The organism is Arthrobacter sp. 001422645, assembly GCF_059816125.1.
On sequence record NZ_JCBANT010000001.1, the window covers coordinates 171828 to 228700 of the forward strand.

Annotated in this window: 53 protein-coding genes (2 of these 53 cut by a window edge); 21 read left to right on the top strand and 32 right to left on the bottom strand. The window is 66.4% G+C overall.

Features of this window, described 5'->3' with window-relative positions:
• Positions 1 to 534, top strand: the 3' portion of a protein-coding gene (locus AC6EUH_RS00755) for a thiamine phosphate synthase (RefSeq protein ID WP_056425669.1). Its footprint begins 189 nt before the window's first position; only the last 534 of its 723 coding nucleotides appear in the window; its start codon lies off the left edge, out of view; its stop codon occupies positions 532 to 534.
• A gap of 73 nt (positions 535 to 607) precedes the next feature.
• Here the strand turns inward: AC6EUH_RS00755 and AC6EUH_RS00760 are convergent, their stop codons facing one another.
• Complete coding sequence (locus AC6EUH_RS00760) at positions 608 to 1279, bottom strand: ferritin-like fold-containing protein (RefSeq protein ID WP_499737539.1); 672 nt, start codon at positions 1277 to 1279, stop codon at positions 608 to 610.
• 41 nt (positions 1280 to 1320) lie between these two features.
• Between AC6EUH_RS00760 and AC6EUH_RS00765 the strand changes: the two genes are divergently transcribed.
• The 3 genes from AC6EUH_RS00765 (at position 1321) to AC6EUH_RS00775 (ending at position 5764) form a co-directional block, all read left to right on the top strand.
• The gene (locus tag AC6EUH_RS00765) at positions 1321 to 2820 is read left to right on the top strand and encodes an RNB domain-containing ribonuclease (RefSeq protein ID WP_056425663.1); all 1500 of its coding nucleotides are present in this window, start codon (positions 1321 to 1323) and stop codon (positions 2818 to 2820) included.
• Between the two features lie 314 nt (positions 2821 to 3134).
• The gene (locus AC6EUH_RS00770) at positions 3135 to 4886 is read left to right on the top strand and encodes a DEAD/DEAH box helicase (RefSeq protein ID WP_499737540.1); all 1752 of its coding nucleotides are present in this window, start codon (positions 3135 to 3137) and stop codon (positions 4884 to 4886) included.
• Positions 4887 to 4894: 8 nt separating this feature from the next.
• Positions 4895 to 5764, top strand: coding sequence for a DNA-methyltransferase (locus AC6EUH_RS00775; RefSeq protein WP_499737541.1), 870 nt, complete (start codon positions 4895 to 4897; stop codon positions 5762 to 5764).
• 82 nt (positions 5765 to 5846) lie between these two features.
• Here the strand turns inward: AC6EUH_RS00775 and AC6EUH_RS00780 are convergent, their stop codons facing one another.
• Complete coding sequence (locus AC6EUH_RS00780) at positions 5847 to 6692, bottom strand: PHP domain-containing protein (RefSeq protein ID WP_056425654.1); 846 nt, start codon at positions 6690 to 6692, stop codon at positions 5847 to 5849.
• Between the two features lie 92 nt (positions 6693 to 6784).
• Between AC6EUH_RS00780 and AC6EUH_RS00785 the strand changes: the two genes are divergently transcribed.
• On the top strand, positions 6785 to 8368 hold the full coding sequence (locus AC6EUH_RS00785) for an aminopeptidase P family protein (protein ID WP_056425651.1): 1584 nt from the start codon (positions 6785 to 6787) through the stop codon (positions 8366 to 8368).
• Between the two features lie 95 nt (positions 8369 to 8463).
• Here the strand turns inward: AC6EUH_RS00785 and AC6EUH_RS00790 are convergent, their stop codons facing one another.
• Entirely contained in the window at positions 8464 to 9390 is a 927-nt protein-coding gene (locus tag AC6EUH_RS00790) for a YflT domain-containing protein (RefSeq protein WP_499737542.1), read from the bottom strand.
• A 77-nt stretch (positions 9391 to 9467) separates the two neighbouring features.
• Between AC6EUH_RS00790 and AC6EUH_RS00795 the strand changes: the two genes are divergently transcribed.
• The 3 genes from AC6EUH_RS00795 to AC6EUH_RS00805 are packed head-to-tail and all read left to right on the top strand — an operon-like array spanning position 9468 to position 12697.
• On the top strand, positions 9468 to 10751 hold the full coding sequence (locus AC6EUH_RS00795; protein WP_056425646.1) for a magnesium transporter MgtE N-terminal domain-containing protein: 1284 nt from the start codon (positions 9468 to 9470) through the stop codon (positions 10749 to 10751).
• Complete coding sequence (locus AC6EUH_RS00800) at positions 10732 to 11520, top strand: DUF1003 domain-containing protein (RefSeq protein WP_056425643.1); 789 nt, start codon at positions 10732 to 10734, stop codon at positions 11518 to 11520. The genes AC6EUH_RS00795 and AC6EUH_RS00800 overlap by 20 nt, the downstream gene beginning before the upstream one ends.
• Positions 11521 to 11530: 10 nt before the next feature.
• Positions 11531 to 12697 carry an Mrp/NBP35 family ATP-binding protein gene (locus AC6EUH_RS00805; protein WP_499737543.1) on the top strand — a complete coding sequence of 389 codons (1167 nt, stop codon included), beginning with the start codon at positions 11531 to 11533 and terminating at the stop codon, positions 12695 to 12697.
• Here the strand turns inward: AC6EUH_RS00805 and AC6EUH_RS00810 are convergent.
• From AC6EUH_RS00810 to sigE, 3 genes are all read right to left on the bottom strand, one after another.
• Entirely contained in the window at positions 12694 to 13089 is a 396-nt protein-coding gene (locus AC6EUH_RS00810; RefSeq protein ID WP_499737544.1) for a twin-arginine translocase TatA/TatE family subunit, read from the bottom strand. The two genes, AC6EUH_RS00805 and AC6EUH_RS00810, sit on opposite strands and share 4 nt — an antisense overlap.
• An 80-nt stretch (positions 13090 to 13169) precedes the next feature.
• The gene (locus AC6EUH_RS00815) at positions 13170 to 14204 is read right to left on the bottom strand and encodes a hypothetical protein (RefSeq protein WP_499737545.1); all 1035 of its coding nucleotides are present in this window, start codon (positions 14202 to 14204) and stop codon (positions 13170 to 13172) included.
• An 8-nt stretch (positions 14205 to 14212) separates the two neighbouring features.
• Positions 14213 to 14848: an RNA polymerase sigma factor SigE gene (gene sigE / locus AC6EUH_RS00820; protein WP_056425632.1), complete on the bottom strand. Its 636-nt coding sequence runs from the start codon at positions 14846 to 14848 to the stop codon at positions 14213 to 14215.
• A gap of 298 nt (positions 14849 to 15146) precedes the next feature.
• Here sigE and AC6EUH_RS00825 point away from each other — a divergent pair, with 298 nt between their 5' ends.
• The gene (locus AC6EUH_RS00825; protein ID WP_056425630.1) at positions 15147 to 15779 is read left to right on the top strand and encodes an O-methyltransferase; all 633 of its coding nucleotides are present in this window, start codon (positions 15147 to 15149) and stop codon (positions 15777 to 15779) included.
• A 134-nt stretch (positions 15780 to 15913) separates the two neighbouring features.
• Here AC6EUH_RS00825 and AC6EUH_RS00830 read toward each other — a convergent pair whose 3' ends face one another.
• The 4 genes from AC6EUH_RS00830 to AC6EUH_RS00845 form a co-directional block, all read right to left on the bottom strand.
• On the bottom strand, positions 15914 to 16081 hold the full coding sequence (locus tag AC6EUH_RS00830) for a DUF3117 domain-containing protein (RefSeq protein WP_082492535.1): 168 nt from the start codon (positions 16079 to 16081) through the stop codon (positions 15914 to 15916).
• A gap of 244 nt (positions 16082 to 16325) precedes the next feature.
• Positions 16326 to 17645 (bottom strand): putative hexosyltransferase, encoded by a 1320-nt coding sequence (locus AC6EUH_RS00835; protein ID WP_056425627.1) that lies wholly within the window; start codon positions 17643 to 17645, stop codon positions 16326 to 16328.
• Positions 17646 to 17704: 59 nt separating this feature from the next.
• Positions 17705 to 18067: a DivIVA domain-containing protein gene (locus AC6EUH_RS00840; protein WP_056425624.1), complete on the bottom strand. Its 363-nt coding sequence runs from the start codon at positions 18065 to 18067 to the stop codon at positions 17705 to 17707.
• Positions 18068 to 18110: 43 nt separating this feature from the next.
• A complete protein-coding gene (locus tag AC6EUH_RS00845; protein WP_499737792.1) occupies positions 18111 to 18854 on the bottom strand; it encodes an LOG family protein in 744 nt (247 codons plus the stop codon).
• 415 nt (positions 18855 to 19269) lie between these two features.
• On the opposite strand from AC6EUH_RS00845, the gene AC6EUH_RS00850 reads away from it, so the two are divergent.
• The 4 genes from AC6EUH_RS00850 to AC6EUH_RS00865 all read left to right on the top strand — a co-directional run bounded on the left by AC6EUH_RS00850 (position 19270) and on the right by AC6EUH_RS00865 (position 22552).
• The gene (locus AC6EUH_RS00850; protein ID WP_056425621.1) at positions 19270 to 20025 is read left to right on the top strand and encodes an amino acid ABC transporter ATP-binding protein; all 756 of its coding nucleotides are present in this window, start codon (positions 19270 to 19272) and stop codon (positions 20023 to 20025) included.
• Positions 20026 to 20094: 69 nt separating this feature from the next.
• Positions 20095 to 20973, top strand: coding sequence for a glutamate ABC transporter substrate-binding protein (locus AC6EUH_RS00855; protein WP_056425617.1), 879 nt, complete (start codon positions 20095 to 20097; stop codon positions 20971 to 20973).
• 98 nt (positions 20974 to 21071) lie between these two features.
• Positions 21072 to 21722: an amino acid ABC transporter permease gene (locus AC6EUH_RS00860; protein ID WP_056425615.1), complete on the top strand. Its 651-nt coding sequence runs from the start codon at positions 21072 to 21074 to the stop codon at positions 21720 to 21722.
• The gene (locus tag AC6EUH_RS00865) at positions 21719 to 22552 is read left to right on the top strand and encodes an amino acid ABC transporter permease (RefSeq protein WP_056425613.1); all 834 of its coding nucleotides are present in this window, start codon (positions 21719 to 21721) and stop codon (positions 22550 to 22552) included. The genes AC6EUH_RS00860 and AC6EUH_RS00865 overlap by 4 nt, the downstream gene beginning before the upstream one ends.
• Before the next feature lie 93 nt (positions 22553 to 22645).
• Here the strand turns inward: AC6EUH_RS00865 and dapE are convergent, their stop codons facing one another.
• Positions 22646 to 23770: a succinyl-diaminopimelate desuccinylase gene (gene dapE, locus AC6EUH_RS00870; RefSeq protein ID WP_499737546.1), complete on the bottom strand. Its 1125-nt coding sequence runs from the start codon at positions 23768 to 23770 to the stop codon at positions 22646 to 22648.
• A gap of 141 nt (positions 23771 to 23911) precedes the next feature.
• Here dapE and dapD point away from each other — a divergent pair, with 141 nt between their 5' ends.
• Positions 23912 to 24922, top strand: a complete 1011-nt coding sequence (dapD, locus tag AC6EUH_RS00875) for a 2,3,4,5-tetrahydropyridine-2,6-dicarboxylate N-succinyltransferase (protein ID WP_056425608.1) — start codon at positions 23912 to 23914, stop codon at positions 24920 to 24922.
• A gap of 67 nt (positions 24923 to 24989) precedes the next feature.
• Positions 24990 to 25841, top strand: coding sequence for a hypothetical protein (locus AC6EUH_RS00880; RefSeq protein ID WP_499737547.1), 852 nt, complete (start codon positions 24990 to 24992; stop codon positions 25839 to 25841).
• A gap of 85 nt (positions 25842 to 25926) precedes the next feature.
• Here AC6EUH_RS00880 and AC6EUH_RS00885 read toward each other — a convergent pair whose 3' ends face one another.
• From AC6EUH_RS00885 to fdxA, 5 genes are all read right to left on the bottom strand, one after another.
• Positions 25927 to 26538, bottom strand: coding sequence for a hypothetical protein (locus AC6EUH_RS00885; protein WP_056425605.1), 612 nt, complete (start codon positions 26536 to 26538; stop codon positions 25927 to 25929).
• A 58-nt stretch (positions 26539 to 26596) separates the two neighbouring features.
• A complete protein-coding gene (locus AC6EUH_RS00890) occupies positions 26597 to 27235 on the bottom strand; it encodes a TetR/AcrR family transcriptional regulator (RefSeq protein WP_056425604.1) in 639 nt (212 codons plus the stop codon).
• A gap of 186 nt (positions 27236 to 27421) precedes the next feature.
• Complete coding sequence (locus AC6EUH_RS00895; protein WP_056425602.1) at positions 27422 to 28705, bottom strand: citrate synthase; 1284 nt, start codon at positions 28703 to 28705, stop codon at positions 27422 to 27424.
• A 227-nt stretch (positions 28706 to 28932) separates the two neighbouring features.
• On the bottom strand, positions 28933 to 30081 hold the full coding sequence (dapC, locus tag AC6EUH_RS00900; RefSeq protein ID WP_499737548.1) for a succinyldiaminopimelate transaminase: 1149 nt from the start codon (positions 30079 to 30081) through the stop codon (positions 28933 to 28935).
• A 12-nt stretch (positions 30082 to 30093) separates the two neighbouring features.
• Positions 30094 to 30420: a ferredoxin gene (gene fdxA, locus AC6EUH_RS00905; protein WP_056425597.1), complete on the bottom strand. Its 327-nt coding sequence runs from the start codon at positions 30418 to 30420 to the stop codon at positions 30094 to 30096.
• Between the two features lie 165 nt (positions 30421 to 30585).
• Between fdxA and AC6EUH_RS00910 the strand changes: the two genes are divergently transcribed.
• Positions 30586 to 30852: a putative acetyltransferase gene (locus AC6EUH_RS00910; RefSeq protein ID WP_235500084.1), complete on the top strand. Its 267-nt coding sequence runs from the start codon at positions 30586 to 30588 to the stop codon at positions 30850 to 30852.
• Between the two features lie 368 nt (positions 30853 to 31220).
• Here the strand turns inward: AC6EUH_RS00910 and AC6EUH_RS00915 are convergent, their stop codons facing one another.
• The 3 genes from AC6EUH_RS00915 to typA form a co-directional block, all read right to left on the bottom strand.
• Positions 31221 to 32030 (bottom strand): type IV toxin-antitoxin system AbiEi family antitoxin domain-containing protein, encoded by an 810-nt coding sequence (locus AC6EUH_RS00915; RefSeq protein ID WP_056425591.1) that lies wholly within the window; start codon positions 32028 to 32030, stop codon positions 31221 to 31223.
• Positions 32031 to 32368: 338 nt separating this feature from the next.
• Entirely contained in the window at positions 32369 to 32746 is a 378-nt protein-coding gene (locus AC6EUH_RS00920; protein ID WP_235500082.1) for a hypothetical protein, read from the bottom strand.
• A gap of 34 nt (positions 32747 to 32780) precedes the next feature.
• Positions 32781 to 34709, bottom strand: coding sequence for a translational GTPase TypA (gene typA / locus AC6EUH_RS00925; protein WP_056425584.1), 1929 nt, complete (start codon positions 34707 to 34709; stop codon positions 32781 to 32783).
• Positions 34710 to 35139: 430 nt separating this feature from the next.
• Here typA and AC6EUH_RS00930 point away from each other — a divergent pair, with 430 nt between their 5' ends.
• Positions 35140 to 35814: an SGNH/GDSL hydrolase family protein gene (locus AC6EUH_RS00930; RefSeq protein WP_235500081.1), complete on the top strand. Its 675-nt coding sequence runs from the start codon at positions 35140 to 35142 to the stop codon at positions 35812 to 35814.
• Positions 35815 to 35926: 112 nt separating this feature from the next.
• Here the strand turns inward: AC6EUH_RS00930 and AC6EUH_RS00935 are convergent, their stop codons facing one another.
• The 5 genes from AC6EUH_RS00935 to AC6EUH_RS00955 all read right to left on the bottom strand — a co-directional run bounded on the left by AC6EUH_RS00935 (position 35927) and on the right by AC6EUH_RS00955 (position 43435).
• Positions 35927 to 37645 carry a dipeptide ABC transporter ATP-binding protein gene (locus AC6EUH_RS00935; RefSeq protein WP_499737549.1) on the bottom strand — a complete coding sequence of 573 codons (1719 nt, stop codon included), beginning with the start codon at positions 37643 to 37645 and terminating at the stop codon, positions 35927 to 35929.
• A gap of 11 nt (positions 37646 to 37656) precedes the next feature.
• On the bottom strand, positions 37657 to 38607 hold the full coding sequence (locus tag AC6EUH_RS00940; protein WP_056425579.1) for an ABC transporter permease: 951 nt from the start codon (positions 38605 to 38607) through the stop codon (positions 37657 to 37659).
• Positions 38597 to 39526: an ABC transporter permease gene (locus tag AC6EUH_RS00945; protein ID WP_056425578.1), complete on the bottom strand. Its 930-nt coding sequence runs from the start codon at positions 39524 to 39526 to the stop codon at positions 38597 to 38599. Before AC6EUH_RS00945 ends, AC6EUH_RS00940 begins: the two co-directional genes overlap by 11 nt.
• A gap of 141 nt (positions 39527 to 39667) precedes the next feature.
• The gene (locus AC6EUH_RS00950; protein WP_056425575.1) at positions 39668 to 41353 is read right to left on the bottom strand and encodes a peptide ABC transporter substrate-binding protein; all 1686 of its coding nucleotides are present in this window, start codon (positions 41351 to 41353) and stop codon (positions 39668 to 39670) included.
• A gap of 252 nt (positions 41354 to 41605) precedes the next feature.
• The gene (locus tag AC6EUH_RS00955) at positions 41606 to 43435 is read right to left on the bottom strand and encodes an ABC transporter ATP-binding protein (protein WP_499737550.1); all 1830 of its coding nucleotides are present in this window, start codon (positions 43433 to 43435) and stop codon (positions 41606 to 41608) included.
• Between the two features lie 79 nt (positions 43436 to 43514).
• Here AC6EUH_RS00955 and AC6EUH_RS00960 point away from each other — a divergent pair, with 79 nt between their 5' ends.
• A complete protein-coding gene (locus tag AC6EUH_RS00960; RefSeq protein WP_056425569.1) occupies positions 43515 to 44144 on the top strand; it encodes a PH domain-containing protein in 630 nt (209 codons plus the stop codon).
• A 33-nt stretch (positions 44145 to 44177) separates the two neighbouring features.
• Here AC6EUH_RS00960 and AC6EUH_RS00965 read toward each other — a convergent pair whose 3' ends face one another.
• The 4 genes from AC6EUH_RS00965 to ychF form a co-directional block, all read right to left on the bottom strand.
• Positions 44178 to 45278 carry an ABC transporter permease gene (locus AC6EUH_RS00965; RefSeq protein ID WP_056425567.1) on the bottom strand — a complete coding sequence of 367 codons (1101 nt, stop codon included), beginning with the start codon at positions 45276 to 45278 and terminating at the stop codon, positions 44178 to 44180.
• Complete coding sequence (locus AC6EUH_RS00970) at positions 45275 to 46816, bottom strand: ABC transporter permease subunit (RefSeq protein ID WP_056425565.1); 1542 nt, start codon at positions 46814 to 46816, stop codon at positions 45275 to 45277. The genes AC6EUH_RS00965 and AC6EUH_RS00970 overlap by 4 nt, the downstream gene beginning before the upstream one ends.
• A gap of 176 nt (positions 46817 to 46992) precedes the next feature.
• The gene (locus tag AC6EUH_RS00975) at positions 46993 to 48774 is read right to left on the bottom strand and encodes an ABC transporter family substrate-binding protein (protein WP_499737551.1); all 1782 of its coding nucleotides are present in this window, start codon (positions 48772 to 48774) and stop codon (positions 46993 to 46995) included.
• A 324-nt stretch (positions 48775 to 49098) separates the two neighbouring features.
• Positions 49099 to 50184 carry a redox-regulated ATPase YchF gene (gene ychF, locus AC6EUH_RS00980; RefSeq protein WP_499737552.1) on the bottom strand — a complete coding sequence of 362 codons (1086 nt, stop codon included), beginning with the start codon at positions 50182 to 50184 and terminating at the stop codon, positions 49099 to 49101.
• 106 nt (positions 50185 to 50290) lie between these two features.
• Here ychF and AC6EUH_RS00985 point away from each other — a divergent pair, with 106 nt between their 5' ends.
• Positions 50291 to 51592 (top strand): DNA recombination protein RmuC, encoded by a 1302-nt coding sequence (locus AC6EUH_RS00985; RefSeq protein WP_056425555.1) that lies wholly within the window; start codon positions 50291 to 50293, stop codon positions 51590 to 51592.
• Positions 51593 to 51615: 23 nt separating this feature from the next.
• Here AC6EUH_RS00985 and AC6EUH_RS00990 read toward each other — a convergent pair whose 3' ends face one another.
• Entirely contained in the window at positions 51616 to 52707 is a 1092-nt protein-coding gene (locus AC6EUH_RS00990; protein ID WP_056425552.1) for a 4-hydroxy-3-methylbut-2-enyl diphosphate reductase, read from the bottom strand.
• Between the two features lie 44 nt (positions 52708 to 52751).
• Positions 52752 to 53594, bottom strand: a complete 843-nt coding sequence (locus AC6EUH_RS00995) for a hypothetical protein (RefSeq protein ID WP_499737553.1) — start codon at positions 53592 to 53594, stop codon at positions 52752 to 52754.
• Positions 53595 to 53828: 234 nt separating this feature from the next.
• On the opposite strand from AC6EUH_RS00995, the gene xseA reads away from it, so the two are divergent.
• Both xseA and AC6EUH_RS01005 read left to right on the top strand, forming a co-directional pair.
• Positions 53829 to 55115 carry an exodeoxyribonuclease VII large subunit gene (xseA, locus tag AC6EUH_RS01000; protein WP_499737554.1) on the top strand — a complete coding sequence of 429 codons (1287 nt, stop codon included), beginning with the start codon at positions 53829 to 53831 and terminating at the stop codon, positions 55113 to 55115.
• Between the two features lie 52 nt (positions 55116 to 55167).
• A complete protein-coding gene (locus tag AC6EUH_RS01005) occupies positions 55168 to 55398 on the top strand; it encodes an exodeoxyribonuclease VII small subunit (protein WP_056425544.1) in 231 nt (76 codons plus the stop codon).
• 38 nt (positions 55399 to 55436) lie between these two features.
• Here AC6EUH_RS01005 and AC6EUH_RS01010 read toward each other — a convergent pair whose 3' ends face one another.
• A complete protein-coding gene (locus AC6EUH_RS01010) occupies positions 55437 to 56291 on the bottom strand; it encodes a polyphosphate kinase 2 family protein (RefSeq protein WP_499737555.1) in 855 nt (284 codons plus the stop codon).
• A 76-nt stretch (positions 56292 to 56367) separates the two neighbouring features.
• On the bottom strand, positions 56368 to 56873 hold the final stretch of the coding sequence (locus AC6EUH_RS01015) for a pyridoxal phosphate-dependent aminotransferase (RefSeq protein ID WP_499737556.1). Its footprint extends 715 nt past the window's final position; the window shows 506 of its 1221 coding nt (coding positions 716–1221); its start codon lies off the right edge, out of view; it ends in the stop codon at positions 56368 to 56370.

Genomic DNA, 56873 nt, shown 5'->3' on the forward strand with positions numbered 1-56873 from the left:
CACCGTCATGGCCGGCTCTGGGCCGTCAACGACCGGGCGGACCTCGCCTCGCTCTCCGAAGCTCCGGTGTTCCATATTGGGCAGAAGGACATACCCCTCGGGGCCGCCAGGACGTTCCTGGGCCAGGACGCCATTATCGGGCTGTCCACCCATACCCCTGAGCAGGTGGACGCGGCCATTGCCGCCGCAGCCGTCCGCGGCGGCCTGGACTACTTCTGCGTCGGGCCGGTGTGGGCCACCCCCACGAAGCCGGGGCGCGCCGCAGTCGGACTCGAGCTGGTGCGCTACGCGGCGGACGCGATCCGCCGCGCTCAGGCCCCTGCGGGAAAGAGTGAGGAGGGGAAGAGCGCCGAAGGCACAGCGGCAGGCACGGTGCCGTGGTTCGCGATCGGCGGCATTGACCTCGGAAATGTGGAGCAGGTGGTGGAGGCGGGCGCACGCAGGATCGTGGTGGTCCGCGCCATCACCGAGGCCGACGATCCCGCCGGCGCCGCCCGCGCCCTGCTCGACGCGCTCGACGCCGCGGAGGACTGAGGGCAACGGGAACCGGTCCGGGTCAGGGCCGGTCCGGGCAGGGCCGGTCCGGGCAGGGCCGGTCCGGGAAGGCTCAGCCGGTGAGGCCAAGCTGCGTCATCCGGCGCGCGTGGTTGGCCGCGAGCTCCGCCATCAGCCCGCGGACCAGTTCCTTGGACGCGTCCTCATCCGCGCCGGCCAGTCCGCCGAGGAACGCGTGCTCAAAACTTACCCGCTGCGCCTGGGTCAGGGCTTCCCCCAGCAGCCGCCGGGCCCACAGTGCCAACCGGGACGCCAGCCGCGGGTCATCGGCGAGGGCGGACTTGAGCCGCTCCCGCAGCACCGCTGTGGCCTCCTCATCGGCCTGGATCTGCTCCACCAGGGCCCGCGTCCCGGCGTCGACGTAGCGCGAAACGGCGCGGTAGAAATCGGCGGAGACGGTGTCGATCACATACGCCTTCATGAGGGATTCGTACCAGTCCGCCGGGCGGGTGCGTTCGTGGAAGTGGTCCACGGACGGCTGGAACGGCAGCATGGCAGCCTCCACGTCCAGGCCCATCCCCTCGAGCCTGGCGCGCACCAGTTCGTAGTGCTGGAACTCGATCACGGCGATCCGGCCCAGGACCGCGCGGTCGTGCAGGGACGGTGAATACCTCGCATCGGAGGAAAGCCGCTCGAAGGCAGACAACTCGCCGTAGGCCATCACACCGAGCAGATCCTTGAGGAAGCTGTTGTAACGGGCGGGATCGGCCGGGGATGTACTCATGATCCAAGACTAATGGCGCAAATGAAGCTAATCTGATTTTCGTGTCCCATCATCGCCTGACCCCGAGCGTCCACCGGCAGGAGAACCAGCTTGCCGAGGCGCTCAGCGCGCTGCGCACAACGCTTGAACTGCCGGGCCCCTTCCCCGAGGACGCGCTCCGGGAGGCCAAGGAGGCGGTGGCCGGCCACGAGCTGCCGGAGCTGGATTTCACGCACATCGAGTTCGTGACCATCGATCCGGAGTCTTCCACCGACCTGGACCAGGCCCTGTTCATCGACCGTTCCGGTGAGGGCTACAAGGTCTACTACGCCATCGCCGACGTCCCCTCCTTCGTGGCACCGGGCGGGGCCCTCGACGCCGAGACGCGCCGCCGCGGCCAGACCTTCTATACCCCTGACGGCCGGATCCCGCTGCACCCGGAAGTCATCAGCGAGGAAGCCGGAAGCCTGCTGGCCGGCCAGACCTGTGCCGCGTTCGTGTGGGAATTCGAGCTGGACTCCGCCGCCGACGTATCCGATGTGCGGGTCCGGCGCGCTGCCGTCCGCAGCCGCGCCAAACTCAGTTACCCGGGGGTGCAGGCCGATCTCGACGCCGGCACCGCCGAGCCCGTGCTGCAGCTGCTCAAGGAAGTCGGGAACAAGCGGGTGGAGCTGGAACGGCTTCGCGGCGGCGCCAGCCTGAACATGCCGGAACAGGAAATCGAACAGCTGCCCGACGGCGGCTACCGGATTGTCGCTGCCCCGCCGCTGCCGGTGGAGGACTGGAACGCGCAGATTTCCTTGATGACGGGAATGGCCGCCGCCGGGATCATGCTGCAGGGCAAGGTGGGCATCCTGCGCACCATGCCGGCCCCGGATGCGGCCTCACTGGCGCATTTCCACCGCCAGACCCGCGCGCTGGGAAAGCCCTGGGACGGCGAAATGAGCTACGGAGAATACCTGCGCACCCTCGATCCCACGGACCCGCAGCAGCTGGCGATCGTGCACTCGGCCGGGATGCTGTTTCGCGGCGCCGGTTACACACCGTTCGACGGAACGGTTCCCGAGGCCGCCATCCAGGCCGCGATCGGCGCCGCCTACGCCCACTCCACGGCCCCGCTGCGCCGGCTGATCGACCGCTTCGTCCTGGTGATCTGCGAGGCACTCAGCAACGGCACCGAGGTCCCTTCGTGGGCCCGCGAGGCCCTGCCGTCCCTGCCCTCGATCATGGGGGCCTCGGACCAGCTGGCCGCGAAACTGGAGCGCCTCTCGCTCGACACGGTCGAGGCCGCCCTGCTGGTCAACCATGTCGGCCAGGAGTTCGACGCGGTGGTGATCTCCGGATCCAAACCCGCCCGCAACGGCAAGAACGGGAACGGCAAGAACGGGAACGGCGGCACCAAGCCGGGCAACGGCAACGGGCCCTCCGGGATCGTGCAGATCGCCGAGCCCGCGGTCACAGCCCGCTGCCCCGGCGAACTGGAACCCGGGACCCAGGTGCGGGTGCGGATTTTGTCCTCCGACATTGCCACCCGCGAGGTCCGGCTGGAGCTGGTCGGCTAGGCAAAGAGGCCGCGTTCCCGCGCGCCCATCTTTTGCGAGTCAGCGCGGTCCGTCGAGAATCAGGGCCGGGTACAGCTAGACTGGAAGGGTAGATATGGATGCCCGGTCGTTGATTTCCTTGATTTTCGAATTCAACAAGCCCGCCCCTACGCGATCTTGAGACAGACCCGCTGGTCCCCAGTGCCAGCATTTAGATAGCCCGCGATCGGCTTCCACTGGATTTGCTTGCGCGCCTGAGCGTGCTCCGGAACGGCCACCCGGCCGGCCCCGTTGAGCAAGCAGCGCAGCCCAAAATGAATAAGGAAACTCCCCTAGTGAGTGAATTGCACACGCACCAGCTTCTGACCGACGATTCCGGAACGGAAACGATCGAGCCGGAAGAGACCATCATCTCGGACGAAAAGCCGCACGAGATCGCCGAAAAGTCCTTCGCCGACTACAACGTCCGCGCCGATATCGTGGAGTCCCTTGCCGACGCCGGCATTACCCACCCCTTCCCGATCCAGGCCATGACCCTGCCGGTCGCGCTGAGCGGCCATGACATCATTGGCCAGGCCAAGACCGGCACCGGCAAGACCCTCGGCTTCGGCATCCCGGCGCTGCAGCGCGTCGTCGGCCCGGACGACGCGGGCTTCGACTTGCTCCCGGCCCCCGGCGCCCCGCAGGCCCTCGTGATCGTCCCGACCCGCGAGCTGGCCGTCCAGGTTGCCAGCGACCTGCAGAACGCCGCCCGCAAGCGCAACGCCCGTATCACCACGATCTACGGCGGCCGCGCCTATGAGCCGCAGGTCGAGGCCCTGCAGAAAGGCGTCGAAGTTGTTGTCGGCACGCCCGGCCGCCTCATCGACCTGTACAAGCAGAAGCACCTCGTCCTGAAGAACGTCAAAATGGTCATCCTGGACGAGGCCGACGAAATGCTGGACCTCGGCTTCCTGCCCGACGTCGAGACCCTCATCGCCGGCACGCCGGCCGTCCGCCAGACGCTGCTGTTCTCCGCCACCATGCCGGGCCCGGTCATCGCCATGGCCCGCCGCTACATGACGCAGCCGACCCACATCCGCGCCGCCGACCCGGACGACGAAGGCCTCACCAAGCGCGACATCCGCCAGCTGATCTACCGTGCCCACAGCATGGACAAGATCGAGGTGGTGGCCCGCATCCTGCAGGCGCGCGGCCGCGGCCGCACCATCATCTTCACCAAGACCAAGCGGACCGCCGCCAAGGTTGCCGAGGAACTCGTGGATCGCGGGTTCGCCGCAGCCGCCATTCACGGCGACCTCGGCCAGGGCGCCCGCGAGCAGGCGCTCCGCGCCTTCCGCAATAACAAGGTGGACGTCCTCGTCGCCACCGACGTCGCCGCCCGCGGCATCGACGTCGACGACGTCACGCACGTCATCAACTACCAGTGCGTCGAAGACGAAAAGATCTACCTGCACCGTGTGGGCCGCACCGGCCGCGCCGGCAACAAGGGCACGGCCGTGACCTTCGTCGACTGGGACGACATGCCCCGCTGGGGCCTGATCAACAAGGCCCTGGGCCTGAGCGTCCCGGAGCCGGTGGAAACGTACTCCTCCTCGCCGCACCTTTACGAGGAACTCGACATCCCCGAGGGCACCAAGGGCCGTCTTCCCCGCGACAAGCGCGTGCTGGCCGGCGTCGACGCCGAAGTCCTGGAGGACCTGGGCGAGACCGGCAAGAAGAACACAGGCGGCCGTGACAGCGCCCGCAGCGGCGGGCGCGACAGTGCCCGTAGCGGCGGCAGCACGGGCGGCCGCGACGGAAGCCGCGGCGGCTCACGCGACAGCGGCCGCGACACCCGCCGCAGCGGTGGCGCCGGCGGCGGAAAAGACAGCGGCCGCTCCGGCGACCGCCGTCGTCGTCCCGCAGAGGCCGACGCCAGCACCGGGCCCGCTGCCGAGGCTCCGGCCACGGCTACCGCAAGCGCGCCGACCGAGGTTGACCGCGCCACCCGTGCACGCCGCCGCACCCGGACGCGCCGCCGCAACGGCGAAGTGGTCGCAGGCGAGCCGCAGGCCGGGGCTCCGGCCCGCAGCACCGAGGCCTAAACCCCTTTATGACTAACACCGTCTGGGCGCCGGACGGCAGCAGTCTGGTGGTACACGCGGACAACGCGGAGTACCTCCCGACGCTGCCGGACGGCGCCTTCACACTGATTTATGTGGACCCGCCCTTCAACACGGGCCGGGTCCAGAAGCGCCAGGAAACCAAAATGGTGCTCAACGCCGGCGGCGAGGGCGACCGGGTCGGGTTCAAGGGCCGCTCCTACGACACGATCAAGGGCGCCCTGCACAAGTACGATGACGCGTTCAGCGACTACTGGACCTTCCTGGAGCCACGGCTCGTCGAGGCGTGGCGGCTGCTCGCGGACGACGGCACCCTGTACCTGCACCTGGACTACCGCGAGGTGCACTACGCCAAGGTCATGCTCGACGCTATTTTCGGCCGCGAGTGCTTCCTCAACGAGATCATCTGGGCCTACGACTACGGTGCGCGCGCCAAATTCCGCTGGCCCACCAAACACGACAACATCCTCGTCTACGTCAAGAACCCCGCGAAGTACCATTTCGACAGCGCCGAGGTGGACCGTGAACCGTACATGGCGCCCGGCCTCGTCACCCCGGCCAAACGCGAACTCGGCAAGCTGCCCACCGACGTCTGGTGGCACACGATCGTCTCCCCCACCGGCAAGGAAAAGACCGGCTACCCCACGCAGAAGCCCGAGGGACTGATCCGCCGCGTCGTGGCCGCCTCCAGCCGGCCCGGCGACTGGTGCCTGGACTTCTTCGCCGGCTCGGGAACGCTCGGCGCCGTCGCCGCGAAACTGGACCGGAAGTTCGTCTGCGTGGACCAGAACCAGCCCGCGATCGACGTCATGGCCAAGCGCCTCGCCCCGCACGCCACCTTCACCGTTTTCCCACATTAGCCCGTTGCCCTATCACTTATCGGGGCTATTCCGGCCCGATGGGGACCAAAACTGATAGCTCAACGGGCGGGGCGGGGGCGTGTCAGCGGACCACGGGGGTTCCGGTTCCCTGTTCCTCGATCCGGGCAAACACCTCGGGCGAGGTGAGGTTCTCGCCCAGCAGGTTCGGTTTCCCCGCCCCGTGGTAGTCGGAGGACCCCGTAACCAGCAGGCCGTGCCGGGCCGCGAGTTTGCGCAGGAACGCCCGGCCCTCCTCAGGGTTGTCCCGGTGGTCGATTTCCAGCCCCGCCAGCCCGGCGTCGATCATTTCCTGGTACGTCCGCTCCCCCACGATCCGTCCGCGGGCGGACGCCACGGGATGGGCGAACACCGGCACGCCGCCGGCCGCGCGGACCAGTTCGACGGCGAACGCCGGGTCCGGCGCGTAATGCTGCACGTAATAGCGTGAGTGCGAGGTCAGGATGGAATCGAATGCCTCGGTGCGGTCCGCCACCACGCCCGCGGCGACCAGCGCGTCGGCGATGTGCGGCCGGCCCAGGGTGGCGCCCGGCGCCACATGGTGGATCACATCGTCCCAGCTCAGCGGGTAGTCCTCCGCGAGCAGGCTGACCATCCGCTCGGCCCGGGTGAAGCGGGCGTCCTTGGCCTTGGTGATTTCCTCCAGCAGCCCGGGGTGCGCGGGGTCGTGCAGGTAGCAGAGGAGGTGCACGCTGATCCCCTCCGTCGTCCGGCAGGAAATCTCCATCCCGGGCACCAGCGCCACACCGTATTCGCGGGCACCCACCGCGGCCTCGGCCCAGCCGTCGGTGGAGTCATGGTCGGTCAGGGCCACGACGTCGAGGCCCGCCTCCGCAGCCGAAGCCATCACGGCGCCGGGTGCTTGGGTGCCGTCGGAAACGTTCGAGTGGGCATGCAGGTCGATCCTCACCTCATCAGCCTAGTAGATCGACGCGGCGGCGCCCCCGGTTCAACGCCCCGGCCTGTTGGCCTAAGCCGCTCCGCTGGTGAGACTATGGGACGGTGAACGATGCAGATAACACCCAAGTCTCCGCTTCCCAGCCCCTCGATGAGCGCGTCAACAACCGCTCCCAGCGGCCCAGTTCCGACGCCTTCAAGGCGTTTATGGCCAGCAACTGGGCCCCGACCAGCGAGCAGCTGCCGGAACGCGACGCCGTCGCCGGGCACGCCGCCACCCGCCGTCGCGCCATTTCAGAGCAGTTCAAAGGCGAACGCCTGGTCATTCCCGCCGGTCCGCTGAAGGTCCGCTCGAACGACTGCGATTACCGCTTCCGCCCGCACTCCGGCTTCGCGCACCTCACCGGCCTGGGCCTGGACCACGAGCCCGACGCCGTGCTCATCCTGGAGCCCGTGGAGGAAGGCAAGGGCGACGACGGCGGCCACCACCGCGCCACGCTGTACTTCCGTCCGCTGGCCGGCCGCGATACCGAACAGTTCTACGCCGACTCCCGCTCCGGCGAATTCTGGATCGGCGCCCGTCCCACCCTGGCCGAGTTCAAGGCCCGCCTCGGCCTGGACACCGCGCACATCAGCGAGCTGGAGCTCGGAATCACCAAGAACGTCGGCGCCCCCGAAATCGGCGGGATCTCCATCCGGCTGGTGCGGAAGGTGGACGAGAACATCGACGCCCTCGTGGATACTGCCCGCTACAACACCGCCAAGGACCCGGAGAACCTGGACCTGGGCATCCTGGACGCCCTCGACGAGAAGCTCTCCGAGGCACTGTCCGAACTGCGCCTGCTCAAGGATGAGTGGGAAATCGAGCAGATGAAGACCGCCGTCGCCGCCACCGTGCAGGGGTTCACCGAAGTCGTCAAGGTCCTGCCGCGGGCGCTCACCCACCAGCGCGGCGAGCGCGTCGTCGAAGGCGCGTTCTTCGCCCGCGCCCGGGAGGAAGGCAACGAGCTCGGCTACGACACCATCGCGGCCTCCGGCAACAACGCCACGGTGCTGCACTGGACCCGGAACACCGGCAAGGTCAACGCTGGCGAACTGCTGCTCCTCGACGCCGGGGTCGAGGCGGATTCCCTCTACACCGCGGACATCACCCGCACCCTGCCGGCCACCGGCACGTTCTCCGACATCCAGCGCAAGGTCTACGAGGCCGTGCTTGACGCCGCCGACGCCGGTTTTGCCGCCGCGCAGCCGGGCACCCGGTTCCGCGACATCCACACGGCCGCGACCACCGTACTGGCGGAACGGCTGGCCGATTGGGGCCTGCTGCCGGTTTCCGTGGAGGAGGCCATCAGTGCCGAGGGCCAGCAGCACCGCCGCTGGATGCCGCACGGCACCAGCCACCACCTGGGCCTGGACGTGCATGACTGCGCCCAGGCCAAGCGCGAGCTGTACCTCGACGGCATCCTTACCCCCGGCATGGTCTTCACGATCGAACCCGGACTGTACTTCAAGGACGAGGACCTCGCCATTCCCGCGGAATACCGCGGCATCGGCGTGCGCATCGAGGACGACATCCTGATGACCGCCGACGGCCCCGTCAACCTCAGCGCGGCACTGCCCCGCAAGGCCGACGACGTCGAGTCCTGGATGGCGGGAATCTACCAGGAAGCAGACGGCCAGACGCCGTAGCGCCGCGCCCCACCCGCAGCCGCTGCCACAAAGTTGCTGACACAAAGAAGGCCTCCGCCCGGATCACACCGGGCGGAGGCCTTCTGCGTTACAAGCTAGTGCCGCGAGCCGTCCTGGCCGGGCTCCTGCTTGGGTGCATCGCTGACGCGGACGCCGTACTGCGGGCGGCCATCGGGCAGGTCCGGGTAGGCGAACCCGCTGGGCTTGGCTGGCTCTTCAGCGGCCTGCTCTGCGTCGGTTGATCCGTCCGGCTGGCGGGAAGGCTCCGCAGGCTGCTGGTTTACCGCCGGCTGGTTACCGGGCTGCTGGTTAGGAGGCTGCCATCCGCCGGCAGGCTGTCCGCCGGACTCGGGACCCCGCTGGCCGTAGGGGTCATTCCAGCCCGCGGGGCGCTGCGGGGCATGGCCTTCCGGGCCGGGCTGCCGGGGACCCTGCTCGGGACCGGGCTGGTACGGCTGATGCTGGTAGTCGCGCTGGGAATAGCCGGGAGTACCCGCGGACGCCGACGCGTCATGCTGCGTCATTGGCAGCTGGTGGAGCAGCCGGCGCGCCTCGTTGGCCGCTTCGAAGGAAACCACGACGTCGTAGTTGGTCGCCACCACCTGGCTCGTGGAGGTGAAGTCCCGCTTCCCCCGCTGCATGGCGTAGGTGACGATGCCGAACAGCATAAAGAACGCCGCACCCATCAGCACCGAGGTCACAATCGAGAAGTACCCGCCCGTCTCGGAGAAGAAGGACAGCATCACGCCAACGAACAGGCCGAACCACATGCCGCTCAGCGCCCCGGAGAGTGCCACCCGGGGATACGAGAGCCTGCCTGTGACCCGCTCAACCATCTTCAGGTCGTTACCGACGATCGAGACCATCTGCACCGGGAACTGCTGGTCCGCGAGGTAGTCCACCGCCTTCTGGGCATCCAGGTAGGAGTTGTAGGAGCCAACAGTGTCGCCCTTGGGAACACTGCGCGCCTCGTCCGGGCCGTTGGGGGCGCCAGCCCTGGGAGCTCCAAAAATGTTTGACATATGCCTATTCTTACCTATCCGGCTGGGCACTGGCTGCAAATTCAGCTAAAAGAGAGCGGACTCGGTAGCCTGTACAGGTGAGCACAAATCTTTCGCGGGTGTTTGTCGCGCGCCTCCTCGGACTCGACGTCTTCGACCCACTGGGCGACCGTCTGGGCCGGCTGCGCGATGTCGTTGTGCTCTCCCGCGGCACCCGGGGCGCCCCGCACGTGGTGGGCATCGTCGTCGAGGTTCCCGGGAAGAAGCGGGTCTTCGTGCCGATGACCCGGATCACCTCGATCGACCAGACGCAGGTCATCTGCACCGGGCTGGTGAACCTGCGGCGCTTCGAACAGCGCGGCGCCGAAACTCTGGTGGTGGCCGAAATGTTCGACCGCCGCGTCACCCTCGCCGACGGCAGCGGAGACGCCACGATCGAGGACATCGCGATGGACAAGCATCGCTCCGGCGACTGGTTTGTCAGCAAGCTCTTCGTCCGCCGCGGACACTCCCTCTCACCGCTGAGCAGGCTGCGCCGCAACGAGACCCTGATCATTGACTGGGCCGACGCGCAGCAGGGCGCCCGCACCGAGCCCCAGGCCGCCACCGCGTTCGTCGCGACCCACGAGGACCTGAAGCCTGCCGACTTCGCCGAGGCCCTGCAGGAGATGAGCGACAAGCGCCGCTTCGAGGTGGCCAGCGAACTCCAGGACGAACGGCTGGCCGACGTCCTGCAGGAGATGCCCGAAGGCGACCAGGTGGAGATCCTCTCCGCCCTCGACGTGAACCGCGCCGCGGACGTGCTCGAGGAGATGGACCCGGACGACGCCGCCGACCTTCTCGCCGAACTCCCCAGCGCCCAGGCCGAAGAGCTGCTCCAGCTGATGGAACCCGAAGGTGCCGAGGACGTCCGCCGGCTGCTCGAATACGACGAGGACACCGCCGGCGGCCTGATGACGCCGGTTCCGGTCATCCTGCCCCCGGAGGCCACCGTGGCCGAAGCCCTCGCGCACGTCCGCCGCGAGGAGCTCTCCCCCGCCCTGGCCTCGTCGATCTTCATTGCCCGGCCGCCGCTGGAGACCCCCACGGGCCGTTTCCTCGGCGTCGTCCACATCCAGCAACTTCTGCGCTTCCCGCCGCCCGAACCGCTGGGCAACCTCGTGGACAAGACCCTGGAACCGGTGTCCGACCAGGCCCACATCAGCGAGGTGGCCCGCACGCTGGCCACCTACAACCTCAACTCGCTCCCCGTCGTCAACAGCGACGGTCGGCTTGTGGGGGCGGTGACTGTTGACGATGTGCTGGATCATCTGCTGCCCGATGACTGGCGCGCCCACGAGGACGATGTCCCGATAAGGAAGCTTGGAGGCCGCATTGGCTGATAACAGCGCACCACGGAACCCCCACGTCCGGACGGGCAGCAAATCGTCCAAGGGAAGCCTCGATACCCCCCTGAGCGGCCGGCAGCGGATCCTGCCGAAGTTCTCCCCCAACCCGGACGCGTTCGGCCAGACCACGGAAGGCTTTGCCCGTTTTATGGGCACGCCGCAGTTCCTGGTCTACATGACGGTGTTCGTCGTGATCTGGCTGGCGTGGAACACGTTTGCCCCGGAGGACTGGCAGTTCGATTCCCGGGCCCTCGGTTTCACCCTGCTGACCCTGATGCTCTCGCTTCAGGCCTCGTACGCGGCTCCTCTGTTGCTCCTGGCCCAGAACCGGCAGGACGACCGTGACCGCGTCTCCCTGGAGCAGGACCGCCAGCGCGCCGAGCGGAACCTCTCCGACACCGAGTACCTCACCCGGGAACTCGCGTCGCTGCGGATCGCCCTGCGGGAAGTCGCCACCCGCGATTACGTCCGGGCCGAACTCCGCAGCCTGCTGGAGGACATGCTGGAGGCGCAGGAGGAACTGCGCACCCATGACCCCTCGGCCGGCGCGCACGAGTCGCCGCGGGACAAGGTCAAGGAAAAGCTGAAGGAACGGCGCGACAAGCAGCGCAGCCCCCGCACCCAGCAGATCCCCCGGGTCAAGGCCGACGGCAGGAACGAGCCCAGAACCAGCAAGCGGGCCACCACGACGCCGGACACGCTTCGAGGCGGCTCGCCGGACACCGCCGGAGCCCCGGCACACCCTGCTTCCCCCGAGAGCTGAGCATTCACGCATGAACCCCACCCAGGACAACAGCCTCCAGGGCACCTCCCCGGCCACTTCCGTGGAGCAGGCAGTCCACGCCGCACTGGCCACCGTGATCGACCCCGAACTCCGCCGTCCCATCACCGAGCTGGGCATGGTGGACACGGTGGAGGTCTCCGGCGGCGGCCGGGTGCGGCTGGCGGTGCTCCTGACCATTGCCGGCTGCCCCCTGCGTGGCACCATCACCGCTGACTGCGAGGCCGCGCTGGCCGCCGTACCCGGCGTAACCGGCGTCGACGTCGAACTGAAGGTCATGACACAGGAGCAGCGCGACGCCCTCAAGGAACAGCTCCGCGGCCCGGGCGGGCAGCGCGGGATCCCGTTCAACGAACCCGGCTCGCTGACCAAGGTGTATGCGGTCGCGAGCGGCAAGGGCGGGGTGGGCAAGTCCTCCGTGACGGTGAACCTCGCCTGCGCGCTGGCCGCCCAGGGGCTGCGCGTGGGAATCGTGGACGCGGACGTCTACGGCTTCTCCGTCCCGGCGCTGATGGGCATCACCCAGGCCCCCACCCGGGTGGACGACATGATCCTGCCGCCGGTGGCCTACGGCGTCAAAGTCATCTCCATCGGTATGTTCGTCACCGGCAACCAGCCGGTCGCCTGGCGCGGGCCCATGTTGCACAGGGCCCTGGAGCAGTTCCTCACGGACGTCTACTTCGGCGACCTCGACGCGCTCTTCCTGGACCTTCCGCCCGGAACCGGAGACATCGCCATCTCCGTGGCGCAGCTCCTGCCGAAAGCGCAGATCCTGGTGGTGACCACGCCGCAGGCTGCTGCCGCGGACGTGGCCGAGCGGGCGGGAGCCATCGCGACCCAGACCGGCCAGAGCGTCGCCGGGGTCGTGGAAAACATGTCCTACCTGGAAATGCCCGACGGCGGCCGGATGGAGCTGTTCGGCAGCGGCGGCGGCGCTGTGCTGGCCGAACGGCTGTCCGCCACGGTGGGAACCGACGTTCCGCTGCTGGGACAGATCCCGCTGGACATCCTGCTGCGGGAGGGTGGCGACGCCGGGGTTCCCCTGGTGCTGGGCCGTCCCGAGACGCCGTCCGCTGTGGCGCTACTGGACATCGCTGGGAAGCTCTCCGCGGCCCCGCGCGGGCTGAGCGGACTGTCCCTGGGCCTGCAGCCGCGCTAGGTAGCTTCCGAGTCGAAGGGTGCGGGCTCGCCGTCCCCGAGGCGCTCCATCACGCGGGCCGGACGGCGGTCCGTGGCCGCGGAGGCTGCAGCCACGGTGGCTGCGGCGGCCGGGGCGCCGGTGCTGACCGGCTTGGTGTCATCGTCCAGCAGCGCTTCCTTGATGATCCTGCGCGGATCGTACTGCCGGGGATCGTATTTCTTCCAGTCGACATCATCGATATCGATGCCGACTTCATCCTTGATCTGCTCCCGCGCCCCGGACGCCATCCGGCGGACTTCCTTGACGATGTTGGCAAGTTTCTGGGTGTATTCGGGCAGCCTGCTGGGACCAATCACCAGAAGTCCGATGATCAGCAGAAGTAAGAACTCCGGTCCATTGATTCCAAGCACTGTAGGAAGATTACCCTCTCAATTGGAGCTGGGACGATTCGGCCCTGACACACGGTGCATGGCCCCGGCAGAACCGCCGGTCACGGGGCCAGCAGCTCCAGAATCCTGCCCAGGCCGCGCTCCAGCCGGGCGGTGACGTTGTGCCCGGCGCCGGTCCCCGCCCCGTCTCCGCCGGCCGCACCCGGCGACAGGGTGCCGGCGCGCACCAATGCGGCCAGGCCGTCGTCGGCCTGCTCCGCTGCCTGGTCCGAGACGTAGGTGAACGTGGCATCGCCGGACTCGTAGATGGCCGCGAAGGGGGAAGCATGGTTGACCCACAGGACACCGCCGGCCGGAACCGTCTCGGTGGTAAAGCCATCCGACGCCGCGGACCGGCCCGTGAGCACATTGACCGGCGCCTGGGGGGAAGAATGCGACACATCGCCCGGCGTAGCGGACCGTGCGGGCCGGCTGCCGTGCTGTTCGAGGATGATCGCGAAATTCCGGCCGTCGGTGAGGCGCAGTTCCACAATGTTGACGCCGGCCAGCACCCCGCCCCTGGCCCAGACCAGGTGATAGCCGAGTTCACGGAGCTCGGGGCACGTCCAGCCCTCGGAGCGCAGCGTGGAGAGCTGCGCCGCAGTGAGGGCTCCGGCCGGGGTGAAATCCGGTTCGCCGGTGAGGCTCCAGCCGGCGGGCGGCCCCGCCGCGGCGTCGGCGGCGGCCGGCGCGGAGGCTGAGAGGTCCCGCTGCAGGAAAACTGAGGCCGGCGTTCCGCCGGCCAGCGGGGCGGGCTCGCCGCCCATCAGGTAGGCCGATCCTCCGAGCAGGGCCGCTGCGGCCGCGGCGCTGCCGGCGACCAGCACGGCAGCCCGGATTGCCGGACGAAAGCCGCGGGCAGCAGGTACGTCGGCGGACAGCCGGTATGTCGCAGGCTTTCCGTTTCGGGCCAGTTCCTCGGTGCGAGCCAGCAGTCGCGCTGTCAGGTCATCGCTGGCCTTGGGGACTTCAGCTCCCCGCAGCCGCTCCAGGTACTCACGCTCCCGGCGCAGCCGCAGCCGGCATTCCGCACACGATTCCACGTGCTGGCGCCGCCCGTCATGGCCGCGGCGCAACAGTCGTTTCAGCAGACGCATCGCCTGGTTCAGAGGAGACCGGCGATGCGCGGCATCTTGAGCCGCGGCTTCAGCGAGGTCTTGGCGGACTGCTGCGGCCGCGGGTCGCGGTGCGCCAGCTTCTCCCGCAGCATGGTCCGTCCGCGGTGGATCCTGGAGCGGACAGTCCCGAGCTTGATGCCCAGGGCGACGGCCACCTCGTCGTAGGACAGCCCCTCGAGGTCGCAGAGCACGACGGCGGCGCGGAAGTCCGGGGGCAGCTCTTCCAGGGCGGCCTGGACATCGACGTCAAGGTTGTTGAATTCAAAACTCTGTTCCGGCCCGGGTTCGCGTCCGGGCAGGCGGGATTCGGCGTCTTCTGCCAGCGCGTCAAAGCGGATCCGGCTCTTACGCCGGGCCTGGTCCAGGAAAAGGTTGGTGGTGATCCGGTGCAGCCAGCCGTCCAGGGTGCCGGGCTTGAAGTTCTCGAGCGAGCGGAACACGCGGACGAACACTTCCTGGGTGAGGTCCTCGGCGTCGTACTTGTTGCCGGTGAGCCGGTACGCGAGGCGGTACACCTTCGCGGAGTGGTTGGTCACCACTTCCTCCCAGGTGGGCCGGACCCATTCCCCTTCCGCCGCAGGCAGGGACTCTTCAGTTGCAGGGACAGCTGCCACTACCGACATTGTCCGCTCCCCTCGTGGATGGTGCTTACGCCGTGGACGGTGCTTGCGGGCGCAAGCTCCTTCACCCTAGATTCGACGCCGATCACCACGCGGATGAGCGGATCTCCATCATTTCAACATAAGCTGGGAATTTCCTGACGCCGGGCCTCCTTCCGCCCACGGCGGAACCGGAAGCCGGTCCGGCGCTGTGCCGCCGTGCCCGCCATCCCGGCCCGCAGCGGGGGCGCCTCCCGGCCGGTCAGCACCTGACACAGTACGCTGGACTAAACAATCCCCTGCCGCCCAGAAAGCGAATTCCATGAGCGCCGATAAGTCCACGAGCTGGTCCTACGCAGAAGATCTGCCTGCCGAGGATGAGGTTCTGTTGCACGCGCGCGAACGGTCCTTCGAACTGGGCGTCACCCCGGTCGGCCCGGGCGTCGGGGCCGTCCTGACCGTCTTGGCTGCGTCGTCCAAAGCCCAGACCGCGGTTGAAATCGGCACGGGCGCGGGCGTCTCCGGCGTCTGCATCCTGCGCGGCCTGGGTCCTCACGCCGTACTGACCACCATCGATGTCGACGTCGAGCACCTGAAAGCCGCACGCGAGGCGTTCCAGGAGGCCGGCAGCCCGGCTAACCGCACGCGGACCATTTCCGGCCGTGCCCGCGACGTCCTCCCACGGCTGACGGACGGCGCCTATGACCTGGTGTTCATTGACGCGGACAAACCGAATTACCCGGGCTACGTGGAACAAGCTGTCCGCCTGCTCAAGTCCGGCGGCCTGCTGATCGTCAACGATGCCCTGGACCAGGACCGCGTCGCCAACCCGGCCGCACGCGAGGCCACCACCGTCGTCCTGCGCCAAGTGGGCAGGTCCATCCGCGAAGACGACCGCCTCGCATCGGCCATGCTGCCCACCGGCGACGGCCTGCTGGTAGCCGTTAAAAAGTAACCTTCATGAGGTCCCGGCCCCGGCAGCGCACCGCCTTCACGGGAGGGCAAGCGGGGCCCGAAAGACCAAAGAAGGGCGGGGTCCGCAACCATTCGGTCGCGGACCCCGCCCTTCTGTCCAAGAGTGCCGTGCAGTTACTCGGTAACGCCGACGAGGCATTCCTTCAAGTTGGTGGCTTCCGCAGTGTTCAGCTCGACCACAAGCCGCCCGCCGCCCTCGAGCGGGACGCGCATGATCAAGCTGCGCCCTTCTTTGGTAACTTCCATCGGGCCGTCGCCGGTGCGTGGTTTCATAGCCGCCATAAGGAATATCCCCTCCATTAGTCCAGTGACATACCAGCCCGGCCGGGCTGCGTCCGCTTAGTCAATCAAGCTGCCCGGAGGCCGTGATGAAAGCCATCAGGGCCATAAACTCAGTTTGCTTCTTGTCCTTGCTTACCATCTATTATCGCGTAACAACGCGACTGTAGCTAATCGTTGGACTTTCCGACGCGCCGCGTCCTGATCCCACCGATGCTGCTTCGGCAGCCGCGAAAGGTGCCGCGCGTCACGGCGGATAGTCCCCTCCGCCGGGCAGCGGAGCCCAGGCCCACAACCAGACGATCCAGACGATCTGAAGCAGCAGGAACATCACCACCACCGTGCTGCGGTACGCGCGGGACCGGGAGACGAGTGCCGCGCTGAGGGCCAGCGGGAAGAGCGGGAGCAGCATCCGGAAGGTGCTTGTCTGCGGGTGGAGGAAGAGCAGCAGGTAGCCCATGTAGCAGGCGCACCAGAGCCGCAACTCCGTGCCCAGCGCCCGCACCGGGCGGCACGTCATGAACAAGGTGAACAGTGACACGAAGACAAAGGGCGCCAGCAGTCCCAGCACCGGGCCGAAGAGCAGGACGCCGGTGTCGAACCAGGGTTTGAACGGCACCAGGTCGTGGCCGCGCCAGACGGTTTCCGTTTTGGTGTAGGCCTGGATATCACCGGTTACGGCCCAGGCGATGGCCGGCCACATGAGGGCGCCGATACCGCTGACCGCGGTCAACCCGGCCAAGGACCAGAGCTGGGGGCCGCTGTGCGGCACGGTGCTGGACGTCCCGGTCCCGGACGGCCTGGCGCCCCGGACGCCGAAGCCCTCCGCGACTGACGGTCCGCGGGCCGCCGAGTAGTACTGCCACGCCCGGTGGAGGAACAGCAGCCCCACCATCGCCGCGAAAGGCACGCCCGTGGGCCGGGACAGGCACATCAGCACCACGACGGGCATGGCCAGCAGGTACCGCCGATCCACCACCAGGAGCAGGGCGGCTGCCAGCAGGAGCAGGTTCAGCGACTCGGCGTACGGTACCTGCAGCACGGGAGAGACCGGAAAGGTGGCGACGAACACCGTTGCCCAGAGCGCTGTGCGGTGCGATGCCTTGCGCCGGAACAGGCTGTAGATGGCCAGGGCCGCTCCCAGCCCCGCCACCAGGGCGATGAGCGTCAGCGCGGCCGCCGGCGGCATCCCGGTCAGCCCCGCGACCACCCGGCCCAGCATGGGGAAGAGCGCGTAGAAGGCCCAGGCGTTCTCCTGCACGTTGCCCGCGTCGTCGGTGGGGAGGACCTCCGGGTAGCCGTTCTGCAGGGCTTCCCCGTACCAGCGTGCGTCCCAGATATTGACGAAGGACCAATAGTCCGGTTTGGCGGGGAACCAGGGGTTGACGCCCTGGTGCAGGGCGGCGGCCATGAAGATGCAGGCGCTGACGAACCGCGCGGCGACATAGAGTCCGCCCACCTGGACCCACCAGGGCCAGCGTGCCACCCGGGCGCCGGCTGCTGCGATGACGCTCCATGCTGCCGCGGTCGGGTCCGGCCCGCCGCGCCCGCGGGCAGGGCGTGCCACCGGACCACGGTGTGGCCGCGGCTCCGCCTCAGGCGCCTCCGGACGGGCGTGGTCACCACTCACGGAGCCTGCTCGGGCTTGTGCCGGGGGCGTCCAGTGGCGGTACCCAGCTCCGCGATCTGCCGGTCCTTGGCCGCGAGCTGGTCCCGCAACTCGTCCAGCACCTGGTCCACCTGGTCCATCCGGTAGCCCCGCAGGCCCACGGCGAAACGGAGGCGGTCGACGTCGGACGGTTCTGCCTCGGCCGGCAGCAGCACAGGCGGGAGGTTCGCGACCGGCTGGTCGAAGCCGTCATCGAAGGCGCGGAGTCCGCCGTCGTCCGCCCCGCGGCGGCCACGGAAGACTTTCGAGGGCCGGCCGGCACCGAGGAAAAAGGCGGCGCCAACCAGCGCAATCGCAAGGAAAACCAGGAAGAAGCTCACTCCCCCATCGTGCCAGACGACGGCGGGTCCGGCCGGTGGCGTGTCAGCCCCGCGTGCCGGGGTTTCCGTTGGCGGTCCCATTGGTGGACCCGTTGCCGGTGCTGCTGCCGTTGGGGTTCCGGTGCCGGGCGGCGCCTTCCACCACCAGCTCCACGGCGAGCGCGGGATCGTCCACCACCTGCAGCAGGTCCAGATCCTCCTCGGACATCATGCCCTCGGAGACAAGCGTGTTCTGGATCCATTCCACCATCGGGCTCCAGAACGCCGTCCCGAGCAGGACGATCGGGAAGGAGGTCACCTTCCGGGTCTGGACGAGGACCATCGCTTCGAAGAGCTCATCCAGGGTTCCGAGGCCGCCCGGCAGCACGATGAACCCCTGGGCGTACTTCACGAACATCGTCTTGCGGGCGAAGAAGTACCTGAAGTTGATCCCGAGGTCCACCCACTGGTTCATCCCCTGCTCGAAGGGCAGTTCGATGCCGAGGCCCACTGACACCCCGTTGCCCTGGACTGCGCCCTTGTTGGCGGCCTCCATCGAGCCCGGGCCCCCGCCCGTGATGACGGCGAGGCCGGCTTCGGCGAGCTGCCGCCCCACCTCGACGGCGAGTTCATAGTTCAGGCTGCCGGGCACGGTCCGTGCCGAGCCGAAGACGCTCACCGCCGGGCCCAGGTCGGCCAGCGCGCCAAACCCTTCAACGAACTCGCTCTGGATCCTCAGGACCCGCCACGGATCCGTGTGGACAAACTGGCCCGGCCCCTTGGTGTCCAGCAGCGTCCGGTCAGACATCGTGACTCTGGCCGCCTTGCGCCGCAGCTCAAGGGGCCCCTTGTGCCGGATGCCGGCCGGGGGCGGCGTGTCGTGGGGTTCGCCGGAGGCCTTGCCAGCGGGTTGCCCGGCTGTGGTGGCGGCTGGTTTTCCGGCTGGTTTTCCGGCTGGTTTTCCGGCTGCCGCCGAGGCCGGCTTTCCGGTTGGCGCGGACTGCGGGTCGGTACTCATGCCCACAGGTTAGCGCGGAAATCGGGCGGCGCCCGTCCGGCGCGGCCCGGGCGCCCGGGTGCCGCGGCCAGAACCTCCGGTGGGCACCGCAGGGTACCCGACGCCACATCAGACACTCTGACCTGCAGGTATCTCTTGAATCACGATCTCTAGGAAGTCGGAGTGATTGCGGTCATAAAGCCGCAATGTTCGCTAGATTCTTCTTATGACTACTCAAGTGCCCGGCGACGCGCTCGTCTCCCTGAACGCCGTCAATAAGCATTACGGCCAGTTGCACGTCCTGAAGGACATCAACCTGAATGTCCGCAAGGGCGAGGTTGTTGTCGTCATCGGACCGTCGGGTTCCGGCAAGTCGACACTTTGCCGGGCCATCAACCGCCTGGAAACGATCGACGACGGCGTCATCAAGATCGACGGCAAGGAACTGCCCGAAGAGGGCAAGGAACTCGCCAAACTGCGGGCCGACGTCGGGATGGTCTTCCAGTCATTCAACCTCTTCGCCCACAAGACGATCCTAGAGAACGTCACCCTCGGCCCCATCAAGGTCAAGGGTCTCTCGAAGACCGAAGCCGACAAGGACGCCATGGCGCTGCTGGAACGCGTCGGCGTCGGGCACCAGGCGCCCAAGCTGCCGGCGCAGCTCTCCGGCGGGCAGCAGCAGCGCGTGGCGATTGCCCGTGCCCTGGCCATGAAGCCGAAAGTCATGCTCTTCGATGAGCCCACCTCTGCCCTGGACCCGGAAATGATCAACGAAGTCCTCGACGTCATGATCCAGCTGGCGAAGGAAGGCATGACCATGATCGTGGTCACCCACGAGATGGGCTTCGCCCGCAAGGCCGCTGACCGCGTGATCTTCATGGACGCCGGCCAGATCGTCGAGGATGACACCCCCGAAGAGTTCTTCAACAACCCCAAGAGCAGCCGCGCCAAAGACTTCCTCTCCAAGCTGCTGACCCACTGATCCCTGACGAGTTCCCTCCGAGTTCGCACCCCGGCCGCCGCAAGGCGGCCGTCCAATGAAAGGAATGTCATGAAGGCATTTTTCCGAAGGAAATCCCTTCTGGTTGCCGCGTCCGCGGCGCTGGCGCTCAGCCTGAGCGCCTGCGGCGGCAGCAGCACCACGTCCAACCCGCCTGTGGCAGAGAAGCCGAGCTTCGCGGCCGACACCACCATGGCCAAGCTTTCATCTGCCGGCAAGATCGTCATCGGCACCAAGTTCGATCAGCCGCTGTTCGGCCAGAAGGGCCTCGACGGCAAGCCCGTCGGTTTCGACGTGGAAATCGGCAAGCTGATCGCCGCGAAGCTGGGCATCCCCGCTGACAAGATCGAGTGGGTGGAGACCGTCTCCGCCAACCGCGAGCAGTTCATCAAGCAGGGCAAGGTGGACATGATCGTCGCCACCTACACGATCAACGACAAGCGCAAGACCGAAGTCGACTTTGCCGGACCGTACTACGAGGCCGGCCAGGCGCTGATGGTCAACAAGGACAACACAACCATCACCAAGCCCGAAGACGTCAAGGGCAAAAACGTCTGCTCCGTGACCGGTTCCACCCCGGCCGCCACGATCGTCGAGAAGTACGGAGCAGTCCTCGTCCCGGCCGCCACTTACTCCGCTTGCCTTGAGCCGCTGCGCAACAAGCAGGTCGAAGCGATCACCACGGACAACGTCATCCTGGCCGGATTCGTGTCCAAGGAACCGGACGCCTTCAAGCTGGCCTCGGATCAGACCTTCACCAAGGAGCCCTACGGCATCGGCCTGAAGAAGGACGACACCGCGTTCCGCATGTGGATCAACGACCAGCTGGAAGCCTCCGACAAGGACGGTTCCTACAAGAAGGCCTGGGAAACCACTGCCGGAACGGTCATCAAGACCACTCCCGCACTTCCCACGATCGACCGCTACTAGGCAGGTGTGGCGGTTGCCGGGGCACGCGCCCGACGCGGCCCCGGCAACCGCCATTCCCATCCCCCGCACCACTCCCCTCAAGGCAGCCTAAGGAACCTATGGACGTCATCATTGATAACCTTCCCGCGTATGTGGATGGTTTTCTCAGAACCCTCTTCCTGTCCGTGGTCTCGGGGATCTTCGCACTAATTTTCGGCACCCTGCTCGCGGCAGCCCGCGTCTCGCCCGTCGCCGCCCTGCGCGGCTTCAGCATGACTTACGTGGAGATCGTCCGGAATACCCCGCTGACTATCGCATTCTTCTTCGCCGCCGTGGTCCTGCCCCGGCTTGGGGTGACGTTCCAACAGTTCGAGGTCGCCGCCATCATCGCCCTGAGCGCCTACACCTCGGCGTTCATCGCCGAAGCGGTGCGCTCCGGCGTCAACAGCGTCCCGGTCGGCCAGGCCGAGGCCGCCCGCAGCATCGGCATGAAGTTCAGCCAGGTCCTGACCCTCATCATCCTTCCGCAGGCGCTGCGCACGGTGATTCCGCCCATGATCAACATCCTGATCGCCCTCGTCAAGAACTCCTCGGTGGCCGGCGCCTTCTACGTGATGGAGCTCTTCGGCTACGGCCGCCAGCTCGCCAACGCCAACGGAGACGCCGTGCTGTGGGTCCTCGTCGGCGTCGCCTTCTTCTACCTGCTGATAACCGTCCCGCTTGGCTACATCGCCAACCTGGTTGAACGAAAGGTGGCGATCGCCCGATGAGCTCGGTCCTTTACGACGTCCCCGGCCCTAAGGCCCGCCGAGTCTCCCTGATCGGCTCCATCATCGGCGTCATCGCCATCGCCGGACTGCTCTGGTGGTCCATTTCCATCCTCGCCCAGCAGGGCATTTTCGAACCACAACGCTGGGCTGTCTTCCAGATTCCAGACGTCTGGGTGCTGATCGGCAACGGCATCGGCGCGACCCTCACCGCCGCCGCGGTCGCCGCGGTCATCGCCTTCCCGCTGGGCCTGGTGCTGTGCCTCATGCGCATCTCCGACGTCGCCTGGATCCGCATCCCCACCCGGATCGTGCTGGAATTCCTGCGCGGCATGCCCGTGGTCCTGATGATGTTCTTCGTGCTGCTGGTGTTCGCGACCGGATCCTTCGTCGCCGTCGTCGCCGGCCTGGTGCTGTACAACTCGGCGATCTTCGCCGAGATCATCCGCGCCGGCATCCAGTCCCTGCCCAAGGGCCAGCGTGAAGCAGGCCTCGCGATCGGCCTCACCAGCTTCGCGTCCCGGCGCAGCATCGAACTGCCGCAGGCGATCCGGCGCATGCTGCCCTCCCTCGTGGCGCAGCTTGTGGTCCTCCTGAAGGACACCTCGCTGGGCTACATCGTGTCCTACGAGGAACTGCTCCGCAAAGTGCAGATCATGGCCGACTTCCTGGGCCCGGACTACCTGTTCCCGGTGTTCTTCGTGGCGGCGGCGATCTACATCGCCATCAACTTCTCCGTCTCCCGGCTCGCGATCTGGATTGAGAAGCGCGGATCCAAGAAGGCCGCCGGCGGCGTGGTGCACGTCCCGGTCGCGGGGATCCCCGCCAAGTAGTTTCGCGCGAAGCAGTCCCGGCGCAGACCGCCCCGCACACAAAAAGGTCCGGAATCCCGCAAGGGCTTCCGGACCTTTTTACGTGCTCCGTGGTTACTCCGTGAGCCAGCTCCGCAGCGCCCGCAGGCAATCGCGGATCGCATCGGCGTCGACGTGTTCGTTGTCCTTGTGCGCCAGCAGGGCGTCGCCGGGCCCGAAGTTCACGGCCGGGATGCCCAGCTCGCTGAACCGCGCGACGTCGGTCCAGCCGTATTTCGGCTTCGGCGCGGCACCGACCGCAGCGACGAAGGACGCCGCAGCGGGGTGGGTCAGTCCGGGCCGGGCGCCGGCGGCGCTGTCGGTCCGCACGACGTCGAAGCCTTCCAGCAGTTCCCGCACGTGACGCTCCGCCTCATCCGGGGTCTTGTCCGGGGCGAACCGGTAGTTGATTTCCACGACGCACCGGTCCGGGATGACGTTGCCGGCGGTCCCGCCGTTGACCTTCACGGCGTTGAGGCTTTCCCGGTAGTCCAGGCCGTCCACGCTAATGGTCCGGGGCTCATACGCGGCAAGCCTGGCCAGGATCGGGGCGGCGGCATGAATCGCGTTGCTGCCCATCCAGGCGCGGGCGGAGTGCGCGGCTTCGCCGGTCGTTGTCGCTTCGAAGCGGATCGTGCCGTTGCAGCCGCCCTCCACCGTCCCGTTTGTAGGTTCAAGCAGAATCGCAAAGTCCCCGCCCAGGAGGCCGCCGTGGTTCCGGACGAGCCGGCCGAGTCCGCTCTTGACGGCCTCGACTTCCTCGTGGTCGTAAAAGACGAAGGTGATGTCCTTGTCCGGTTCCGCGCCGCCGTCGAACAGGCCCGCGGCCAGGGCCAGCTGGACCGCGACGCCGCCCTTCATGTCGGTGGCACCGCGGCCGTACAGTATCCCCTCGCCGGGGGCCCCCGACGGCCAGTAGGACGGGACGGTCCCCAGGGAGCCCTCGGTGGTGGGCAGCGGCACCGTGTCCAGGTGCCCGGCGAGGATGACACGCTCGGCGCGGCCAAGGTTGGTGCGGGCAATGATCGAGTCGCCGTCGCGGACCACTTCCAGCTGCGGAACGGAGCGGAGGGCATGCTCCACGGCGTCGGCCAACCGGCGCTCCTCCCCCGACACACTGAAAATGTCGATGATGTCCGCGGTCAGCAGGGCAACGTCCTGGTGCAGGTCCAGGCGGGCGGGGGCAGTATGCTCAGTCACCGTTCCACTGTATATGCCTGCCGGCTTGCCCCAGCGGACCGACGGCTGCGGCCATTTGCGACGGCACAGCGGCCCCCGCTGCCGGCCGGTTGGGCCGTCACCGGTTTCGGGGAGCGCGTGCGCCGTCGATAGACTTGTGGCATGACTGAAACCGCTACTTCCGCAGTGCCCGCAGACCCCCGCTCCGCCTACGGCTACGGCGTCGCAACCATCGCCACCGGCAACGGTGACGCCACGGTGCTGGACGTCTGGTTCCCGGCACCGGCCCTCGGAACAGCGGCGGAGAACCTCCGCGACGTGGCAAACGCGGACCCGGCCCTGCTGGACATCGCCGCAACCGGAGCCGACGCCGACCGGGGCACCGAGCAGAAGGTCGTGTTCGCCCAGATCCACCTCGACGAAGCCCCCGCCGACACTGCCGACGCCTACCTGCGCCTGCACCTGCTCTCGCACCGCCTGGTGCAGCCCAACAGCATCAACCTGGACGGCATCTTCGGCAAACTCCCCAACGTCGTGTGGACCAACTTCGGTCCCGCCGCCGTCGAGGGCTTTGAACTGACCCGCGCCCTGCTGCGCAAGCGCGGCGCCGTCACCGTCTACGGTGTGGACAAGTTCCCCCGCATGGTCGACTACGTCATCCCCTCCGGCGTCCGCATTGCCGACGCCGACCGGGTCCGCCTCGGCGCGCACCTCGCCGAGGGCACCACGGTTATGCACGAAGGCTTCGTCAACTTCAACGCGGGCACCCTGGGCACGTCCATGGTGGAAGGCCGCATCTCCGCCGGCGTCGTCGCCGGTGACGGGTCCGACGTCGGCGGCGGCGCCTCCATCATGGGGACCCTGTCCGGCGGCGGCAAGGAAAAGATTTCCCTCGGCGAGCGGGTGCTGCTGGGCGCCAACTCCGGCGTGGGCATCAGCATCGGCGACGATTCCGTCGTCGAAGCCGGCCTCTACGTCACGGCCGGCACGCGCGTCCGCGTGGTCGGCGCCAAGGACGCCGACGGCGAGGACACCAGCCAGATCGTCAAGGCCGTGGAGCTCTCCGGTGTCCCGAACCTGCTGTTCCGCCGCAACTCCTCCACCGGTGAAGTCGAGGTCCTCCCGCGCAAGGGCCAGACCGTCGAACTCAACGAGGCCCTGCACGCCAACTAAGGTTGGGTGCGGGAAATCAACCGTCATCAGCATGGACCGGCCCGGACGGGCCTGAGGGAGTAGTCACGTGGCACGCAAAGGCAGCTTGCGCCGTCGAATTGTGCTGCTGCTGACCCTGGCAATGGTCGCGGGCGGGGTTTACACGGCGGTTTCGTTCGTGCAGCGGTCGGAAGTCCTCATCACCGAACGCTGCACGGCCGTCGGCGGCGGCAGCGCCGAACTCGCAACGGACCAGGCCGCCAACGCCGGCCTCATTACCGCCGTCGCCGTCCGCCGGGGGCTCCCCGCACGGGCCGCCAGCATCGCACTCGCCACGGCCATGCAGGAGTCCAAAATCCGGAACATCAGCCATGGCGACCAGGCAGGCCCGGACTCCCGCGGCCTCTTCCAGCAGCGGCCCTCGCAGGGCTGGGGCACTGCGGAACAGGTGATGGACCCGTATCACGCAAGCAACGCCTTCTACGACGCCCTCGCGAAGGTCCCCGACTACCAGGCGCTGAACATAACCGACGCCGCGCAGCGGGTCCAGCGCTCCGCGTACCCGGACGCCTACGCCCAACACGAGGTCATGGCCCGCGCCTTCGCCTCGTCGTTGAGCGGGCAGACCGCCGCGGGCCTGGACTGCTCGCTGCGCGCCCCCGACGAGGCCGGCGACCCGGCTGCCGTGCAGGAGCGGCTGACAGCCGCCTTCGGCGACGTTCCGGCCTCCACGGATGGCAGCACACTCGTCCTGGACGCCGAGGGAACGCGGGCCTGGGCCTTGGCTCAGTGGGCCGTTGCCAACGCCAAGGCACTGTCCATCACGGAAGTACAGGCCGAAGGCCGCGGCTGGTCCCGGCAGGACCGCGACGGCTGGCAGCCCTCCGACGTGCCGGCCGGACAGGTCCGGGTCACCGTCGCCGAGGCACCGACCCCATAGACGCTTTTCCCTGCCCCCGGCGGGACACAGGAGCCTGACGTGCTCCGAGGGGCGCCTGCGCCGGACTCAGCGCCCGCGGCCGGACTCAGACCAGCAGGTCCACCACGGGCTGCACATAGCTGCGGAACAACTCCGGCTGGGACATCAGGTCGGAGCTCATGATGATTTTGTCGGGCTCCAGGTACCAGGCCCTCGGCTCGGCCAGGGGCAGTTCGATGATGGTCAACGTGAAGTCATTGGCGGCCCGGCCCACCTCAAGCAGCCGGTCATCCACCATGTCCTGCAGCAGTTGAACGCCGCCCGCGGCTTCGCGTTCGGCTTCCAGGGACAGGTACTCGCCGCGGCGCTCCCGGGCCCACGACAGGGCAGCCCCAAAATGCGCCTGCAGCACGCGCCGGAGCGCGGGGGAATTGCTGAAGCTGCGGAAGCCGGGCGGACCCAGTTCCGGGGACATCTCGGGATGCGCCTTCAGGAGCTGCTCCCACCAGGCTTCCCATTCGGTTTTGAGGGCACCGAGTCCGCCTACCTCGGCAACGAGGTGCGTGTGGTCCGCAGGCCGGATCTTCGGTGCCGCCTGGCAGAGTGCCGGGTGCCCAGCGCTGTCCAGTCCGGCAGCGTCACGAACGTACAGTGCAATGAGCATGGGACCCGAAGTGTCCATGGTGATCCGCCAGCCCGGCCCGCCTGTGTGGTGCATCCAATTGCCTCCCTTGGCAAGACGTACGTTCCCAGTCTATTCCTGAAGTTAACGCACGTTAATGGCTGCCAGCGTAGCTGCCCAGGCCCGCGAGATGGGACTCCAACACATCGTTGCACATCTGCGCGGTCATCCATTCGGGCTGCAGCAGGGCGTGCATGGTGAGCCCGTCCAGGGTGGCCAGCAGGCGCTCGGCCTCGGTGACCAGCCGCTGCTGGTCCATGGTCACGTCGGTGCCGCGGGCTGACGACAGCTCCATCACCAGCCGCCCGACGATTGCGGCTACGGCGCGGTGGCTCCGGTCGGCTTCCGCGGCCAGGAACGGCTTGGTCCTTGCGGCATTCTTGAACGCCATCCAGACGCAGGCGTCCACCGCGCGTTCCTCGTCCAGGGGAAGAAACTCGCCCAGCAGGGTTAATACGCCTTGGCGGTGTTCCGGGGTGCCGGGCTGCGCCTCCGCAAGGCGGTCATCCGCTGCTGCCAGCCGGTCCACGATCCGGTCCACGACCACCCCGAAGGAATGGGCCAGGAGTTCGTCGCTGCTGGCGAAGTAGTGGCGGACCGATCCAACGGCCAGTTCCGCCTCGTCCGCGACCTCGCGGAGCGAAGCCCTTTCGAGTCCGTCCGCTGCGACGATCCGGAAGACCGCTTCGACCACTTCCTGGCGCCGCAATGCGGCGTCGACAAATTTGGGCATTAGTCTTTTTTAGCACGGATGTGCCCGAACGACGTGGGGCCACACCGGCTGGCAGGGCTCCCACCTGCGGCGATAGTCACAATCGTCCGTCCTGAAACGGTCCCGGACACAACGACGCCGGCCGCGCACCCTTGGAAAGGTGAGCGGCCGGCGTCGTAGTGCTGGGGTCTTTTGCGGACTACCGGGCTACACGGAGGGGTAGTTGCGCTCCGGCTCGCCGATGTAGAGCTGCCGCGGGCGGCCGATCTTGGTATTGGGGTCGCTGATCATTTCACGCCACTGTGCGATCCAGCCCGGAAGCCGGCCGATCGCGAAGAGCACGGTGAACATCTTCTCCGGGAAGCCCATGGCCTTGTAGATCAGGCCGGTGTAAAAGTCCACGTTCGGGTAGAGCTTGCGCTGGATGAAGTAGTCATCATTCAGGGCCTTCTCTTCGAGGCGCAGGGCGATGTCCAGGAGTTCGTCGTTGCCGCCGAGCTTGGTGAGGATCTCGTGAGCCGTGGCCTTGACGATCTTGGCGCGCGGGTCGTAGTTCTTGTAGACGCGGTGCCCGAAGCCCATGAGGCGGACGCCGTCCTCCTTGTTCTTGACCTTCTCCATGTAGTCCTCGGGCTTGGTGCCGTCGGCCTGGATCTGGCGCAGCATCTTCAGCACGGCCTCGTTGGCGCCGCCGTGGGCGGGGCCGAAGAGTGCGTTGATGCCGGCGGACACGGAGGCGAAGAGGTTGGCGTTGGAGGAACCGACCAGCCGGACCGTGGAGGTCGAGCAGTTCTGCTCGTGGTCGGCGTGCAGGATGAGCAGCAGATCAAGCGCCTTGGCAACCACCGGGTCCACCTCGTACTGCTCGGCCGGAAGGCCGAAGCTCAGGCGCAGGAAGTTCTCCACGAGGTTGTGGGAGTTGTCCGGGTAGAGCATGGGCTGGCCGATGCTCTTCTTCAGGGCGTAGGCGGCAATGACGGGCATCTTGGCCAGCAGCCGGTAGGTCGAGACCTCAACCTGCTCGGCGTTGAAGGGATCCAGCGAGTCCTGGTAGAACGTGGAGAGCGCGGATACTGCCGAGGACAGGACAGGCATCGGGTGGGCGTCACGCGGGAAGCCGCTGAAGAAGCCCTTGAGCTCTTCGTGCAGCAGTGTGTGGTGGCGGATCCGCTGGTCAAAGGCTTCCAGCTCGGTGGGGGTCGGCAGGTTGCCGTAGATCAGCAGGTAGGAAACTTCCAGGAAGCTCGAGTGCTGGGCGAGCTGCTCGATCGGGTAGCCGCGGTACCGCAGGACACCGGCGTCGCCGTCGATGTACGTGATGGCGGAAGTGGTCGCCGCCGTGTTCATAAAACCGGGGTCAAAGGCGACGGCACCGGTCTGCTTCAGCAGCTTGGAAACGTCGTAGCCTTCGTTTCCTTCTACAACCTGGATGCGCGGGAGTTCGAGCTCGCCGCCGGCATGGCGCAGGGTTGCGCTGGTGGTCTCAGTCATGGAGTCTCCTCTGAGGCGTCGGGGCCTCTGTAGAAAGCTGGTCCAACTTCTGGTGAAGCCGCCCACGGAACCTGTTTAGACACGGATTCCAACGGCCGCGCTGCCTTCTTGTGGAAAGCCACCATTGATAGTCAGTTAAAAACTACCGTCAGATTCCGGGTGGTACTAATCCGAGGCGCTCCGGAACCACCCAAAACGCGCCCGTTGTGGCACGCGTCACAGCATTGTTACGGCCCTGTGGCCAGGCGGGCGGCGGCGGCGTCTATCCGCTCGTCACTGGCCGTCAGCGCGACCCGGATGAATCCATTGCCGGCGTCGCCGTAGAACACCCCCGGACCGACGACGATCCCGCGGTCCGCGAGCCGGCCCACCGTGTCCCAGGTGGCTTCACCCGCAGTGGCCCAGAGGTAGAGTCCGGCCCGGGATTCGTGGATGGTCAGGCCAAAACGCTCCAGCGCCGGCACAATCCGTTCCCGGCGGCCGCGGTAGAGGTCCTTCTGCGCTTGGACGTGGGCGTCGTCGCCGAGGGCAACCCGCATCGCTTCCTGGACCGGGTAGGGGACAATCATGCCCGCATGTTTGCGGCTGTTGACGAGGTTCGCCATGATGGCCGGGTCGCCGGCCACGAAGGCGGCGCGGTAGCCGGCCAGATTGGACTGCTTGCTCAGCGAGTACACAGCCAGGAGGCCCTCATGGGAGCCCTCGGCAACCAGGGGGTCCAGGATGCTGGGCACCGGACTGCCGCCACGCTGGACGTCCCATTCGCCCCAGCCCAGTTCGGCGTAGCACTCGTCCGAGGCCACTACGGCACCGAGTTCCCGGGCCTGCCGGACGATCCTGCGAAGGGATTCGGCGTCGCGGACGCTGCCGGTCGGGTTGGCCGGCGAGTTGACCCAGACCAGGCGCACCCGGGCGCGGGTGGCGGCGTCGAGCTCGTCGAGGTCGTCAGCGGCGATGTGTTCCGCACCGGCGAACGTGGCGCCGATGTCGTAGGTGGGGTATGCGACCGTGGGGCGGACAACGACGTCGCCGGCTTTGAGGCCCAGCAGGAACGGGAGCCAGGCCACCAGTTCCTTGGAGCCCACCGTGGGCATGATGTCCTGCGGATCCAGCCCGGGAACGCCGCGGCGGCGCTCAAACCACGCCGCGATGGCCTCCCGCAGCCCGGCCGTGCCGTGGACTGTGGGGTACCCGGGGGCATTGGCTGCTGCGCGCAGGGCCGCCTGCACCACTTCGGGGGTGCCGTCCACCGGCGTTCCGATGGACAGGTTTGCTACTCCCCCGGGGTGTTCGGCCGCCCTGGCGAGGTACGGCGCCAGGGCTTCCCACGGGTAATCGGGCAGGCTGAGGCCGAAGCTGCGCAGCGCAGATGTCACGGGCGACCCGCCTTAGCTCTCTTGGTTCTGCGGCGGGAGGGCCGCGATCATCGGGTGGTCCGTGTGGGTGTTGCCCACCTTCGCCGCCCCGCCCGGGGAGCCCAGGACATCGAAGAATTCAACGTTGGCCTTGTAGTAGTCAGCCCACTCCTCGGGGGTGTCATCCTCGTAGTAGATGGCTTCGACGGGGCAGACCGGCTCACAGGCACCGCAGTCCACGCACTCGTCCGGGTGGATGTACAGGGAACGCTCACCCTCATAGATGCAATCGACGGGGCACTCTTCAATACATGCCTTGTCCTTGACATCTACACACGGCTGCGCGATTACGTACGTCACGTCCCTGGCCTCTCCACGTTGGTTCCGGCGACGGCCGGAAACTGCTCCCGGCCTGAGCGCCGGCTGCTGACTTCTGAGCCTATTATCTCCCAGCCGGTTCCCGCGAACCTAGCCGGGCGTCACACGGGTCCGCACTATTGAATCCGGCCCGCCTAGTATGAACGGGTGAGTTCCTCGATGCCGCCGCCCCAAGCGTTCCTGGCTGCCGCCGACCTCGGGACCCGGGTGGTGGTCCGGTACCGAATCGAGGGCGGGCTGACCGACGCACTCGGCGAGCTGGCGGCCCGCACCGACAGTGCGTGCACCGTGCGGACCAGGACGTCCGAGGTGGTCATTCCCCTGGCGCTGGTGGTGGCCGCCAAGGCTGTGCCGCCGCCCCCGCCGCGCCGGGCTCCGCGGGCGCAGCCCGGCGGCGGACATGCCCTCCCCTGAGCGTGACCAATGGTCATATCGGCTACAAGTCCATCCGCCGCCGCAACCACGGGACATGCCCAGTGGTCGCAACGGCGAACTATGGACATGCCCTCCCCTGAGCAGCCCGTCCCGCCCCCTCAATGGGGCATGCCCTCCCCTACCTTGACCAATGGACATATTGGCTTCATGTCCATTTGCTGCGCAAAGCGCGGGACATGCCCAGTGTTCGCGACGGCGGACGGGTGGGCATGTCCAGTGTTCGCGACGGCGGACGGGTGGGCATGTCCAGTGTTCGCGACGGCGGACGGGTGGGCATGTCCAGCAGGGGCGGGGAAGACTGGACATCGCCCTCGACAAACCTTCAATTCCGGAGGGCATGTCCAATGCTAGGCAGCGGCGGGAAGGCTGTTCAGTGCGTCGCGGACCATGGCGATGAACTCTTCGGGCCGGTTCAGGAGTAGCGCGTAGCTGACCACCAGCGTCGGGATGCCGAGCCGGGTTGTGACGTTCCACCGACGCCGGTCCTCCTCGAAGCTTGTCCGGTCCATATGGAAGCTCGCCCCGTCGGTCTCAATGCCCAGCCGGCCGTCGACCATGAGATCAAGATGGCCCATCCCGGGGATGTTGACCTGGGATTCCACATGGAACCCAGCCCTCCGCAGCCAGTACCGGGCTATGCACTCAATAATGGACTGCGATTGCGTGACTATGCTGTCCACCATCCGGCGCTCCCTCGCATCATTGCGACCTGCCAGCCTCTGACGCAGAGCCGCGAGCGGCATGCCTTTCAGCACCACTGCGGATTCGGCAATGACGAGGCCATCGAGGTCGGGAAGGCATCGCAGGCTTTGCACCACGGTGTCCAGAAGGGTCGGCGGCGCCGCGGAACGATGGCAAACGAATCCCGGATAGCGCCGGCTGTGGGTAACCGCAATATGAGGTTGCGGGGGCGGCTCGAGCACCCAGAGACCTTGGAACTGCGCCGCTGTGGCGCAGGCAGGTTCCGCCGGCAGCGAGCGGATCGCGATGAGCCCGGGGTCGGCGTCGGGCACTGCGTAAACGCCGCGTGCCACGCGGGAGACTGCACCGCGAGCCAGCGCGGATTTGAGTTGGAAGTCTGAGACGCCGGCGGCAGCAAGGTGTTTGGCGCGGGCGACGCCGTCGTAGGTTGAAAGCACTGAGTTGATATTGACCATGCGGACATCGTGACGCCGGGGCCAACGACCGGAACAGGGCCGGGGCCTCGCTATGTGCAAAAACGCATGCCCGGCGTGCTCTGCCGCGGTGGAACATGTTCCGAGCTCTGGCGAGCACCGGTACACGCCCACCAATGGACCTGGCCCCCGGCGTGACGCGGAAACTGGGCATGTCCCGGGGCGGCGGTGGCGAGACGGCTGGGCATGTCCAGCGGAGGCCGAAGCGGATGGACATAGGGCCGATATGTCCACCCGTGGCCTCAAGAACTGGGCATGTCCCGCCGGGCGGAGGGCGAAGAATGGGCATGTCCCGCGGGCGGGGTTGGCGGTCCGGGCAGCTAGGCGCGGGCCGGCCGGTAGCGCCCGCACCAGGCCAGCATCACCAGCGTGACCACCGCGATGCCGTAGATCCAGAGGTTCCCGGCCAGGTCACCGATAATCAGGCGCTTGCCCTCCCCGAGGGTGGACCACCAGCCCGCCAGGGCGTAACAGAGGGCGCCGCACGCCGCCGTCGGGAGCACGGACCGGAACGCGGCACCGAGCCACAGCTCGACGGCGCCCAGCAGCACCAGCGCGGCGGCGGCGCCCCACGGCACCTCGACGCCGGCAACCAGGATGTCCTGCCCGTGCAGCATCGTGCCTGCGAGGGCAGCAAAAAGAGCTGCCGGCACGGCGGCGGCAATACCGCCTGCCGTACCGGCAGCTCTTCTCTTCACAAAGGATCCGTTGCTTCAGCGCGGAACGCCGAGACTAGACCTTCGCGCGGGCGCGGTTGGCCTTGGCACGCTCATTGGTGTCCAGGATGACCTTGCGGATACGGATGGAGTCCGGCGTGACCTCGACGCACTCGTCCTCGCGGGCGAATTCGAGCGACTCTTCGAGGGTCAGGTCGCGCGGCGGCGTCAGGTTCTCGAAGGTGTCGGAGGAAGCGGCACGCATGTTGGTGAGCTTCTTTTCCTTGGTGATGTTCACGTCCATGTCATCGGCGCGGGAGTTCTCGCCGACGATCATGCCCTCGTACACCTCGGAGGTCGGCTTCACGAAGAAGGAGCCGCGTTCCTGCAGGTTGATCATGGCGAACGGCGTCACAACACCGGCGCGGTCGGCGATCATCGAACCGTTGGTGCGGTATTCGATCGGGCCGGCCCACGGCTCGTAGCCCTCGGAGATCGAGGCTGCGATGCCGGCACCGCGGGTGTCCGTGAGGAACTTGGTGCGGAAACCGATCAGGCCACGGGCCGGAACGATGAACTCCATGCGGCACCAGCCGGTGCCGTGGTTGGCCATGTTGGTCATGCGGCCCTTGCGGGCGGCCATGAGCTGCGTGACGGCGCCGAGGTACTCTTCCGGCACGTCGATGGTCATGTGTTCCATGGGCTCGTGGATCTTGCCGTCAACGGTCCGGGTAACAACCTGGGGCTTGCCGACGGTCAGTTCGAAGCCTTCGCGCCGCATCTGCTCGACCAGGATGGCCAGGGCGAGCTCGCCACGGCCCTGGACTTCCCAGGCGTCGGGGCGCTCGGTGGGGAGCACCTTGATGGAGACGTTACCGATCAGTTCCTTGTCCAGACGGTCCTTGACCTGGCGGGCCGTGACCTTGGCGCCCTTGACCTTGCCGGCGAGCGGCGAGGTGTTGATACCGATGGTCATGGAGATGGCCGGATCGTCAACGGTGATCAGCGGCAGCGGCTGCGGGTTTTCGGCGTCGGTCAGGGTCTCACCAATGGTGATTTCCTCGATACCGGCGACGGCGACGATCTCGCCGGGGCCGGCGGAATCGGTCGGGACGCGGTCCAGCGCCTTGGTGGCCAGCAGTTCGGTGATCTTGACGTTCTTCAGTTCACCGTTGGCGCGGGCCCACGCAACGGTCTGGCCCTTGCGGAGGGTGCCGTTGTAGATACGCAGCAGCGCCAGGCGGCCGAGGAACGGGGAGGCGTCCAGGTTGGTGACGTGCGCCTGGAGGACGCCGTTCGGGTTGTAGGTGGGGGCCGGGATGTGCTCGATGATGGCCTGGAAGAGCGGCTCCAGGTCCTCATTCTCCGGGGCGGAGCCGTCTGCGGGCTGCTCGAGGGAGGCGCGGCCGACCTTGGCGGCGGCGTAGACGACGGGGACGTTGAGGATCTTGTCCAGGTCGAGGTCCGGAACTTCGTCGGCGAGATCGGAGGCCAGGCCCAGGAGCAGGTCCATGGATTCGTGGACAACCTCTTCGATCCGCGCGTCGGGGCGGTCGGTCTTGTTGACCAGGAGGATCACCGGCAGGTGGGCCGCGAGGGCCTTGCGGAGGACGAAGCGGGTCTGGGGCAGCGGGCCCTCAGAGGCGTCAACGAGGAGGACAACGCCGTCGACCATGGAAAGTCCGCGCTCCACCTCGCCACCGAAGTCGGCGTGGCCGGGGGTGTCGATGACGTTGATGGTGATGGTCTCGCCCTTGGAGGACGGTCCGTTGTAGGCCACGGTGGTGTTCTTGGCCAGGATTGTGATGCCCTTTTCACGCTCGAGGTCGCCGGAGTCCATGACCCGGTCTTCGAGGTGGTTGTGCTCGGCAAAGGAATTGGTCTGCTTGAGCATGGCGTCGACCAAGGTGGTCTTGCCGTGGTCAACGTGGGCCACGATCGCGACGTTGCGCAGGTCACTGCGCGATGCAGTGGCTACCGCGGTGTTGGTGGTGGTTTCAGACATGCGTTATTGCTCGATTCAGTGGTGAAGTCAGCTGTGGTATCGCGACATTTCCAACCGGAACGCACGACGGATACGCCCCTTTGGCACAGGGCACCTTCATCCATTCTAAACGCTAGGGCTTTTGTTGGCCTAAAATCCGTCGCGCCCGGCGGAGCGGCAGGGCGGCAAGGGCGGCAGATCGGCGCATAACATGTGAGTAAAGTCACTGGATTTTCAGATCCCTATGCCCCATGATTGCTTGGAGTAACTACGAACTTGGGGGGCCGACTTGCGCAGTGCCCCGACGATGGCCCGGATCCTCCCACCCATACTCGCTGCCGGCCTGTTCCTCGGCGGTTGCACCCCTGCTCTGGAATCAGAGGCACCAGCCAAGGTCTCGGAGCGCGTGAAGGGACTTCCCGTAGCCGCAGCGGCTGGCCCCGGACAACCGGTGGCTGCAGGCTCCGCAGGCAGGAAAGCGGCCGCAGCACCAGACAACCTGCCCGCGGGCTCGCTTTTCCTGAATCCTGCGAACGGCAGGAACGAAATCATCGTCAGAGACATTGAGAACACCGCGGTACTGATTGGCGATTCCCAGTCCGAGCCCTCGGAGAGTTGGCCCAGGCTTGCCCTTGGAAGCCTCGGCTACGACGTCGTGTTCTGCGGCGGAGGTGGCACCGGATTTGTGGCCGGCAGCCTCACGCGCGGCAACTACATCGATGCCTTGGAGAACGGTGACTGGCACCTGCCTTACGGGGCGCCTCCGCTGGTCGTCATCGAAGGCGGTGGAAACGATGCTTCGAAGGGAGCATCGGATTTCGATATCGAGGAGCACGCCGAGCGCCTGATCGAGGCCGTTGAAGACCGCTACCCCGCTGCCGAAGTAGTGCTAGTGGGCACGCTCGCGAGGGGCTCGCAAGCCGGCGGCGGACGCCGGACGCAGGTTGATTCCCTGCTGGGAGCGGTTGCCAAGGAGTACGGACTTTCCTTCGTCAGCGTGGGTGACTGGTTGACCCGCTACGGGCTCTCCCGGTACCTGGCCGACGACCGCCACCTGAACGCTGAGGGACACGAGGCCGCGGCCATCCTGCTGAGCAAGCGTCTTGAGGCACTCGGTCTCGTGTAGAACCTGGCCCAACAGACAGCAGCAGAAAACAAGCGAGCCGGCGCCCACCTCAGGTGGGCGCCGGCTCGCTTATTGACGCGGCTTGGTCTTGGGAGCAGCCGGGCGCCTAGGCTCAGGCAACTTCCGGCGGCAGCATCAGGCGTGCACCCGGGATCGCGTTGAGCAGCGCCTTGGTGTAGTCCCGCTGCGGAGCTTCGAAGACCTCATCCGTGGAACCGGTTTCCACCAGCTTGCCCTTTTCCATGACACACACGTGGTCGGCGATCTGCCGCACCACCGCGAGGTCATGGGTGATGAACAGGTAGGTCAGGCCCAACCTGGACTGCAGTTCGGCGAGCAGGTTCAGCACCTGCGCCTGCACCAGGACGTCCAGGGCGGACACGGCCTCGTCACAGATGATCACCTCGGGATCCAGTGCCAGGGCACGTGCGATCGCGACGCGCTGGCGCTGCCCGCCCGAGAGCTCATTCGGGTACCGCTGCATGGTGGACTGCGGCAGCGACACCTGGTCCAGCAGTTCGCGGACCTTCTTCTCCCGGCTGGCCTTGTCCCCGATCTTGTGGACCCGCAGCGGTTCCTCGATGGTGCGGTAGATGTTGTACATCGGGTCGAGGGATCCGTAGGGGTCCTGGAAGATCGGCTGCACCCGCCTGCGGAAAGCGAAGATCTCCTTGGGCTTCAGCACGGAAGTGTCGACGCCGTCGAAGATGATCTTGCCGGAGGTCGGCTCCAGGAGGTTCAGGACCATCTGCGCCACGGTGGACTTGCCGGAACCCGACTCGCCCACGATCGCCGTCGTCGTTCCGCGCTTGACGTTGAAAGAAACGTCGTCGACGGCGGTGAAGTCGGTCGACTTGCCGAATCCCGCACGCAGTTTGAAGACCTTGCTCAGATTCTGGATCTGCAGCACGTCTTCGGTCATGGCCGGTTTGGCCGCACCGCCGTCACCGGGAACCAGCAGATCGTTCGTTGTGACGCCGAGTTCCTTGGCCACCTGGATCCGCCGTGACGCCAGCGACGGCGCCGAAGCCACCAGCCGCTGGGTGTAGGGGTGCTGCGGGTTCTGCAGCAGTTCCAGGGACGGACCGGCCTCGACGACGTTGCCGCGGTACATGACCACAACCTTGTCGGCACGCTCGGCGGCCAGGCCGAGGTCATGGGTGATGAGCAGCACGGACGTGCCCAGTTCCGAGGTCATCTTTTCGAGGTGATCCAGGATCTGGCGCTGCACGGTCACGTCCAGGGCCGACGTCGGCTCATCGGCGATGAGCAGGCGCGGCTGGCAGGACAGGCCGATGGCGATCAGCGCGCGCTGGCGCATGCCGCCGGAGAACTCGTGCGGGTACTGCTTCGCGCGCCGGGCGGCGTCCGGCAGGCCGGCTTGGGCCAGGACCTTGGCGACGTCGTCCGGGCCGCTGGGGCGGCCGTTGGCCTTCAGCGTCTCCTTGACCTGGTCGCCGATCTTCCAGACCGGGTTCAAATTGGACATGGGGTCCTGCGGAACCATGCCGATAATGTTGCCGCGCAATTCGATCATGCGCTTCTCGGAAGCGTGCGAGATGTCTTCGCCATCGAGCAGGATCTGCCCGCCGGCAACCCGGCCGTTGCCGGGCAACAGGCCAATTGCTGCCAGCGCGGTCGTGGACTTGCCGGAGCCGGACTCGCCCACAATGGCCACCGTCTCGCCCGGCATGATGGTCAGGTGTGCGTTGCGCACGGCCTGGACCTCGCCGCTGCCGGTCGTGAAGGAGATCGCGAGATCGCGGATTTCCAGCAGTGGCCGGTCGGCCGGCGTTCCGGCTTCGTGGATCGTGACGTCGGAAGTTGTCATGATTGCCTCCTTCATCGCTGACGGCTCTTCGGATCGAGAGCATCACGGAGGGCATCGCCCAGCATGATGAAGCTCAACACGGTGATGGACAAGGCTGCTGCCGGGTAGAGCAGGACAGCCGGGTTGGTGCGGATGGATGCCTGCGCGGCGGAAATGTCATTGCCCCAGGACATCACGGAACCGGGCATGCCGATTCCGAGGAACGAGAGCGTGGCCTCGGCGACGATGAAGACGCCGAGTTCCATGGTGGCGAGCACGATGATCGGGGCCAGCGCGTTGGGGAGCACATGGCTGACCAGGGATCCCACCCGGGAGACACCCAGCGATCGGGCCGCGGTGACGAAGTCGGCGTTGCGCACCTCGATGACGGCGCCACGGGTGATGCGGGCCATCTGCGGCCAGCCGAGCACCACCAGGACCAGGACCACTGTTCCCACTCCGCGGTTTTCGCGCATGAGCGGAAGCTGGGTGAGGACGAGCGCGCCGAGGACGATCGGCAGGGCGAAGAAGATGTCGCCGAGGCGGGCGATCACCGTATCGATCCAGCCGCCGAAGAAGCCGGCCAGGGCGCCGAGCGTGACGCCGATGATCAACACGGAGATCACGGAGAACACGCCGACCATCAGCGAGGCCTGGGTGCCGTGGATGATGCGCGAATAGATGTCGCAGCCCTGGAAGGTGAAACCGAGGGGGTGCCCTTCGGTGGGGGCGCCGTTGGAGTTCGCCAGCACACAGCCGTTGTCCGGATCAACCTGGGTGAAGAGGCCCGGGAAGACCGCAACGATGACGATCAGCGCAATCATGACCGCGGAAATGATAAAGAGCGGACGACGGCGGAGCTTGCGCCACGCGTCCGCCCAGAGGCTCAGCGGGGCGTCGTCGGTTTTGACAGCGTCCGTTGCCAGCAGCGGGGTTTCCTCGACCGGGGCAACGAAGTGTTCGGCTTTGCGGTTAGTTTTCATAGCGGATCCTCGGGTCAAGCCAGGCGTACAGCAGGTCGACCAACAGGTTGGCGAGTACGAAGACCAGCACCAGGACGCTCACGATGGCGACGACGGTGGGGCCTTCACTTCGGAGAATGGCCTGGTAGAGCTTCTGGCCAACGCCGGGGACATTGAAGATGGCTTCGGTCACGATCGCGCCGCCCATCAGGGCACCCAGGCTGGCGCCGAGGTAAGTGATCACGGGGATCAGGGAGTTGCGCAGGACGTGCGTCGTCACCACCTGGCGGCGGGCGAGGCCCTTGGCGGTGGCGGTGCGGACGTAGTCGGCGTTCATGTTCTCGATAACGGAGGCACGCGTCAGGCGCAGCACATAGGCGAAGGACACCATGCCGAGCACCACCGCGGGAAGGATCAGGCTCCCCCACGTGACGTTGGAGCCGACCGTGGGTTTGGCCCACCCCAGCTGCACGCCGATCAGCAGCTGCAGCGCGAAGCCGAGCACGAAGGTGGGGACGGCGATCACAACGAGCGACAGCACGAGGACCGAGCTGTCGAAGATGCCGCCCTTGCGCAGGCCGGCGACGAGGCCGAAGGCGATGCCGAACACGCCCTGGATGACGAGCGCTTCGATCGCGAGCATGGCCGTGACCGGGAAGACGCGGGCCAGGGTGTCGGCGATCGGCTGGCCGGTGAAGTCGACGCCGAGGTTGAAGGTGAAGAGGTTCTTCAGGAACAGTCCGTACTGGACCCAGAACGGCTCGTCCAGGTTGTACTGCTGGCGCAGCTGGGCGATGACGGCCTCGCTCGGCGGGCGGTCCCCGAAGAGCGCGCGGATGGGGTCGCCCGGAAGGGCGAAGACCATGAAGTAGACGAGCAGGGTGGTTCCGAGGAATACCGGAATGACCTGCAGCAGGCGCCGGAGGATGAACTGGATCACAGCAGCTCCTCCGGTGAATGGGTGGAACAAAGGGGAATCATGGGGGACAGCTTCCTGCCGGTTTCAAGCATATGGGGGTCCGGCAAAGGCCGGACCCCCAAGCTTTAGTGATGTGTGAATGAGTTCCAGGAACCCAGGAAATTACTTGGCCGTGATGGCCCAGTACTGAAGAACACCGTTCCAGCCGGAGTCAACGTTCGTGACATTCTGGCTCCAGACGGCCTGGCGTGCGTTGTACCACAGCGGCAGGTTGGGGAGGTCCTTGAACAGGATCTCCTGTGCCTGGGTGAACTTCTTGTTGGCGTCGTCCGTGGACTTGGCGCCCAGGCCCTCGTTGAGGAGCTTGTCGAACTCGGGGTTCGAGTAGCCCTCGTAGTTGGCGCTGGCACCGGTCTTCAGGAGCGGGCCCAGGAAGTTGTACAGCGACGGGTAGTCGGCCTGCCAGCCGGCGCGGGTCAGACCCGGCAGTTCCTTCGCGCTGCGCAGCTCCAGGATTTCAGCGAACTTGGCGAACGGCTGGCCTTCGGCCTTGATTCCCAGGTTGTTCTTGAAGTTGTTGGCAACGGCGTCGATCCATTCCTTGTTGCCGCCGTCAGTGTTGTACGCGAGCTGCAGGGTCTTGTCTGCGGGCCACGGGGTGATGGCGTCAGCCTTGGTCCAGAGTTCCTTCGCCTTGGCGGCATCGAACTTCAGGACCTCGGAACCGGCCACGTTTTCGTTGTAGCCGTCAATGGCCGGGGAGGTGAAGTCCTTGGCCGGGATGCGAGTGCCGGAGAAGATGACCTTGGTGATCTCGTCGCGGTTGATCGCCATGGAGAGTGCCTGGCGGCGCAGCTGGCCTGCTTCGCCCTTGAACTCGGGCAGGTAGCCCGGGATGTTCAGGGTGGCGTTGCCGGCGTACGGCTTGTTCAGGTTGTTCTCCGGGAAGTCCATGGTGTAGGTCTTCAGGGCATTCGTGGGCAGTACGTCCGTGACGTCCAGGTTGTTGGCCTGGATGTCCGTGTAGGCCGGGGCCGGATCGGTGTAGAACTTGAAGGTCACGCCGCCGTTCTTGGCTTCGCGGGCGCCCTTGTAGTCCGGGTTCTTGACGAGGGCGATCTGGCTGTCGTGCTGCCAGGCGCCTTCCTTCTCCATCTTGTACGGGCCGTTGCCGACCGGGTTCTCGCCGTACTTCTTCGGATCCTTGATGGCCTCGGCGGGCAGTGGCATGAACGCCGAGTAGCCCAGGCGCAGCGGCCAGTCGGCTTCCGGCTGGGCCAGCTTGACCTCAATGGTGGAGTCGTCCTTCAGGACCAGCCCGGAGAGGGTCTGGGCGGTAGGCGCGGGGACGTCGACCTCTTTGCCGTCCGTACCCTTCTGCGTCTTGGTGGCGCTGACGGCGTCGTAGCCCTCGATGGACTCGAAGAAGCTGCTGTTGCCCTGCGCATTGGTGCTCAACGCGGCAAAGTTCCAGGCATCAACGAAGCTCTTGGCGGTGACTTCCTCGCCGTTGGTGAACTTGGTGCCCGTCTTGACCTTGATGGTGTAGTTCTGGCCGTCCGCGGATTCTATGGACTCGGCCAGGGCGTTAACCGACTTGCCGCTGGCGTCGTAGCTGGTGAGGCCCTCGAAGAGGAGCTCGACGACGCGGCCGCCGTAGACTTCGCCGGTGTTGGCGGGCATCAGGGGGTTCTGCGGTTCGTTGCTGTAAGCGGTGATGACCTTGTTGGGGTCGCCGGCAGCCTGGTCAGCACCGTTTGAGGTGCCGCCTCCGGCGCCGCATCCGGTCAGGGCGAGAGCGGCGATGGCCACCATGCCCAGTGCTTTGGAAGTGCGCGAAAAACGCATTCCGCCTCCTATGAGTTTGGGGGAGTTCGTGAGGGAAAAACTTATGTTTCCCCGTAGGCAGGCACAGAGGTATCCCCTGTGACGTGGCCTACATATACGAGTAGCCTAACCCCAGAATGTCCAGATGTTGGAACTCTGTTGCCAAACCGTGACCCGACAAAAGCGTGACCGATAGCGTCAAGCGCAATGTATTTCAAGTCACACGCTACTGGCTGGTAGTATTCGCCGCCCGGCGATCCCGGTTAGGGGCAGTTAACTCGGATCTGCCGCCATCAGCTGCGCCCGCAACTCGCGACGTTCCCGCTGTTTTTCGGGATCCGGGAGCGGCACGGCGGCCAGGAGACGCTGCGTGTAGGGTTCCTGCGGGTTGCGCAGGATCTGGTCGCGGGTGCCCTGCTCGACGATGCGGCCGCGCTGCATCACGCAGATCCTGTCCGCCAGCACATCGACGACGGCGAGGTCGTGGGTGACGAAGAGGCAGGCGAAGCCGAGCTCCTTCTGGAGGTTCTGGAACAGATCGAGCACCTTGGCCTGCACGGACACGTCCAAGGCCGAGGTGGGCTCGTCCGCGACCATCAGTTTCGGCTTGAGCGAGAGGGCCCGTGCGATGCCCACACGCTGCTTCTGCCCGCCGGAGAGCTCGTGCGGGTAGCGGTTGCGATAGTTGCGCGGGAGCTCCACCTGATCCAGGAGCGCCTCGATCCGCTTCTGCAGCTCGACACCTTTCGCCACCCCCGCCAGGAACATCGGCTCGCCGATGCTCTCGCCGATCGGAAGCCGCGGGTTCAGCGACGACGACGGGTCCTGGAAGACCATGCCGACGTGGCGGCGCATCTCGTGCAGCTGCCGGCCGTTCTTCTTCGCGGCCGAAATGTCCTGGCCGACCACCTTCATGGTGCCGGCCGCCACCGGCAGCAGGCCGACGGCGGCCCGGCCGATCGTAGTCTTGCCTGAGCCGGACTCCCCCACCAGTCCGACAACCTGCCCCGGATAGATCACCAGGTTGGCTCCCTCCACGGCTCGGAACGCGGGGACCCGGCCCTGCTTGGGGTATTCGATGGCCACATCGGTCAGCTCCAGCACCGGCTGGCCCTGCGGCTTCGCAGCTTCCGCGGCGGCGAGGGCAGCGGCGTTCTCGCGTTCGCGCCGAAGGAGCTGCTCCTCCGGAATGGAGGTGAGCTCGGCGTGCGTGGCGGCCGCGAGGGCTGCGGTAACGTCCACTTCCACGGCGGCGTCCGAGCCTCCCTGGCCCAGGTGCGGAACGGCTGCCAGCAGGGCCTTGGTGTATTCGTGCTGGGGGTTGTGAAAGATTTCGGCGGCCGTGCCGGTTTCGACGATTACGCCGCGGCGCATCACCGCGATCCGGTCCGCAAGGTCAGCCACGACGCCCATGTCGTGCGTGATCAGGACGATGGCGCTGTCCAGTTTGTTGCGCAGGTTCCGCATGAGGTCCAGGATTTCCGCCTGGACGGTCACATCGAGTGCCGTGGTGGGCTCGTCCGCGATGAGCAGCTTCGGATCGCAGGACAGGGACTGGGCGATCATGGCGCGCTGCCGCTGGCCGCCGGAGAGCTGGTGGGGATAGGAGCGGAAGGCCTTCTCCGGGTCGGGCAGCTCCACGAGCTCGAGCATACGCAAGGCGCGGTGCCGGGCTTCGTCGGGAGACACTTCGCTGTGCAGCCGAACGGTCTCCACGATCTGCGCGCCCACGGTGTAGACCGGGTTCAGGGCCGTCATCGGCTCCTGGAAGATCACGGCCACTTCCTTGCCGCGGACCGCCCGGATGTTCGCTTCGTTCGTCCCCAGCAGCTCCTGCCCGGCGAGCTTGACGCTTCCGGTCACCCGGCTGTTAATGGGCAGCAGACCCAGCAGGGCCATCGAGCTGGCACTCTTGCCGGATCCGGACTCGCCCACGATCGCCAGCACTTCACCGGCACGCACCTCGTAGTTCAGACCGATTGCGGCCGGAACCCATTTCTTGTCCACGCCGAAGTCGACGCTCAACCCGCGGACCTCCAGCACGGGTTCGTTCTTCCCCGGAGCAGGGGCGACAACCGGATCGAGGGTGATGAAGTCAGTCATGATGGGGCTTTCCTTCCACCCGGGCCGCCGGTTCACCGGGGATTAGTGCTGCGGCTCGGAATACTGAATTATTAGGGGCATGAGCTCTACGCCGCATGCCGGTACCGTTGAAATCTTCAAGGCCCGAACGAACACCTGGTTCGCCTGGCTGTCCTGGTCGGTTGCGGCGCTGGGCATCGTGGTCACGGTGATCACTGCCGGGCCGGCGGCCCTGGCCGGAACGGCGCCGCTGCTGCTGATCGCGTTCCTTGGCTGGCAGCTGTTCTGGATGCCCGCCGTCGTGGTCCACGACCACGGGGTCACGCTGGAGAACCCGTTCCGCTCCGTGGTGGTGCCCTGGGAAGCGCTGGTGCATGTCGACACCCGCTTTGCCCTCACCCTGGTCACGGCGCACAAGAGCTACGCGGCCTGGGCAGCGCCCGCGCCCGGAATCTGGGGCGGGCGCAACGCCCAGCCGGAGGACCTCAGGGGCCTGCCCGCAACTAGCTACGGTCCCGGCCAGTCCGTGCGCCCCGGGGACCTCAAGACCACCGATTCCGGTCAGGCAGCCCGGATCGTACGGACCCGCTGGCAGGACCTGGTGGAAAGCGGCGCGCTTGCCGCCGGTGACGCCGCCGCCACCGCGGTGAAGGTGACGTACCGCTGGGCGGCGGCTGCCGCCGTCGTACTGTTGCTGGCGGCCAGCTACTGGACGGTCGCCGCCCGGTAGCTCGGCCGTGCAGGCACTGCGGGGCGTGGGCACCTAGTCGTCCTTGGTTCCATCGAACGCGGTGACAGGTGTCGGCTCGAGCGGATGTCCGGCGTCCTTGGCCTTCTTGGCGTTGAATTTCTTCTGCCGCGGATCGAACGCGTCCCGCAGGCCGTCACCGATGAAGTTGATGCTCAGGCAGATCAGGACGATGAAGAGGCCGGGGTACCAGAACAGCCAGGGCCGGGTAGCAAAAGCCTCCTGGTTCTGCGAAATGAGCAACCCCAGCGACGTGTCCGGAGCCTTCACGCCGACGCCGAGGTAGCTCAGTGCCGTCTCGGTGAGGATCGCGGCGGACATGGTCAGCGTGATGTTGACAATCAGCACGCCGACGGCGTTGGGCAGGATGTGCTTGAAGATGATCCTTGCGTTGCTGGCGCCCGAGATCCGTGCCGCGTCCACGAACTCGCGTTCACGCAGCGAGAGGAACTCCCCACGCATCAGGCGGGCGAGTCCCACCCATGTGATCAGGCCGAGGAAGATGCCCAGCGCGAGGATGCCGTTGTTGCTGGCGAAGGAGGAGAACCAGCCTCCGGAGTCCCGCCGGCCGGCCATCTGTGCCATCACGGCGGCGAGCAGCAGGCCCGGGATGATGATGATGACGTCGGTGAGGCGCATCAGCACCGCTTCGGTCCAGCCGCGGAAGTACCCGGACAGCGCCCCGACCACGACGCCGATAAAGCCGGCGATGAGGCCGATCACCACCATGACGGTGATGGACTGCTGCGCGCCGCGCATGGTCATGGCGAAGAGGTCACGGCCGATGCGGTCCTGGCCGAAGGGGTGTTCGCCCCAGGCCAGCGGCCACAGCGAAGCCGTGGGCACGCCGTCGTTGACCAGAGGGGCAACCTCGTCGTGGCTGTATTTCCACCAGCCGGGGATGCCCCAGTAGCCCACGGACGTGAATGCCATAACAAAGATGATGGCGAAAACGACGAGTCCGATGATGGCGCCGGTGTGGCCCAGGAACCGTTTCCGGACAATCTGCCCCTGGCTCAGGCCCTTGGCTTCGAGGACCGGCTCGATGCCTGCCGCGGACTGCGGCAGCCCCGCGTCTTCTGCCACGATCTCGTCCTGCTGACTTGGCTGGCTCATGCTTTTACCCTTACGCGTGGATCAAGTGCGGAGTACGCAAGGTCCGCAATGAGGTTGAAACCCATGGCCGTGATGGCCACACAGAGGAAGACGCCCATCACCGGGTTGGGATCGACGTGCGTGATGCCGTCGAGGAACAGGAAGCCCATGCCGCGGACGGAGAAGACGGTTTCGGTGATGACGGCGCCGCCGATCAGCGCGCCGATGTCGAAGGCAACGATCGTGGCGATCGGGATCAGCGCGTTGCGGAAGGCATGGCGCATCACCACGGTCCGTTCCGACAGGCCCTTGGCCCGGGCGGTCCGGATGTAGTCCATGTTCATGATTTCCAGCATCGAGGCGCGGGTGAACCGGGTGTATCCGGCCAGCGAAATCAGGATGAGTGCGATGGTCGGAAGGATCAGGTGCGTGAAGGAGTCCAGGCTCAGGGTCCAGAAGTCGCCTTCGATGTTCGGGGTGCTGGCGCCGATGGTGGCAATGGGGCGGCCGCGGACCCGGCTGTTGTTGAAGTACTCGGGCCACGCCTGCATAAAACGGTCCAGCAGGATCAGGAACCCCACCAGGAACGAGGTGAGCGCGGCAGCCCGCATGGACTGGCCGCGGTCGTAGCCGCCCATCAGGTAGCCAATGCCCATCCCGACGAGGACCGCCGCGATCGCGAGGAGCACGATCATCAGGAACGTCGCTTGATCGAGCAACGGCTGGATGACGAAGTAGACGACCAGCCCGACGCCGACGGCGATCAGCGCCGACTGCAGCGCCTTGCGGTTCTTGAGGCCTGCCGAGAGCAGCGTCACGGCGAACGCAATCCCGACGCCGGCGATCGCAATGACCAGCGGGCCCAGTCCGGGGTTCTTGAACCACTCGGTGGCGGAGAAGTACATCAGCACGGCCGCGGCAAACAGGAACACGACGCCGCCGATGAGCAGCCTGCGTTTCATCTCGCCGCCGACCGTCACGGCCGCCAGCACACCGATGACGGCGCCGATGACGAGGGCTGCCGGTATGGGTATCTCAGGATTCCTGAGGAAGTTGTTGAACCCGATGGCGCCGAACTCCTTCAGGAGGACCGCAACCCAGAAGATCGGGAGGGAGAAGAACAGGAAGGCCATGAAGGTCACGCCGTAGTCCAGCGTGCTGTACTGGCGCAGTGCCGTGATGATGCCGAGCGTGATGCCGATCAGGATCGCCAGCACGGTGGCCCCGGTGACCAGGGTCAGTGTCTGGACCAGTGCGTGCCCGAGGGCGTCGGTAATGGGCTGGCCGGCGATGTTCTTGCCCAGGTCACACGAGTTGGCGAACGGGATGAGGCATTGCGCCGCACCGCCGAGCCAGTGGAAATACCGGATGGGTGCCGGCGTGTCCAGCTGCAGCAACTCGGTGCGTGCTTCCATCAGTTGCTGTTTGTTGGGAGCGCTGCTGGCGCGGAATTCCTCGAGGGGGTCGCCTGACGCCGCTGTCAGGAGATACACCAGAAAGGATGCACCAAGAAGTATGAGGGCGGCAGTGATAAGCCGCCGGACTATGTAGGTCACCATTGGAATAGAACCTCGGTATTCGGGCCCAGGGGTTGCCCGGACCGGTCGCAGAGTTTGGCCGTTTCCCGCGATGGCGGGGGGGGCCGCCATCATGAGGGGGTTCGCTAGAAAGGCGCCGGGACCAAATTGCCCGGTCCCGACGCCTTTAGCTAGCAAGTGTCACTTGCGGTCGTCGGCTACTTCTGTGCCCACTCCCAGAAGTTCCACCAGACACCGGTCTGGTTCGGCATGTACTTCACGCCGGTGATGCGGTCGCTGTAAGCGTCCACGCCGACTGCCTGGAACAGCGGAAGGCCGTAAGAGGAAGCCCAGATCTTCTGGTCGATCTGCTTGATGAGCTCATCCTGCTTGGTCTTGTCCGTGGTGACAATCAGTTCATCCATGAGCTTGTCGGCTTCCGGATCGCTGAACTGGTTGAAGTTGGAGTCGTTGCCCGACTTGAAGATCTGCGGAACGCCGGAGACGCCGACACCCGAGTTGATCCAGCCGAAGATGGTGGCATCGTAAGAGCCGTCACCGAGGGCCTTGCCCCAGTCCGACTTGCCCAGGCCGCCGTCGACGATCTTGAAGCCTGCCTTGGTGGCGGACTCGCTGATCAGTGCGAACGCGTCGGCACGGTTGGGGTTGTCCTTGTTGTACATGATGCGGACTTCAGGCGTGGCACCGTTGAGGAGCTTCTTTGCACCCTCGATGTCAACATCCTGGAAGGCCGAGGAGCCGTTGTCCTTGACGGACTCGGTGTACAGGGCCTGGTCCGGCACGAACAGCTGGGAATCGAGCGGCTTGGCCTCCGGGTCCAGCTTCTTGACGATCTTGTCAACGATGTCCTTGCGCGGGACGCTCTTCATGAACGCTTCGCGGACATTCTTCTCGGCAAATACGCCGGAGAAGTTGAGGTCGATGTGGTCGTAGGACAGCTGGTTTCCGACCTCGACCGTAACGCCCTGGCTTTCGAGGGCCTTGAGCTGCTCCACCGTGTCAGCCGATGCCTGCGGTGCGATGATGTCGGCTTCGCCGTTCTTAAGCGCCTGAACCTGGGCGGGAGCGGAACCGATGTAGCGGACCGTGATCTCGTCCAGCATGGCTTCCGGACCCCAGTTGTAGTCCTTGTTCTTGACCATGGTCAGGGACTGGTCCTGGTTGACACCCTTGACGATGTAGGGACCGTTGGAGAGGTACAGGTTGGGATCGGCCGGCAGGGTCTTGGAATCGAAGCCGGTGTTCCACATGTCCGCCATGGCCTTCAGCTGCGCGTTGGCGGGCTTGGGTGCCTTGGCATCCCCGCGGGGCATGCCCTTGACCAGGTCGACGAATGCCTTGGCATCCGCCAGTCCGGCCTTCTTGGCCAGGACGTGGGCCGGGATGTCGATGCCGGGGCCGCCAATGGCGATTTCCCAGTCAGCAAACGGCTTGGAGTACTTCAACGTCATGGAACGGCCGTCTTCGCCGAGCTCCGGGAAGTCCGTCAGGGCGATGCCCGTGGGGTCGCCGGCGTAGGAGAAGTAGGACGTTCCGGTCTTGGCCTCTGCGTTGGCATCGTCGTAGTAGCCGGAGAAGGCGGCCCACTGCAGCACGAGGTCGGCTGCGGTAACGGGAGTACCGTCCGACCACTTCACGCCGTCGTTGATGGTGTACTTGACCGTCAACGGGTTGTCCGAGACCTTTTCCATCTTGCCGAACTTTTCGTTGCGTACAACGTTCAGCTTATTGTCGATGTAGAAGAAACCCGAGTGGGTGGCGTAGCTGATCTTCGAGTTGATGTCGGTGTTGCCGTCCGCCGTGTTGGGGTTGAACGTGTTGAACGCGTTCACCTCCACGACTGTTGCAGATCCGCCTGATTTGCTTGCTGCCGCAGCAGTCGACGGGGATGACCCGCCACTGGTGCCAGCGCAGGCGCTGAGGGCGAGGGCAGCTGCTGCTGCCACGCCCACTGCTTTGGAAATACGACCGAAGCGCATTCCGCCTCCTTGTTTCTGTGGTGTGGTTGAGACCGAGGCCGTAGGCACCGGGCAGACGTCCACACTCCCCCAGCGGCAGTGTGGTGCGTCTCACATGGGATGTAGCGTAAACCTCAAAATCAGCGCGAAGCGACGAAAGTTGACCAACTGTAAAGTTCGTTACAGAGCTGCAACATTCGGCTGCGATTGCCCTGCAGAATTCCGCCGGGGGTATTGACGGAGCGGCGGCTCCGCGCTAATCTCCCCGGACACAGGAAAAGCCCCGATGTAGAAATCGGGGCTTCTCGAGTTAATCCTTAATTACTTGATGACATCATCAAGCCGTCAGACGTTGAAGCGGAACTCCACGACGTCGCCGTCGGCCATGACATATTCCTTGCCTTCAATGCGGACCTTGCCGCGGGACTTCGCCTCGGCCATGGATCCGGCCTCGATGAGGTCGTCGAAGGAGACAACTTCGGCCTTGATGAAGCCGCGCTGGAAATCGGAGTGGATCACGCCGGCGGCCTGCGGTGCGGTGTCACCCCGGTGGATGGTCCAGGCCCGGGTCTCCTTGGGTCCTGCGGTGAGGTAGGTCTGCAGCCCGAGGGTGTGGAAACCGACGCGGGCCAGCTGGTCCAGGCCGGATTCGTCCTGCCCGTTCATTTCCAGCATTTCGCGGGCCTCTTCCTCGTCGAGCTCGACAAGGTCGGATTCGAGCTTGGCGTCGAGGAAGATCGCGTCTGCCGGCGCCACCATGGCCCGCAGTTCCGCCTGCTTCTCCGGGTTTCCGAGGATGCCCTCGTCCGCGTTGAAGACGTAGATGAACGGCTTGGCGGTCAGGAGGCCGAGCTCCTTGAGGTGCTCCATCTCCAGCTTGTCGCTCTTGATCGAGGAGAAGATGGTGTCGCCGCGTTCCAGCACGGCCTGGGCCGCCTTGATGGCAGCCAGCTCTGCGGCTTCCCGCTTCTTGATTTTGACTTCTTTTTCGATCCGCGGAATCGCGTTTTCGATCGTCTGGAGGTCGGCCAGGATCAGTTCGGTGTTGATGGTCTCCATGTCGGAGCCGGGATCCACTTTGCCGTCGACGTGGATGACGTCGGGATCATCGAACACGCGGACAACCTGGGCGATGGCCTCGGCCTCGCGGATGTTGGCGAGGAACTTGTTGCCCAGGCCTTCACCCTCCGACGCGCCCTTCACGATCCCGGCGATGTCCACGAAAGACACCGGCGCGGGCAGCAGCCGCTGGGAGCCGAAGACGGCGGCCAGCTTGGCGAGCCGCGGGTCCGGCAGGTTGACGACGCCGACGTTGGGCTCGATCGTGGCGAACGGGTAGTTCGCTGCGAGCACCTGGTTGCGGGTCAGTGCGTTGAAAAGAGTTGATTTGCCGACGTTGGGCAGTCCGACGATGCCAATAGTAAGAGCCACGAGTACTAATTCTACCCGCTGTGGCCGGGGACCCTGTGACGGCCCGGGATCGCTGTCCGCAGGGCGCCGGCCGGAAACTGTCGCAGGGGCGTGCCAAAGTGAAGGCATGGAAGCTTTTGCATTGATTCTTGCCCTGCTCATGCTGCTCGTCGGCGCCGTCGCCGGCGCCGCGGTGGTCTACGTGTTGCTCCGGCGCCGCTCACTTGCCGTGGAGCAGGACTTCGACGCCGTCTCCGCCCGGCTCTCCGAGGTCAGTGCCCAGTTCGCGGCAGCCGACGCCGAGAGGCGCCTGCTGGCCGCGCAGAACCGCGACCTGGGCGAATCCCGGAACCAGGACGGCAGTGTGCTGCGGGCGCTGGCGCCGGTGGCGGAAAAACTCACTGCGGTCCAGCAGCAGGTGTCCCTGCTGGAGCGCGACCGGCTGGAGCAGTATGGCCAGCTTGCCCAGCAGCTGCAGGAAGCCCGGCTGTCCGACGAACAGCTCCTGCGCTCCACGCACGCGCTGGAATCGGCTCTTCGGTCCAACAGCGCCCGGGGCCAGTGGGGGGAAGTCCAGTTGCGCCGCGTGGTCGAGGCCGCCGGGATGCTGCGCCATGTCGATTTCCACGAACAAGTTCACAGCGGGCAGCAACACGGCTCAGCGGCGGAGACGAGTGTCCGGCCCGACCTCGTCGTGCAGCTGCCCGGCGGAAAGCAGCTGGTGGTTGACGCCAAAGTACCGCTCACGTCTTACCTCGCGGCCCAGGAACTTGGGGCGTCCGCCGGCGGTCAGCAGCACGCGCAGTTCCTGGGCGGCCAGCAGACCCATCTGCTGGCCCACGCCAAGGCCCTGAAGGCCCACGTGGATGCGCTGAGCGGCAAGAAATACTGGGACATTCCGGGCAACTCCCCCGAACTTGTGGTGTGCTTCCTGCCGGCCGAGTCGATCCTGGCCGCCGCACTGTCTGCGGACCCGGCGCTGCTGGACTATTCCCTGTCCAGGAATGTCGTGCTGGCGTCCCCCTCCACGCTGCTGGCGGTCCTGAAGTCCGTCGCTTTCACCTGGCGCCAGGACGTGCTGACGGACAGCGCGCGGGAGCTCTTCGAACTCGCCCACCAGCTCTATGAGCGGATGGGGACGCTCGGCGAGAACGTCACCAAGCTCGGCGCCTCCCTCAAAACGTCCGTGGACCGCTACAACTCCATGGTGGGGACGCTGGAGGCCCGGGTGCTGCCGACGGCACGGAAGCTCAACGCACTGGACGCGGCCGGTCTGACGACGCCCGCAGCCGTGGAGGCGACGCCGCGGTCCGTGGCGGCCCCGGAACTCCAGCCCGGAAGCGGGCCGGAGGCCGGGTCCGGCGGCCGGGCGACGGAGGGATCGCTGAATGATGCCCGCGACGACGAAGACCGGGAGTCCGCAGCCTAAGACACGGCCGCGGAAAAGAACTCCTAGGAAGTCTGTGAGGGCCGTGTCCCGCGGCCGCCGAGGGCGCGGGACACGTCGCCGGCCTGCTTCAGCGTGGCGCGAAGCTCCTTCGGCAGCGAGAACAGCAGGTCCTCCTCGGCTGTGACGACTTCCTCGACCGAGCCGTAGCCGTAGTCGGCGAGCAGGCGCAGGACGTCCTTGACCAGGACTTCCGGCACCGAGGCACCCGAGGTCACGCCGACAGTGGCCACTCCCTCAAACCAGGCCTCGTCCACCTCGTTGGCGAAGTCCACACGGTAGGAGGCCTTGGCTCCGTACTCCAGCGCCACCTCCACGAGGCGGACCGAGTTCGACGAGTTGGCCGATCCGACCACGATCACGAGGTCGGCCTGCGGTGAGATTTTCTTGATGGCCACCTGGCGGTTGGTGGTGGCGTAGCAGATGTCATCGCTGGGCGGGTCCTGCAGGGTGGGGAAACGTTCCTTGAGGAGCCGGACCGTTTCCATGGTTTCGTCCACGCTGAGGGTGGTCTGGGAAAGCCAGATCACCTTCTCCGGGTCGCGGACGGTGACCTTGTCCACCTCGTGCGGGCCGTTGATGATCTGGATGTGTTCGGGGGCCTCCCCCGCGGTTCCTTCGACTTCCTCGTGGCCGTCGTGGCCGATCAGCAGGATGTCGAAGTCGTCCTTCGCGAAGCGCACCGCCTCTTTGTGCACCTTTGTCACGAGCGGGCACGTGGCGTCGATGGTCCGCAGCCCCCGGTCCTCGGCGGACTGGACCACGGCCGGCGACACACCGTGGGCGGAAAAGATCACCAGGGCGCCCTCGGGGACCTCGTCAGTCTCGTCAACGAAGATGGCGCCCTTTTCCTCAAGGGAACTGACCACATGAACGTTGTGGACGATCTGCTTGCGGACGTAGACCGGCGGACCGTAGTGCTCCAGCGCTTTTTCCACCGCAATGACCGCCCGGTCGACGCCGGCGCAGTAGCCGCGCGGGGCAGCGAGCAGGACCCTTTTCGGGCCGTCGACGGGGGCTGCAGCCAGGACTTCCTCCGGCGTACGCCGCCGGCGCGGAACGGTGGGCATCGGAATGGAAACAGCAGTGGAGGTCATGCCCCAATGCTACCGGTGTTGAGCGGGCCGCCGGTGTGGGGGCCTCAGGCGCGGCGGCGCACGCCGACGACGCGCAGGACGAGTCCGGCTGCCAGCAGGACACCGCCAACCACGGCCGCCGCCACGATCCATTGCCCGAAACTCGAACTGGCCGCGCCGACAAACTCACTCTTGAAGATCTCGGCGACTTCGTTGCCGCTGGACGTTCCGGTCACCGCGGCCGCGACGGCGTCGGCAGCCAGCTTCCAGGCTCCGGCCAGCACCATCGTTCCCAGCCCGATGCCGGCCAGGACAGTCCAGCGCCGCCGGGCGGCCACGAAGGCCAGGGCGAACGCGATCAGCGCACCGACAGCCACGGCGTAGCCCATTGGCGCGAAGGCGGCCACCCGGTCGAGGACCTGCCGGTGTTCGGGCTGCCCGATGGCAATCAGCAGCTGGTCCGGGGCCTCCAGCGGCAGGGTCGTGGCATCCGCTACCTGCTTGGCCACGAGGCCGACGAGGGGCGCGAGGTCCAGGGTCAGCGAGGTGGCGCCGTCGGCCTCGGCCGGTAGCGTCGCAGGGTCGGCGAAGTTCAGCCGGTGACTTTTGCGCAGTGTTTCGGTCCAGGCATCGGGATAGCCGGGCATGGCCGTCAGGGACTGGGCAGCGCTTTCCAGGACGGGTGTGACGAGTCCCCTGAGCGCGTCCGGGATTTGCTCCGCACCGAGACTTCCGACGGCGGCCCCGGCCAGCCGCTGCTGGAACACCGGGTCCTTGCCCAGCGGCGCGGTGAACGCCACAAAACCATCCTCCTGGACCAGATTCCTGTCCACCCACATGGCCGGAACGGCAACGGCTGCCAGGACAAGCCCGATGAGTACAGCTACGGCCGAGACAAAAGTGCGCACAAGAATTCCTAGGAGGTTGTTGGGTAGTGCCATCCTACGGGGGCGGCCTGCGGATCAATAAAGTCGGAGCCCGATGATAGAGCTATGGATAGAGTTGAAACTGACAAGTTCGAGCTGTCTGCCGGTGGCCCTCCTGGACGCGCAATCGCTGAGGGGTGTACCTGCTGACAGCCCCGCCCCGGCAAAGGACAACCACCCATATGCACAAGTCCACCTCCGCCCTGGAGTCCCGGCATGTCTGAGGACCTCGTGGCAGCCACAACCGTACCGGCCACGGCGGCGGAAACCAGCCCGGACAACCCGTGGCCGCTGCAGCTGCTGTCCCAAAAACTCAAGATGCACATCGACCGCGCACCGTCCGCGTGGGTCGAGGGCCAGGTCATCGAAATGAACCGGCGGGGCACCAACGCCTACCTGACACTGCGGGATATCGACGCGGAGATCTCCCTCCCGGCCTCCGTCTGGACCAATGTCCTGGACCGGCAGGAAATCCCGCTGGAGCGCGGTTCCAGAGTCGTGGCCCTGCTCAAGGCCGAGATGTGGCTGAAGACAGGACGGCTGAACATGTCCGTTAAGGACATCCGGCCGGTGGGCCTGGGAGATCTGCTCGCCAGGATCGAGCGGCTGCGCCACGCCCTCGCCGCGGAAGGGCTGTTCTCCGACGCCCGCAAGAAGCGCCTGCCCCTGCTCCCCCACCGGATCGGCCTGATCACCGGCCGCGATTCGGATGCCAAGAAGGACGTGCTGCGCAACGCGGCCCTTCGCTGGCCCGCCGTCGAATTCGACGTCCGCGAGGTGGCCGTCCAGGGCAACACCGCCGTCGCGCAGGTCATTGCTGCCTTGCGCGAGCTGGATGCAGACCCCCACGTGGACGTGATTGTCATCGCCCGCGGCGGCGGTGCCCTGGAAGACCTGCTGCCGTTCAGCAACGAAGAACTCATCCGTGCCGTGTCCGCCGCCTCCACTCCGGTGGTGAGTGCGATCGGCCACGAGGCCGACCGGCCCATCCTTGACGATGTCGCGGACCTGCGCGCCTCCACGCCCACGGATGCCGCCAAGCGGATCGTCCCGGACGTTGCGGAAGAGCTTGTCCGCGTCCGGCAGGCCCGGGACCATCTGCGCCGCGGCGCCACCCGGCTGGTGGAGCGTGAGACTGACCGCCTGGCGTCGCTGCGCTCCCGCCCCGTCCTGGCGTCCCCGGAGGCTATGGTCAGCCACCGGCACGAGGACGTCGAACGGCTCAAGGGCCGCTCCCAGGCGGCAGTCACCGCCGCTGTCGTCCGGGCCGCCGACCAGTTAGTCCATCTCAAGGCGCAGGTCCGGGCCCTGTCGCCGCAAAAGACCCTGGACCGCGGATACGCTGTGGTCCAGCTGGCCGACGCCGGGTCGGCGCCCGGGGTCCGCCGGGACGTCGTGCGGCACCCCGACCAGGCGCCGTCGGGCACCCCGCTGACGGTCCGCGTGGCCGGGGGCCGGTTCACCGCAGAGTCGACCGGCGGCCAGGCACCGGCAGAAGACTAAATACCACCCGAACGATCCGTCCTGTGGGACGCACAGCAAGGAGCACCACGCCATGGCAGTAGAAACCACGCCCAACGCCGACATTGAGGGACTGAGTTACGAGGAGGCCCGCGAGCAGCTCATCGGAGTTGTCAGCAGGCTCGAAGCCGGCGGGGCGAGCCTGGAGGAGTCGCTGGCGCTCTGGGAACGCGGCGAGGCGCTGGCCAAACGCTGCGAACAGTGGCTCGAAGGCGCCCGCAAGCGGCTCGCCGCGGCGCGGGACCAGCCCGCGCAGGACGGCTAGCCGCACCCAGCCGCCCCGCAGGCTGCCAGGTTAGCCAGTCAGGACCGCTCCACCAGTTCCCGTTCCATCGCAACGTCGAGATCCGGGACCGGCCACTTCAGCTTGAAGCCTTCCAGCGCGTCCAGCAGCAATTGCTGGACGGCGATCCGGGCATACCACTTCTTGTTCGCCGGGACGACATACCACGGGGCTGTCTCGGTGCCCGTCTTCTCGAAAGCCTTCTGGTAGGCGTCCATGTAGTCGCCCCAGAACGCGCGTTCCTTGAGATCATTGCTGCTGTACTTCCAGAGCTTGGACGGCTCGTCGAGGCGGGCCAGCAGCCGGTCCTTCTGCTCGTCCCGGCTGATGTTCAACATGACCTTGACGATCTTCGTTCCGGCGGCCGCCTGCCGGGCCTCGAACTCGTTGATGGCGATGTACCGGCGTTCGAGTTCCTCGGGGCTCGCCCAGCGGTGGACCCGGTGGATCAGCACGTCCTCGTAGTGGGACCGGTCAAAAACACCCACCATTCCGGCCGAAGGCACTTCCTTCTCGATCCGCCAGAGGAAATCGTAGGATTTCTCCTCCGGAGTCGGCGCTTTGAAGGACTTCATCTGGACCCCCTGCGGGTTCATGGCCCCCATGACGTGGGTCACGATCCCGCCTTTGCCGGCAGTGTCCATTGCCTGGAGGATGAGCAGCACGCGCTTGGTGCCCCCGAAACGGGACTCTGCGAACAGCTGCTCCTGGAGCTGCGCGAGGTTGTCATCCAGATCGGCGAGCAGCGCCTCGCCGTCTGATTTGTCCCCCGGGTAGCCCGGCGTGGCGTCCGGATCCGCATCCTTCAGTTTGAAGCCTTTGCCCACCATCAGGGTGTCGGCGGGGTGCTCCTTGAATCCCACGATGTCTGCCATGACAAGCCTCTTTCCGGTTCGGGCAGCCGCCGTTCGACCCCGGACGACTGCCCGTGCCGCGCTGCTGACCCCTAGGCTAGTTCCCCTTGTACCGGCTCAGGAAGTCCGCCATGCGGTTGATTGCCTCTTCGAGGTCCTTGACCAGTGGCAGGGTGACCATCCGGAAGTGGTCCGGGCGGACCCAGTTGAAGGCGCGGCCGTGCGAGACGAGGATCTTCTGTTCCCGCAGCAGGTCCAGGACGAATTTCTCGTCGTCGCGGATGTGGTAGACCTCGGGATCGAGCTTCGGGAAGAGGTACATGGCGCCCCGGGCCTGCTGGGTACTGACCCCGGGAATGGCGTTGAGCATGTCATAGGCCTTGTTGCGCTGCTCGAGCAGGCGCCCGCCGGGCAGGATCAGGTCGTTGATGCTCTGGTACCCGCCGAGAGCCGTCTGGATCGCGTGCTGGGCCGGGACGTTGGCGCAAAGGCGCATGTTCGCGAGCAGGCTGATGCCCTCGAGGTAGTCCGCGGCGTCCTTTTTCGGCCCCGAAATGGCCATCCACCCGGCCCGGTAGCCGCACACCCGGTAAGCCTTGGACA

Coding starts and splice junctions, on each gene's coding strand:
- AC6EUH_RS00760 (WP_499737539.1), bottom strand. CDS start 1,279: ATGAGTACATCCCCGGCCGATCCCGCCCGTTACAACAGCTTCCTCAAG.
- AC6EUH_RS00775 (WP_499737541.1), top strand. CDS start 4,895: ATGACTAACACCGTCTGGGCGCCGGACGGCAGCAGTCTGGTGGTACAC.
- AC6EUH_RS00790 (WP_499737542.1), bottom strand. CDS start 9,390: ATGTCAAACATTTTTGGAGCTCCCAGGGCTGGCGCCCCCAACGGCCCG.
- AC6EUH_RS00805 (WP_499737543.1), top strand. CDS start 11,531: ATGAACCCCACCCAGGACAACAGCCTCCAGGGCACCTCCCCGGCCACT.
- AC6EUH_RS00815 (WP_499737545.1), bottom strand. CDS start 14,204: ATGCGTCTGCTGAAACGACTGTTGCGCCGCGGCCATGACGGGCGGCGC.
- sigE (WP_056425632.1), bottom strand. CDS start 14,848: ATGTCGGTAGTGGCAGCTGTCCCTGCAACTGAAGAGTCCCTGCCTGCG.
- AC6EUH_RS00825 (WP_056425630.1), top strand. CDS start 15,147: ATGAGCGCCGATAAGTCCACGAGCTGGTCCTACGCAGAAGATCTGCCT.
- AC6EUH_RS00830 (WP_082492535.1), bottom strand. CDS start 16,081: ATGGCGGCTATGAAACCACGCACCGGCGACGGCCCGATGGAAGTTACC.
- AC6EUH_RS00845 (WP_499737792.1), bottom strand. CDS start 18,854: ATGTCTGACCGGACGCTGCTGGACACCAAGGGGCCGGGCCAGTTTGTC.
- AC6EUH_RS00850 (WP_056425621.1), top strand. CDS start 19,270: ATGACTACTCAAGTGCCCGGCGACGCGCTCGTCTCCCTGAACGCCGTC.
- AC6EUH_RS00855 (WP_056425617.1), top strand. CDS start 20,095: ATGAAGGCATTTTTCCGAAGGAAATCCCTTCTGGTTGCCGCGTCCGCG.
- AC6EUH_RS00860 (WP_056425615.1), top strand. CDS start 21,072: ATGGACGTCATCATTGATAACCTTCCCGCGTATGTGGATGGTTTTCTC.
- AC6EUH_RS00865 (WP_056425613.1), top strand. CDS start 21,719: ATGAGCTCGGTCCTTTACGACGTCCCCGGCCCTAAGGCCCGCCGAGTC.
- dapD (WP_056425608.1), top strand. CDS start 23,912: ATGACTGAAACCGCTACTTCCGCAGTGCCCGCAGACCCCCGCTCCGCC.
- AC6EUH_RS00885 (WP_056425605.1), bottom strand. CDS start 26,538: ATGCACCACACAGGCGGGCCGGGCTGGCGGATCACCATGGACACTTCG.
- AC6EUH_RS00890 (WP_056425604.1), bottom strand. CDS start 27,235: ATGCCCAAATTTGTCGACGCCGCATTGCGGCGCCAGGAAGTGGTCGAA.
- AC6EUH_RS00895 (WP_056425602.1), bottom strand. CDS start 28,705: ATGACTGAGACCACCAGCGCAACCCTGCGCCATGCCGGCGGCGAGCTC.
- AC6EUH_RS00915 (WP_056425591.1), bottom strand. CDS start 32,030: ATGGTCAATATCAACTCAGTGCTTTCAACCTACGACGGCGTCGCCCGC.
- typA (WP_056425584.1), bottom strand. CDS start 34,709: ATGTCTGAAACCACCACCAACACCGCGGTAGCCACTGCATCGCGCAGT.
- AC6EUH_RS00935 (WP_499737549.1), bottom strand. CDS start 37,645: ATGACAACTTCCGACGTCACGATCCACGAAGCCGGAACGCCGGCCGAC.
- AC6EUH_RS00940 (WP_056425579.1), bottom strand. CDS start 38,607: ATGAAAACTAACCGCAAAGCCGAACACTTCGTTGCCCCGGTCGAGGAA.
- AC6EUH_RS00950 (WP_056425575.1), bottom strand. CDS start 41,353: ATGCGTTTTTCGCGCACTTCCAAAGCACTGGGCATGGTGGCCATCGCC.
- AC6EUH_RS00955 (WP_499737550.1), bottom strand. CDS start 43,435: ATGACTGACTTCATCACCCTCGATCCGGTTGTCGCCCCTGCTCCGGGG.
- AC6EUH_RS00960 (WP_056425569.1), top strand. CDS start 43,515: ATGAGCTCTACGCCGCATGCCGGTACCGTTGAAATCTTCAAGGCCCGA.
- AC6EUH_RS00965 (WP_056425567.1), bottom strand. CDS start 45,278: ATGAGCCAGCCAAGTCAGCAGGACGAGATCGTGGCAGAAGACGCGGGG.
- AC6EUH_RS00970 (WP_056425565.1), bottom strand. CDS start 46,816: ATGGTGACCTACATAGTCCGGCGGCTTATCACTGCCGCCCTCATACTT.
- AC6EUH_RS00975 (WP_499737551.1), bottom strand. CDS start 48,774: ATGCGCTTCGGTCGTATTTCCAAAGCAGTGGGCGTGGCAGCAGCAGCT.
- AC6EUH_RS00985 (WP_056425555.1), top strand. CDS start 50,291: ATGGAAGCTTTTGCATTGATTCTTGCCCTGCTCATGCTGCTCGTCGGC.
- AC6EUH_RS00990 (WP_056425552.1), bottom strand. CDS start 52,707: ATGACCTCCACTGCTGTTTCCATTCCGATGCCCACCGTTCCGCGCCGG.
- xseA (WP_499737554.1), top strand. CDS start 53,829: ATGTCTGAGGACCTCGTGGCAGCCACAACCGTACCGGCCACGGCGGCG.
- AC6EUH_RS01005 (WP_056425544.1), top strand. CDS start 55,168: ATGGCAGTAGAAACCACGCCCAACGCCGACATTGAGGGACTGAGTTAC.
- AC6EUH_RS01010 (WP_499737555.1), bottom strand. CDS start 56,291: ATGGCAGACATCGTGGGATTCAAGGAGCACCCCGCCGACACCCTGATG.